Annotated in this window: 53 protein-coding genes and 1 riboswitch (1 of these 54 running past the window's edge); of the genes, 35 read left to right on the top strand and 18 right to left on the bottom strand. The window is 60.5% G+C overall.

Translation table 11 applies throughout. The features are described 5' to 3' along the window. Positions 1 to 2,463 (top strand): amino acid adenylation domain-containing protein (locus AO388_RS25490; protein ID WP_153004020.1); only part of this gene is annotated, 2,463 nt, incomplete at its 5' end. A 260-nt stretch (positions 2,464 to 2,723) separates the two neighbouring features. Here AO388_RS25490 and AO388_RS25495 read toward each other — a convergent pair. After that, positions 2,724 to 3,971 carry a ribonucleotide-diphosphate reductase subunit beta gene (locus AO388_RS25495; RefSeq protein WP_002554639.1) on the bottom strand — a complete coding sequence of 416 codons (1,248 nt, stop codon included), beginning with the start codon at positions 3,969 to 3,971 and terminating at the stop codon, positions 2,724 to 2,726. 225 nt (positions 3,972 to 4,196) lie between these two features. Then, positions 4,197 to 7,109: a ribonucleoside-diphosphate reductase subunit alpha gene (locus AO388_RS25500; protein ID WP_003434349.1), complete on the bottom strand. Its 2,913-nt coding sequence runs from the start codon at positions 7,107 to 7,109 to the stop codon at positions 4,197 to 4,199. 708 nt (positions 7,110 to 7,817) lie between these two features. Between AO388_RS25500 and AO388_RS25505 the strand changes: the two genes are divergently transcribed. The 3 genes from AO388_RS25505 to fhuF are packed head-to-tail and all read left to right on the top strand — an operon-like array spanning position 7,818 to position 10,880. Next, on the top strand, positions 7,818 to 8,561 hold the full coding sequence (locus AO388_RS25505; protein ID WP_024661551.1) for a response regulator: 744 nt from the start codon (positions 7,818 to 7,820) through the stop codon (positions 8,559 to 8,561). Positions 8,562 to 8,565: 4 nt separating this feature from the next. Beyond that, positions 8,566 to 10,176, top strand: a complete 1,611-nt coding sequence (locus tag AO388_RS25510; protein ID WP_044310782.1) for an ATP-binding protein — start codon at positions 8,566 to 8,568, stop codon at positions 10,174 to 10,176. Next, positions 10,134 to 10,880, top strand: a complete 747-nt coding sequence (gene fhuF / locus AO388_RS25515; protein ID WP_063613824.1) for a siderophore-iron reductase FhuF — start codon at positions 10,134 to 10,136, stop codon at positions 10,878 to 10,880. The genes AO388_RS25510 and fhuF overlap by 43 nt, the downstream gene beginning before the upstream one ends. Here fhuF and AO388_RS25520 read toward each other — a convergent pair whose 3' ends face one another. Next, positions 10,881 to 11,606 (bottom strand): 4'-phosphopantetheinyl transferase family protein, encoded by a 726-nt coding sequence (locus tag AO388_RS25520; RefSeq protein WP_201786903.1) that lies wholly within the window; start codon positions 11,604 to 11,606, stop codon positions 10,881 to 10,883. 500 nt (positions 11,607 to 12,106) lie between these two features. Here AO388_RS25520 and AO388_RS25525 point away from each other — a divergent pair, with 500 nt between their 5' ends. Continuing rightward, entirely contained in the window at positions 12,107 to 12,640 is a 534-nt protein-coding gene (locus tag AO388_RS25525) for an REP-associated tyrosine transposase (RefSeq protein ID WP_058417403.1), read from the top strand. 114 nt (positions 12,641 to 12,754) lie between these two features. On the opposite strand, the gene AO388_RS25530 is transcribed toward AO388_RS25525, so the two are convergent. Further along, a complete protein-coding gene (locus AO388_RS25530) occupies positions 12,755 to 13,543 on the bottom strand; it encodes a dienelactone hydrolase family protein (RefSeq protein WP_003363262.1) in 789 nt (262 codons plus the stop codon). A gap of 173 nt (positions 13,544 to 13,716) precedes the next feature. Between AO388_RS25530 and AO388_RS25535 the strand changes: the two genes are divergently transcribed. The 3 genes from AO388_RS25535 to AO388_RS25545 are packed head-to-tail and all read left to right on the top strand — an operon-like array spanning position 13,717 to position 16,115. Beyond that, positions 13,717 to 14,067 carry a hypothetical protein gene (locus AO388_RS25535; protein WP_003363261.1) on the top strand — a complete coding sequence of 117 codons (351 nt, stop codon included), beginning with the start codon at positions 13,717 to 13,719 and terminating at the stop codon, positions 14,065 to 14,067. 27 nt (positions 14,068 to 14,094) lie between these two features. Further along, positions 14,095 to 14,772 carry a response regulator gene (locus AO388_RS25540; RefSeq protein WP_003407750.1) on the top strand — a complete coding sequence of 226 codons (678 nt, stop codon included), beginning with the start codon at positions 14,095 to 14,097 and terminating at the stop codon, positions 14,770 to 14,772. Then, positions 14,769 to 16,115, top strand: coding sequence for an ATP-binding protein (locus tag AO388_RS25545; RefSeq protein WP_003434355.1), 1,347 nt, complete (start codon positions 14,769 to 14,771; stop codon positions 16,113 to 16,115). Before AO388_RS25540 ends, AO388_RS25545 begins: the two co-directional genes overlap by 4 nt. A gap of 102 nt (positions 16,116 to 16,217) precedes the next feature. Here the strand turns inward: AO388_RS25545 and AO388_RS25550 are convergent, their stop codons facing one another. Together AO388_RS25550 and AO388_RS29870 are read right to left on the bottom strand one after the other, a co-directional pair. After that, positions 16,218 to 16,940 (bottom strand): hypothetical protein, encoded by a 723-nt coding sequence (locus AO388_RS25550; RefSeq protein ID WP_054080836.1) that lies wholly within the window; start codon positions 16,938 to 16,940, stop codon positions 16,218 to 16,220. Between the two features lie 544 nt (positions 16,941 to 17,484). Next, positions 17,485 to 17,958 carry a hypothetical protein gene (locus AO388_RS29870; RefSeq protein WP_054080838.1) on the bottom strand — a complete coding sequence of 158 codons (474 nt, stop codon included), beginning with the start codon at positions 17,956 to 17,958 and terminating at the stop codon, positions 17,485 to 17,487. Positions 17,959 to 18,643: 685 nt separating this feature from the next. Between AO388_RS29870 and AO388_RS25565 the strand changes: the two genes are divergently transcribed. Beyond that, entirely contained in the window at positions 18,644 to 19,996 is a 1,353-nt protein-coding gene (locus AO388_RS25565) for a dicarboxylate/amino acid:cation symporter (RefSeq protein WP_003363255.1), read from the top strand. Positions 19,997 to 20,062: 66 nt separating this feature from the next. Here the strand turns inward: AO388_RS25565 and AO388_RS25570 are convergent, their stop codons facing one another. Then, positions 20,063 to 20,557 carry a SprT family zinc-dependent metalloprotease gene (locus AO388_RS25570; protein ID WP_058417404.1) on the bottom strand — a complete coding sequence of 165 codons (495 nt, stop codon included), beginning with the start codon at positions 20,555 to 20,557 and terminating at the stop codon, positions 20,063 to 20,065. Positions 20,558 to 20,751: 194 nt separating this feature from the next. On the opposite strand from AO388_RS25570, the gene ttcA reads away from it, so the two are divergent. Next, positions 20,752 to 21,576 (top strand): tRNA 2-thiocytidine(32) synthetase TtcA, encoded by an 825-nt coding sequence (gene ttcA, locus AO388_RS25575; RefSeq protein WP_058417405.1) that lies wholly within the window; start codon positions 20,752 to 20,754, stop codon positions 21,574 to 21,576. Between the two features lie 6 nt (positions 21,577 to 21,582). Here the strand turns inward: ttcA and AO388_RS25580 are convergent, their stop codons facing one another. From AO388_RS25580 to arsC, 3 genes are all read right to left on the bottom strand, one after another. Further along, positions 21,583 to 22,254 (bottom strand): DNA-3-methyladenine glycosylase I, encoded by a 672-nt coding sequence (locus tag AO388_RS25580; protein ID WP_003363252.1) that lies wholly within the window; start codon positions 22,252 to 22,254, stop codon positions 21,583 to 21,585. Between the two features lie 99 nt (positions 22,255 to 22,353). Beyond that, the gene (gene wrbA, locus AO388_RS25585) at positions 22,354 to 22,959 is read right to left on the bottom strand and encodes an NAD(P)H:quinone oxidoreductase (RefSeq protein WP_003363251.1); all 606 of its coding nucleotides are present in this window, start codon (positions 22,957 to 22,959) and stop codon (positions 22,354 to 22,356) included. Next, complete coding sequence (arsC, locus tag AO388_RS25590) at positions 22,956 to 23,309, bottom strand: arsenate reductase (glutaredoxin) (protein ID WP_003314592.1); 354 nt, start codon at positions 23,307 to 23,309, stop codon at positions 22,956 to 22,958. The genes wrbA and arsC overlap by 4 nt, the downstream gene beginning before the upstream one ends. Before the next feature lie 129 nt (positions 23,310 to 23,438). Here arsC and AO388_RS25595 point away from each other — a divergent pair, with 129 nt between their 5' ends. Continuing rightward, positions 23,439 to 23,906: a TlpA disulfide reductase family protein gene (locus AO388_RS25595; RefSeq protein ID WP_058397146.1), complete on the top strand. Its 468-nt coding sequence runs from the start codon at positions 23,439 to 23,441 to the stop codon at positions 23,904 to 23,906. A 143-nt stretch (positions 23,907 to 24,049) separates the two neighbouring features. Here AO388_RS25595 and AO388_RS25600 read toward each other — a convergent pair whose 3' ends face one another. The 3 genes from AO388_RS25600 to AO388_RS25610 all read right to left on the bottom strand — a co-directional run bounded on the left by AO388_RS25600 (position 24,050) and on the right by AO388_RS25610 (position 27,725). After that, positions 24,050 to 24,457, bottom strand: a complete 408-nt coding sequence (locus AO388_RS25600; protein WP_003363249.1) for an META domain-containing protein — start codon at positions 24,455 to 24,457, stop codon at positions 24,050 to 24,052. After that, positions 24,454 to 24,891 carry a hypothetical protein gene (locus AO388_RS25605; RefSeq protein ID WP_024661367.1) on the bottom strand — a complete coding sequence of 146 codons (438 nt, stop codon included), beginning with the start codon at positions 24,889 to 24,891 and terminating at the stop codon, positions 24,454 to 24,456. The genes AO388_RS25600 and AO388_RS25605 overlap by 4 nt, the downstream gene beginning before the upstream one ends. A gap of 80 nt (positions 24,892 to 24,971) precedes the next feature. Next, entirely contained in the window at positions 24,972 to 27,725 is a 2,754-nt protein-coding gene (locus AO388_RS25610) for a response regulator (protein WP_003363246.1), read from the bottom strand. A gap of 250 nt (positions 27,726 to 27,975) precedes the next feature. Between AO388_RS25610 and cysM the strand changes: the two genes are divergently transcribed. The 5 genes from cysM (at position 27,976) to AO388_RS25635 (ending at position 34,064) form a co-directional block, all read left to right on the top strand. Then, complete coding sequence (cysM, locus tag AO388_RS25615; RefSeq protein WP_003434369.1) at positions 27,976 to 28,878, top strand: cysteine synthase CysM; 903 nt, start codon at positions 27,976 to 27,978, stop codon at positions 28,876 to 28,878. Beyond that, a complete protein-coding gene (gene rlmD, locus AO388_RS25620) occupies positions 28,878 to 30,233 on the top strand; it encodes a 23S rRNA (uracil(1939)-C(5))-methyltransferase RlmD (RefSeq protein WP_058417406.1) in 1,356 nt (451 codons plus the stop codon). The genes cysM and rlmD overlap by 1 nt, the downstream gene beginning before the upstream one ends. 156 nt (positions 30,234 to 30,389) lie before the next feature. Beyond that, entirely contained in the window at positions 30,390 to 32,633 is a 2,244-nt protein-coding gene (gene relA / locus AO388_RS25625) for a GTP diphosphokinase (RefSeq protein ID WP_003434372.1), read from the top strand. A gap of 27 nt (positions 32,634 to 32,660) precedes the next feature. After that, positions 32,661 to 33,494: a nucleoside triphosphate pyrophosphohydrolase gene (gene mazG / locus AO388_RS25630; protein WP_003349676.1), complete on the top strand. Its 834-nt coding sequence runs from the start codon at positions 32,661 to 32,663 to the stop codon at positions 33,492 to 33,494. A 30-nt stretch (positions 33,495 to 33,524) separates the two neighbouring features. Then, on the top strand, positions 33,525 to 34,064 hold the full coding sequence (locus AO388_RS25635) for a DUF2058 domain-containing protein (RefSeq protein WP_003349677.1): 540 nt from the start codon (positions 33,525 to 33,527) through the stop codon (positions 34,062 to 34,064). A gap of 78 nt (positions 34,065 to 34,142) precedes the next feature. Here the strand turns inward: AO388_RS25635 and AO388_RS25640 are convergent, their stop codons facing one another. The 4 genes from AO388_RS25640 to purM form a co-directional block, all read right to left on the bottom strand. Then, positions 34,143 to 34,322: a hypothetical protein gene (locus AO388_RS25640; RefSeq protein WP_002554613.1), complete on the bottom strand. Its 180-nt coding sequence runs from the start codon at positions 34,320 to 34,322 to the stop codon at positions 34,143 to 34,145. Between the two features lie 853 nt (positions 34,323 to 35,175). Then, positions 35,176 to 35,889, bottom strand: a complete 714-nt coding sequence (locus AO388_RS25645; protein WP_003369623.1) for a DUF3108 domain-containing protein — start codon at positions 35,887 to 35,889, stop codon at positions 35,176 to 35,178. Between the two features lie 8 nt (positions 35,890 to 35,897). Next, positions 35,898 to 36,548 (bottom strand): phosphoribosylglycinamide formyltransferase, encoded by a 651-nt coding sequence (purN, locus tag AO388_RS25650; protein ID WP_058417407.1) that lies wholly within the window; start codon positions 36,546 to 36,548, stop codon positions 35,898 to 35,900. After that, on the bottom strand, positions 36,548 to 37,606 hold the full coding sequence (gene purM, locus AO388_RS25655; RefSeq protein WP_003369626.1) for a phosphoribosylformylglycinamidine cyclo-ligase: 1,059 nt from the start codon (positions 37,604 to 37,606) through the stop codon (positions 36,548 to 36,550). The genes purN and purM overlap by 1 nt, the downstream gene beginning before the upstream one ends. 341 nt (positions 37,607 to 37,947) lie before the next feature. Between purM and AO388_RS25660 the strand changes: the two genes are divergently transcribed. From AO388_RS25660 to AO388_RS25685, 6 genes are all read left to right on the top strand, one after another. After that, the gene (locus AO388_RS25660; protein WP_058417408.1) at positions 37,948 to 39,021 is read left to right on the top strand and encodes a DUF2066 domain-containing protein; all 1,074 of its coding nucleotides are present in this window, start codon (positions 37,948 to 37,950) and stop codon (positions 39,019 to 39,021) included. A 39-nt stretch (positions 39,022 to 39,060) separates the two neighbouring features. Next, entirely contained in the window at positions 39,061 to 40,134 is a 1,074-nt protein-coding gene (locus tag AO388_RS25665) for an AI-2E family transporter (protein WP_003434374.1), read from the top strand. 388 nt (positions 40,135 to 40,522) lie between these two features. After that, entirely contained in the window at positions 40,523 to 41,227 is a 705-nt protein-coding gene (hda, locus tag AO388_RS25670; RefSeq protein ID WP_003369632.1) for a DnaA regulatory inactivator Hda, read from the top strand. Continuing rightward, positions 41,221 to 41,985: an NAD-dependent deacylase gene (locus AO388_RS25675; protein WP_003369633.1), complete on the top strand. Its 765-nt coding sequence runs from the start codon at positions 41,221 to 41,223 to the stop codon at positions 41,983 to 41,985. The genes hda and AO388_RS25675 overlap by 7 nt, the downstream gene beginning before the upstream one ends. 75 nt (positions 41,986 to 42,060) lie before the next feature. Further along, complete coding sequence (locus AO388_RS25680) at positions 42,061 to 42,789, top strand: C40 family peptidase (RefSeq protein WP_003369635.1); 729 nt, start codon at positions 42,061 to 42,063, stop codon at positions 42,787 to 42,789. A gap of 89 nt (positions 42,790 to 42,878) precedes the next feature. Next, entirely contained in the window at positions 42,879 to 43,424 is a 546-nt protein-coding gene (locus AO388_RS25685; RefSeq protein ID WP_003369637.1) for a C40 family peptidase, read from the top strand. Between the two features lie 147 nt (positions 43,425 to 43,571). Here the strand turns inward: AO388_RS25685 and AO388_RS25690 are convergent, their stop codons facing one another. Then, positions 43,572 to 44,900: a PQQ-dependent sugar dehydrogenase gene (locus AO388_RS25690; RefSeq protein WP_058417410.1), complete on the bottom strand. Its 1,329-nt coding sequence runs from the start codon at positions 44,898 to 44,900 to the stop codon at positions 43,572 to 43,574. Positions 44,901 to 45,019: 119 nt separating this feature from the next. Continuing rightward, a riboswitch (cobalamin riboswitch) is annotated at positions 45,020 to 45,233 on the top strand. Between the two features lie 91 nt (positions 45,234 to 45,324). On the opposite strand from AO388_RS25690, the gene cobO reads away from it, so the two are divergent. The 13 genes from cobO to AO388_RS25750 form a co-directional block, all read left to right on the top strand. Further along, positions 45,325 to 45,936 (top strand): cob(I)yrinic acid a,c-diamide adenosyltransferase, encoded by a 612-nt coding sequence (gene cobO / locus AO388_RS25695; protein ID WP_003369640.1) that lies wholly within the window; start codon positions 45,325 to 45,327, stop codon positions 45,934 to 45,936. Between the two features lie 25 nt (positions 45,937 to 45,961). Next, positions 45,962 to 47,257 carry a cobyrinate a,c-diamide synthase gene (locus AO388_RS25700; RefSeq protein WP_003434375.1) on the top strand — a complete coding sequence of 432 codons (1,296 nt, stop codon included), beginning with the start codon at positions 45,962 to 45,964 and terminating at the stop codon, positions 47,255 to 47,257. Continuing rightward, positions 47,254 to 47,904: a 5,6-dimethylbenzimidazole synthase gene (bluB, locus tag AO388_RS25705; protein ID WP_058417411.1), complete on the top strand. Its 651-nt coding sequence runs from the start codon at positions 47,254 to 47,256 to the stop codon at positions 47,902 to 47,904. The genes AO388_RS25700 and bluB overlap by 4 nt, the downstream gene beginning before the upstream one ends. Further along, positions 47,901 to 48,809 (top strand): adenosylcobinamide-phosphate synthase CbiB, encoded by a 909-nt coding sequence (gene cbiB / locus AO388_RS25710; protein WP_058417412.1) that lies wholly within the window; start codon positions 47,901 to 47,903, stop codon positions 48,807 to 48,809. The genes bluB and cbiB overlap by 4 nt, the downstream gene beginning before the upstream one ends. Beyond that, on the top strand, positions 48,802 to 49,806 hold the full coding sequence (gene cobD / locus AO388_RS25715) for a threonine-phosphate decarboxylase CobD (protein ID WP_003434378.1): 1,005 nt from the start codon (positions 48,802 to 48,804) through the stop codon (positions 49,804 to 49,806). Before cbiB ends, cobD begins: the two co-directional genes overlap by 8 nt. Beyond that, positions 49,803 to 51,263, top strand: coding sequence for a cobyric acid synthase (locus tag AO388_RS25720; RefSeq protein ID WP_058417413.1), 1,461 nt, complete (start codon positions 49,803 to 49,805; stop codon positions 51,261 to 51,263). Before cobD ends, AO388_RS25720 begins: the two co-directional genes overlap by 4 nt. Next, positions 51,264 to 51,785, top strand: a complete 522-nt coding sequence (cobU, locus tag AO388_RS25725; RefSeq protein WP_003434380.1) for a bifunctional adenosylcobinamide kinase/adenosylcobinamide-phosphate guanylyltransferase — start codon at positions 51,264 to 51,266, stop codon at positions 51,783 to 51,785. It abuts the gene before it with no gap. After that, on the top strand, positions 51,782 to 52,834 hold the full coding sequence (gene cobT / locus AO388_RS25730) for a nicotinate-nucleotide--dimethylbenzimidazole phosphoribosyltransferase (protein WP_058417414.1): 1,053 nt from the start codon (positions 51,782 to 51,784) through the stop codon (positions 52,832 to 52,834). The genes cobU and cobT overlap by 4 nt, the downstream gene beginning before the upstream one ends. Next, the gene (gene cobC / locus AO388_RS25735; protein WP_003434382.1) at positions 52,831 to 53,403 is read left to right on the top strand and encodes an alpha-ribazole phosphatase family protein; all 573 of its coding nucleotides are present in this window, start codon (positions 52,831 to 52,833) and stop codon (positions 53,401 to 53,403) included. Before cobT ends, cobC begins: the two co-directional genes overlap by 4 nt. Position 53,404: 1 nt before the next feature. Next, on the top strand, positions 53,405 to 54,136 hold the full coding sequence (locus AO388_RS25740) for an adenosylcobinamide-GDP ribazoletransferase (RefSeq protein ID WP_058417415.1): 732 nt from the start codon (positions 53,405 to 53,407) through the stop codon (positions 54,134 to 54,136). Positions 54,137 to 54,234: 98 nt separating this feature from the next. Then, positions 54,235 to 55,443 (top strand): MFS transporter, encoded by a 1,209-nt coding sequence (locus tag AO388_RS25745; RefSeq protein WP_058417416.1) that lies wholly within the window; start codon positions 54,235 to 54,237, stop codon positions 55,441 to 55,443. Then, positions 55,440 to 55,562 (top strand): hypothetical protein, encoded by a 123-nt coding sequence (locus AO388_RS29970; protein WP_003369667.1) that lies wholly within the window; start codon positions 55,440 to 55,442, stop codon positions 55,560 to 55,562. The genes AO388_RS25745 and AO388_RS29970 overlap by 4 nt, the downstream gene beginning before the upstream one ends. A gap of 61 nt (positions 55,563 to 55,623) precedes the next feature. Then, positions 55,624 to 55,826: the 5' portion of a glutathione peroxidase gene (locus tag AO388_RS25750; protein WP_003369669.1), read on the top strand. 349 nt of this gene lie beyond the right edge of the window; 203 of the gene's 552 nt are visible here — the first part of the coding sequence; it begins with the start codon at positions 55,624 to 55,626; its stop codon lies beyond the right edge, outside the window.

Below are 55,826 nucleotides of genomic sequence, written 5' to 3' on the forward strand. Positions count from 1 at the left end.
GCGATCTGTGCGCAGCGCAGCCTGGAAATGGTGGTGGGCTTGCTGGGGATTTTGAAGGCGGGCAGTGCGTATGTGCCGCTGGATCCTGGGTATCCGTCCGAGCGATTACGCTACATGCTGGAAGACAGCGCGCCGGTGGCGGTGCTGGTGCAGGCCGAGACCCGGACGTTGCTGGGCGAGTTGGCGGTGCCGACGCTCGACCTGCAAGCTGGCGACTGGGAGGTTGAGGCTGAACATAATCCCGTAGTGCCGGCCATCACACCGCAACACCTGGCCTATGTGATTTATACCTCGGGTTCCACTGGTAAACCCAAAGGCGTGGCCAACCAGCATGACGGCGTCGTCAACCGGTTGTGGTGGGCAAAGAGCGAATACCGGATTGGAGCCGAAGATCGTGTCTTGCAGAAGACGCCCTTCGGTTTCGATGTATCGGTCTGGGAGATCTTCCTGCCTCTGCTGGCCGGGGCACAACTGGTCATGGCCCGCCCCGGCGGGCATCAAGACCCTCACTACCTGATGGAGGTGATCGAGCGCCGAAGCATCAGCATGCTGCACTTTGTTCCTTCCATGCTGCAGGCCTTCGTCAATCAGACGCCAGCAGGGCGGTGTTCGACGCTCAAGCGAGTACTTTGCAGTGGTGAAGCGCTGCCGCATGCTTTGCTATTGCAAGGCCAGGCACATTTCCCGAAAAGCGAGTTGCACAATCTGTACGGCCCCACCGAAGCAGCCATTGACGTCACGGCATGGCATTACGTGGCAGAGCAGGATATCGGTATCGTTCCGATCGGCCGTCCGATAGCGAATACACAGATTTACCTGTTGGATGCGCACGGCCAGCCGGTACCGATCGGGGTCAGCGGCGAGATCCATATCGGCGGTATCGGGGTTGCCCGAGGTTATCTGAATCGTCCGGAATTGACGGCGGAGCGTTTCCTGGAAGATCCGTTCAGTACCGAGCCGGCGGCGCGGATGTACAGGAGCGGTGATCTGGGGCGCTGGCTGGCAGACGGCAATATCGAGTACCTGGGGCGTAACGACGATCAGGTCAAGCTCCGGGGCTACCGTATCGAACTGGGCGAGATCGAGTCGCAGCTTGCGGGTTGCCCTGGGGTCAGGGAGGCGGTAGTGCTGGCGCGCGAGCACCGTCCCGGCGACAAACGCCTGGTGGCGTATTTGACGGCGCAGGAAGGCGTCGTATTGTCGGCGACGCAGTTGCGTGAGCAACTGTCGCAAGGGCTGGCGGAGTACATGATCCCGAGCGCCTTTGTAACGCTGACGCGTTTCCCGCTAACGCCGAACGGCAAGCTGGATCGACGGGCATTGCCGGCGCCGGAAGACGACGCTTATGCCAGTCGTGGTTACGAGGCGCCGGTAGGTGAAATCGAACATGCGCTGGCGGAGATCTGGCAGGCGTTGCTGGGGCTGGAGCGGGTGGGTCGCCATGACCACTTCTTTGAACTGGGCGGGCATTCGCTGCTGGCAGTGCAACTGGTTTCGTGCCTGCGTCAGCGCTTCCAGGTCGAAGTGGCACTAGGCGATCTGTTCATGCACCCGACAATCTGTGAACTTGCCGCGTCTTGCCATAGCGGTCTGAGCAAGGCTCTGCATCCGAATCTGACCACCATTCGCAAAGAGGGGGCTCAACATCCTTTGTTCCTCATTCATGAAGGGTCAGGGGATATCGGCTATGCCCAACAGTTGGCAAAGCAAATTCCCTCTGACATTCCGGTGTATGGATTTTCGGCGAGCGGACTGCAAAGTGGGGAGGAACACCTCACCACTATCGAGGCAATGGCCTCACGCTACATTGAGGGGATCCGCCATATACAGCCACAGGGGCCGTATCGCGTCGCTGGCTGGTCTGCCGGGGGAACGATCGCCTATGAAATTGCCCATCAACTGATAGGGGCCGGTGCTACGGTAGAATTCCTCGGGCTTATCGACACCACCAGCGACTATCGGCATTTGTTTGATGCGCAGGAGGGCGGGTACGTTCATCTCGATGAAAGGCCGGATTTCGACGAGATCGAAGCCTTATTGAGACTTCTGCCGCCTGATGTACGTCAGGGGCTTGTCAGACACTTGGCTGCTGCTCGGGATTTCGAGGCCTTGTTGGCTTATACGCAAGTTCAAGGTCTGCTTCCTGAAGGTATAGAGAGTGATCTTGCAAAAAGATACCTGGCACTGATCCGCAGTATCGGTCTGGCGCTCTACCGTTACATGCCGCCCGCGCTACCGGTGCGTGTCACTTTATTCTCAGCAATGGGAGAAAACCGTAGTGATATCAGCATTGGTTGGGAGGCGCTGATGCCCAAGGAGCAACTGCAAGTCATCTCCATCATGGGAACTCATCACTCCATTGTGAAAGAGCCCGACATTCGTGAGCTGGGGCGGGCGATCCTTGAGGCGGTCACCAATAAGGGGAGGGCCAGCCAAACCAGATTGCCTTTGGAAACCGTGTAGTTTCGTTTGGCCTTCCCTTTGCCATCATCCGTCGTCCTGGTCTTTGCCGTCTGGGATGATGGCCGAGAGGAAGGTCAAGCAAGGCAAAAACAGGCGAGGCCCGGCCGGAGTCGCATTCGACCGGATTTAACCGAGTCAAACCTCACATTTTTGCCGAAACAAAAATAAAAAAGGCTGCCAGTTGGCAGCCCTTTTCTCAGAACCCGTTTCATTTTTGATGAGATGGGTTCAGCTTTTATTGCAACTCCGCGGGATGCAAATCAATCCCAGCTCAAAGCTCCACCTGTCTGATACTCAATAACCCGCGTCTCAAAGAAGTTCTTCTCTTTCTTCAAGTCCATGATCTCGCTCATCCAAGGGAACGGGTTGGTCGTTCCTGGATACTCTTCCTTCAAGCCAATCTGGCTCAGGCGGCGGTTAGCGATGAATTTCAGATAGTCTTCCATCATCGCAGCGTTCATACCGAGTACGCCGCGGGGCATGGTGTCGCGGGCGTATTCGATTTCCAGCTGGGTGCCTTGCAGGATCATCTGCGTGGCTTCTTCTTTCATCTCGGCATCCCACAGGTGTGGGTTTTCGATTTTGATCTGGTTGATCACGTCGATGCCGAAGTTCAGGTGCATGGACTCGTCGCGCAGGATGTACTGGAACTGCTCGGCGACGCCGGTCATCTTGTTGCGGCGGCCCATGGAGAGGATCTGGGTGAAGCCGCAATAGAAGAAGATGCCTTCCAGTACGCAGTAGTAAGCGATCAGGTTGCGCAGCAACTCTTTGTCGGTTTCGACGGTGCCGGTTTCGAACTTCGGATCGGAGATCGAACGGGTGTACTTCAGGCCCCAGGCTGCTTTTTTAGCGACCGATGGGATCTCGTGGTACATGTTGAAAATCTCGCCTTCATCCATGGCCAGCGATTCGATGCAGTACTGGTAGGCGTGGGTGTGGATCGCCTCTTCGAAGGCCTGGCGCAGGATGTACTGGCGGCACTCCGGGTTGGTGATCAGGCGGTACACGGCCAGCACCAGGTTGTTGGCAACCAGCGAGTCGGCAGTGGAGAAGAAGCCCAGGTTGCGCATGACGATGCGGCGCTCGTCGTCGGTCAGGCCTTCCGGGTTTTTCCAGAGGGCGATGTCGGCGGTCATGTTGACTTCTTGCGGCATCCAGTGGTTTGCGCAACCGTCCAGGTACTTCTGCCAGGCCCAGTCGTACTTGAAAGGTACGAGCTGGTTGAGGTCGGCGCGGCAGTTGATCATCATTTTTTCGTCAACGGCGACGCGGGCGCTGGCGCCTTCGAGCTCGGCCAGGCCTTCAGCGACGTCCAGTGCGTCCAGCGCTTTCTTGGCGCGGATCAGGGCAGCGGAGTCGGCGGCGGTTACGGCGCGAGCTTCCTGGGCTGCGAGGCCACCGGCGCTGTCGAGGCGGTCCATGTTGGCTTCGTTGGCGTGGCCGGCGTTGGTCGCTTTGGCGACTACTTCGCCGTCTTCTTTATCGAATTCGTCCCAGCTCAGCATGGTGTACTTCTCCTGCTTGAGGGTCAGTCGGGTGGACTGGCCTGTTGGATCCAGAGGGGGTGTTGCTTGCTTTTAAGGTGTTGCGCGCAAGGAACATGAATTTTTGGCTTTTGAGGCCTTTGGGTGAGGAGGCGGGCGGTAAGGGTAGGTTTCCCTTACCGGCCTCTTCGCGAGCAAGCTCGCTCCCACAGTTCTAAACGTGCTGTGGGGGCGAGGTGGGTTGCCTTACTGGCAAGCCTCACAATCCGGCTCGTCGATTGCGCAAGCCTTTGGCACTGGGGCCGGGCCGGCCGGTGCTGCTTCGGTTGGACGCGGGGCGGTGATCGCCGAGTCGTCCGGGCCGTGGCCGCCGCTCGATACTGCGTTGAGCTTGCCGGTGTTGACGGTGGATTTCTCGGTGCTGGTCGCGGCCAGGGCACGGAGGTAGTAAGTGGTTTTCAGACCACGGTACCAGGCCATGCGGTAGGTCACGTCCAGCTTCTTGCCCGAAGCGCCAGCGATGTACAGGTTCAGCGACTGAGCCTGGTCGATCCACTTCTGACGACGGCTTGCCGCGTCGACGATCCACTTGGTGTCCACTTCGAAAGCAGTCGCGTAAAGCTCCTTGAGCTCCTGCGGGATGCGCTCGATCTGTTGTACCGAACCGTCGTAGTACTTCAGGTCGTTGATCATGACCGAGTCCCACAGGTCGCGAGCCTTGAGGTCGCGTACCAGGTACGGGTTGATCACGGTGAATTCGCCGGACAGGTTCGATTTCACGTAGAGGTTCTGATAGGTCGGTTCGATCGACTGCGACACGCCAGTGATGTTGGCGATGGTGGCGGTCGGTGCGATGGCCATGATGTTCGAGTTACGGATACCTTTCTGCACACGGGCACGAACCGGCGCCCAGTCCAGGGTTTCCTTCAGGTCGACATCGATGTACTTCTCGCCACGCTGCTCGATCAGGATCTGTTGCGAATCCAGCGGCAGGATGCCTTTGGACCACAGCGAACCCTGGAACGTCTCGTAGGCACCGCGCTCGTCGGCCAGGTCGCAGGACGCCTGGATGGCGTAGTAGCTGACCGCTTCCATGGACGTGTCGGCGAACTGCACGGCAGCATCGGAACCGTACGGGATGTGTTGCAGGTACAGCGCGTCCTGGAAGCCCATGATACCGAGGCCGACCGGACGGTGGCGCAGGTTGGAGTTCTTGGCCTGCGGCACCGAGTAGTAGTTGATGTCGATCACGTTATCGAGCATGCGCACTGCTACATCGACGGTGCGCTTGAGCTTGTCGGTGTCCAGCTTGCCGTCGACGATGTGGTTCGGCAGGTTGATCGAGCCCAGGTTGCAGACCGCGATCTCGTCCTTGTTGGTGTTCAGGGTGATCTCGGTGCACAGGTTCGAGCTGTGAACCACGCCCACGTGCTGCTGCGGGCTGCGCAGGTTGCACGGGTCCTTGAAGGTCAGCCAAGGGTGGCCGGTTTCGAACAGCATCGAGAGCATCTTGCGCCACAGATCCTTGGCCTGGATGGTCTTGAACAGTTTGATCTTGCCTGGGTATTCGGTCAGCGCTTCGTAGTACTCGTAACGCTCCTGGAAGGCCTTGCCGGTCAGGTCGTGCAGGTCCGGTACTTCGGATGGCGAGAACAGGGTCCACGGGCCGTCGTCGAAGACGCGCTTCATGAACAGGTCAGGGATCCAGTTGGCGGTGTTCATGTCGTGGGTACGACGACGGTCATCACCGGTGTTCTTGCGCAGCTCGATGAACTCTTCGATGTCCATGTGCCAGGTTTCCAGGTAGGCACAGACAGCGCCCTTGCGCTTGCCGCCCTGGTTGACCGCAACGGCGGTGTCGTTGACCACTTTCAGGAACGGCACGACGCCTTGCGATTTGCCGTTGGTGCCCTTGATGTAAGAGCCCAGCGCACGAACCGGTGTCCAGTCGTTGCCCAGGCCGCCTGCGAATTTGGACAGCATGGCGTTGTCGTGGATCGCGTGGTAGATGCCCGACAGGTCATCCGGCACGGTGGTCAGGTAGCAGCTGGACAGCTGTGGACGCAGGGTGCCGGCGTTGAACAGCGTCGGGGTCGACGACATGTAGTCGAACGACGACAGCAGGTTGTAGAACTCGATGGCGCGATCTTCACGGGCTTTCTCTTCGATTGCCAGGCCCATGGCCACGCGCATGAAGAAGATCTGCGGCAGTTCGAAACGCACGCCATCCTTGTGGATGAAGTAACGGTCGTACAGGGTTTGCAGGCCCAGGTAGGTGAACTGCTGATCACGCTCGTGGTTGATCGCCTTGCCGAGTTTTTCGAGGTCGAATTCGGCCAGCACAGGGTTGAGCAGTTCGAACTTGATACCGGTGGCGACGTAGGCAGGCAGCGCCTTGGCGTACAGGTCGGCCATTTCGTGGTGAGTGGCGCTGTCGGCGACACCGAGGAAACCCAGGCCTTCGGCACGCAGGGTGTCCATCAGCAGGCGGGCGGTGACGAACGAGTAGTTCGGCTCGCGCTCGACCAGGGTACGGGCGGTCATCACCAGCGCGGTGTTGACGTCTTTCAGGGCCACGCCGTCGTACAGGTTTTTCAGGGTTTCGGTCTGGATCAGGTCGGCGTCGACTTCAGCCAGGCCTTCGCACGCTTCGGTGACGATGGTGTTCAGGCGGCCCATGTCCAGCGGCGCAAAGCTGCCGTCGGCGCGGGTGATGCGGATCGACGGGTGAGCCTGGACCTGCTCTTCGGGGGCGCGAACGGCACGCTCCTTGGCGCGCGAGTCACGGTAGATGACGTAGTCGCGAGCCACTTTCTGCTCGCCGGCACGCATCAGTGCCAGTTCGACCTGATCCTGGATTTCTTCGATGTGGATGGTGCCGCCCGAAGGCATGCGACGCTTGAACGTGGCGCTGACCTGTTCGGTCAGGCGTGCAACGGTGTCATGGATGCGCGACGAGGCAGCAGCATTGCCGCCTTCAACTGCAAGAAACGCCTTGGTGATGGCAACGGTGATCTTGTCGTCCGTGTAGGGAACGACAGTACCGTTACGCTTGATCACGCGCAGTTGACCGGGGGCAGTGGCAGACAGATCCTGCTGGGTCTGGCTTGCCTGCGGCGCGCCGGTCGGCGAGTTCTCGCGAGTTGTGTCTGTTTGCATGTGTGACTCCACGTTCTTTAAGTTTGTTCGGGCATTGCTGCCCACCATTTCGTTTAGAGCAGTCGGTCGCAAAAGGCGACCAAAGGGCTCCAAAACGAAGGTGAAAGCGGGGTGCTGTCGCCGCTTCCAGGTTTTGAAGCCAAAAAGGACCGGGCTATGCCCGATCCTTCGAAAATCTGATCAAGAGTGCGTGTTCGATGTTGCAAAACGTGTACGGGATGGCTCTGGTTCACGCGCGAGCGTCTTGGTGCCTAAACTGGCTTGAAGTTCAACCCCTCAGACGCAACAAAAATGCTTGAATTTCCCATTTGAGTTGTGCTGGAGTTTTTATTCAAAACCCCACATGTAGGGTGTGTCTCGTCGCCGGGCTACAAGATAATGCGTTTTGGACATGAATTGCAACGCACCGCTTGTGGATAAAGTGTGTGTAGTTTGTGTATGAATCGCACACCTTGCGTGTAGGCCGCATAACTACTGGATCGTGACCGTTTGTCACCGTTTTCTGTAGGCACTGGTGAGGTACTGCTGATTTTTAAGGGCGCGAACCCTATCACAAAAAAACACAGCTGAAAGGCCGTTCTGGCATGTCATGTGCTATGCCGCGTGCAGTGTCGAGTGATCCGCGCAAGGGTTGCTACACTCGCCTGCGACGTGGTGCCGCAACCCCTGCATTTCAAAAACAAAAAGCGCTCGATAACGACAAGGAAGATTGCTGTGGAGCCACATACCTGGCACGTGCTGATCGTCGAGGATGACCAGCGACTGGCCGAACTGACCAGCGATTACCTGCAGAGCCACGGTCTGCGCGTGAGCATCGAAGGCGACGGCGCGCTGGCGGCGGCGCGGATCATCGCCGAGCAGCCGGATCTGGTGATCCTCGACCTGATGCTGCCCGGCGAGGACGGTTTCAGCATCTGCCGCAGCGTACGTGACCGCTACGACGGGCCGATTCTGATGCTCACCGCGCGCACCGATGATACCGACCATATAGAAGGGCTCGACACCGGCGCCGACGATTTCGTCTGCAAACCGGTGCATCCGCGCGTGTTGTTGGCGCGTATCAAAGCCCTGCTGCGCCGCAGTGAAGCGCCGCAGGTGCCGGCTGCCGAGCTGCGCCGTCTGGTGTTCGGTCCGTTGGTGGTGGACAACGCACTGCGTGAGGCCTGGCTGCGCGAGCAGAGCATCGAACTGACCGGTGCCGAGTTCGACCTGCTGTGGCTGCTGGTGGCCAACGCCGGGCGCACGCTGTCCCGCGAAGAGATATTCACCGCGTTGCGCGGTGTGGGGTACGACGGGCAGGATCGCTCCATCGATGTGCGTATCTCACGTATCCGCCCGAAAATCGGCGACGATCCCATTCATCCGCGTCTGATCAAGACCGTGCGCAGCAAGGGCTATCTGTTTGTGCCCGAAGCGGCGCAGGACATGAGCGGCCACGTGTTCAGCGGATGACCTGATGAATTCGATCTTTCTGCGCATCTACGGTGGTGTGCTTGGCGTGTTGGTGCTGGTCGCGCTGCTTGGCGTGCTGGCCCTGCATGTGCTCAATCAGTCGCGCGGCGAGCAGTATCGCGAGCGCTTGGCTCACGGCACCTTTACGATCATGGCCGACAATCTGGTGCCGCTCGATGGCATCGAACGGCGCCGCGCCCTGGCGATCTGGGAGCGCCTGCTGGGGATTCCCCTGAGCCTGCAAAGTCTTGAGCAGGCTCACCTCGACAGCAGCGCACTGGGCCAACTGGCGCGCGGCAAGGTGGTGGTCGAACAGATCGGGCCGCACGCTGCCAGGGTTTATCGTCAGTTGAGCGACAAGGAGCCGCTGTTGCTGACCGGCGAAGTGCAGCAGATCACCGAACAATTGGCGAGAGCCACTATCTACCTGCTGATCGATGAACTGGTGCGCTTTCCGGTCGACGAGCAACCGGCGCGGCTGCAGGCCCTGCGCAGCGACAAGGGATTCGGTTTCGACCTGCACCTGCTGGCGCTGGATCAGGCGGATCTGGACGATGACCAGCGCCGCCGCGTCTATGAGGGCGATACGGTCATGGCGCTGGGCAAGGGCGGCGATTCGATCCGCGTGCTGGCCGGGATCGTCGACACCAACTGGGTGCTGGAAATCGGTCCGCTGTACCAGATGAACCCTTATCCGCTGCATTGGCTGTTGCTGATCGCCTTGATGGGCCTGTGTCTGATCGGTCTGGTGGTGTACTTGCTGGTGCGGCGTCTGGAGCGACGGGTGCTGGAGCTGGAGGCGGCCGCCACGCAGATTGCCCAAGGCAGCCTGCACACCCGCGTGCCGACCGAGGGCTCCGACTCGGTGGGGCGTGTGGCGGCGGCGTTCAACAGCATGGCCGAACACCTGCAACGCTCATTGATGATCCAGCGCGAACTGGTGCGCGCGGTGTCTCACGAACTGCGCACGCCGGTGGCGCGGCTGCGTTTCGGTCTGGAGATGGTCAGCGACGCCGCCACTCCCGAGGCGCGGCGCAAATACATGCGCGGCATGGACAGCGATATCCAGGACCTCGACAAGCTGGTCGATGAGATGCTCACCTACGCGCGTCTTGAGCAGGGCGCGCCGACCCTGAATTTCCAGCGTGTCGATCTGGATGCGCTGATCGATCAGGTGATCGCCGAACTGGCGCCATTGCGCGCCGACGTACGGGTTTCGCGCGGCGAATGCCTGAGGGCCGAAGAGGGTGAGGCTGCCTGGGTCGAGGGCGAGCCGCGCTACCTGCACCGCGCGGTGCAGAACCTGGTGAGCAATGCGCTGCGCCATGCCGAGAACGAGGTGCGCATCAGCTATCGGCTGGAGGCGCAGCAGTGCCGTATCGACGTGGACGACGATGGCCCTGGCGTTCCGGAACAGGCGTGGGAACAGATTTTCACACCGTTCATGCGCATCGATGACAGCCGCACCCGAGCCTCGGGCGGGCATGGGCTGGGCTTGTCGATCGTGCGGCGGATCATCCATTGGCATGAAGGTCGTGCGCTGATCGGGCATAGCGTCAGCCTGGGCGGGGCGTGCTTCAGCCTGTCCTGGCCGCGCACGCAGGTGCCGCGTTGAGCTTGCCGTTGTTTGTCGGGCCATTTGCGCAGTTCGGGCGGACGTTGCTGACGGCGGATGATGCGCGCCCGGTAGTGACGTTGCCTGATCTGCTGCAGCCCGAGCGTCTCGATCAACTGCTGCTGGCTGTTTACGGGCCGCAGTTAATGCCCGATCAATTGCCGGTGCTGGTGTCGCAGTGGGCCAAGTTTTACTTCATGCAACTGATTCCGCCGGTGCTGGTGGCCGGCCTGGTGCATGACTGGCATTGGCCGCTGCAGCTTGAGCAGGTGGCGCTGGCGTTGGATGAGCGCGGCGTGCCGAGCGGCGTCAGGCTGGCGGGGGAGGGACGCGTCTGGCGGGGTATGCCGGTTGATCCGTTTCAGCGCTTTGCCGGATTGCTCGATGACAATTTTCAGCCCTTCATTGCATCGCTGAGCGCTTATGGCGGACTGCCTGCCGCGGTGTTATGGAGCAGCGCCGGGGATTATCTGGAGGGCTGCCTTGCGCAACTGGCCACGTGCAGTGATGTGTCGCTGGCTGCGGGGCTGGCGCTGTTAAGCGAGAAGAAAAGGCCGGACGGGCGCGCCAATCCTCTGTTTCAGGCGGTGCGTTATGTGCCGCAGGCGCAGGGCGGCGAACCACGCAGGCAACGGCGTGTGTGCTGTTTGAGTCATCGGGTCGAGTGGGTTGGGCGTTGCGAACATTGTCCGCTGCCCGGCTGATCAACCTTCGACGGCAACCAGGCTCAACAGGTGATCGTCCTGCACACTGAACTGACCGTCCAGCTCCTTGCCCGCATGCCACTCGCTGGACAGGTCGATCAGCAGCTGTAGCCGTGCGCGGCCGTCGGCGGACCATTCCAGCAGTTGCGCGTCTTCGAAGTAGAAGCGCTTGTGCACGATGGGGTAGAGCGCCTTGAACAGCGCTTCCTTGATCGAAAAGGTCAGGGTCACGCACAGTGCGATCTGATCTTCTGGACCCGCCGCCATCTCTGCCAGCTCGGCCGCCGTCAAAATCTCCCCGGCCAGGCGTGAGGCGCGGTCGTGGCTCAGCAGGTTTTCCGTGTCCAGCCCCAACCCGCGCCACTGCTGCTTGTGCGCCACCACGGCGGCGGCCCAGCCGGTGCTGTGGGTGATCGAGCCACAGACATCAGCGGGCCAGATTGGCGCGCGGTCTTCCCCCACCACCGGAACATGCAAGCGGCCATCCAGCTGACGCATGGCTTCGCGGGCGCAGAGACGACCGGCGAGGAATTCAGTCTGACGCTTGGCCACCGAACGCTGAATGCTGGCCGGCATTTGCAGCTCACAACGCTGAAAGTCGCCGTCGACCAGCTTGAGCGGATCAAAATGTCCACTCACCAGCACCGCTCCCGGCAAGGCTTGTGGCAACGGCCAATGCCGGATCAGTTCCGGGCAGCAGATGGGGAGGTCGGATAGTCGAGTCATGGGCGGCATTTTGCCGGGGGAATGGGTTGAAGGGAAGGGCACTGGTAACATCTGCGTCCTCTTGACGACGCAGAGCGTCGAGACCTGCATTCCCACGCTGGAGCGTGCGGAACGATCACCTCGACTATCGTGCGATGCTCCGCGTCGCATGCCTTTCCGGACGCTCCGCGTCCTCTCGGCGACGCAGAGCGTCGAGAACGGCATTCCCACGCTGGAGCGTGAAGAACGATCATCGCAACTACCGTGCGGCACTCCGCGTCGCATGCCTTTCCGGACGCTCTGCGTCCTCTTGCGACGCAGAGCGTCGAGAACTGCATTCCCACGCTGGAGCGTGAGGAACGATCATCGCAACTATCGTGCGACGCTCTGCGTCGCATGCCTTTCCGGGCGCTCTGCGTCCTCTTGGCGGTGCATAGCAAAAAACTGGTCACACTTTCATTATTTCCACGTACTCGGTCGGAAGGTACTTTTCACGGCTCTGATGATTCAAGGATGAACACATGGGCCGGAGTAGATACACCATCACCGAACCTGAGAAGCCTCATTTCCTGACGTGCACGGTGGTGGAGTGGTTACCGCTTTTTACCCGGCCTGTTCTGGTAGACATTCTGTTCAACGCCTGGCGCTACCAACAGGCTCATCAAGGACTGCAGCTCTTCGGGTATGTCGTACTGGAAAACCATTTGCACTTCGTGGCCCAAGCGCCCGCCTTGGACAAATGTGTGAGTAGTTTCAAGTCATTTACGGCTCGACAGATAATCGAAGCACTTAAGAACGCCAACGCCGAGAGCACGCTGGAGCGTCTGCGATTCGTCAAGCGTCTGCACAAGAGTGACAGGGTTTATCAGGTCTGGCAGGAAGGGGCTCATGCGGAGCTGGTGTGGAATGAAGCGGTTATGCGGCAGAAGCTCGATTACATTCACCACAACCCGGTAAAGAGAGGCTATGTGGACATCGGTGAGCACTGGAGATACTCCAGCGCTCGCGATTATGAGGGGCAGCGCGGTTTGATCGATATTCAGCGCTGGTATTGACGCATAGCGTGCGGAGCGATGACCTCAACTATCGTGCGTCGCTCCGCGTCGCATGCCTTTCTGGACGCTCCGCGTCCTCCCCGTTTCGGGCGGACGCGGAGTTTCAGTTATCGCTCAACCAAATATCTTTTTGAAAAACACTTTCATGTCCGCCCAGGAGCTCTCATCGGCAGCCTTGTCGTAGCCGATGTCCGGGCCGCCGTGCTCGCCGTGGCTGAGGCGGTCGGCGTCGGGGTTGGTGAAGCCGTGTTTGGCGCCGTCGATGCTGACGAATTTGTAGTCGGCCTTGGCGTCGTCCATTTCCTTCTTGAACGCGGTGACGTTTTCAGGGGTGACCATGCTGTCCTTGGCGCCGTGTTCGACCAGCATTGGCACCTTGATACCCGGTTTCGCCGGGGTGTTGGTGACCAGTGCGCCGTGGAAACTCACCACGCCCAGCAGCGGCTCATCGCGGCGTGCCGCGTCGAGCACGATCTTGCCGCCGAAGCAGTAACCGATCGCGGCGATCTTTTTCGGATCGGTCTGAGGCTGCTGCTTCAATTGCTCCAGCCCGGCGTCAAAACGCTTGTCTGCGGCATCGCTGTCCTTCAACGCGGCCTGCATGAAGGCCATCGCGTCCTTCGGGTGTTCGGTGTTCTTGCCTTCGCCGTACATATCGATGGCCATCGCGCTGTAACCCAGTGCAGCCAGATCGCGAGCGCGGCGCTTGGCGTAGTCGTTCAAACCCCACCATTCGTGAACCACCAGGACGCCAGGGCGCGGGCCTTTTACCGCGTCGTCGTAAGCGTAATAGCCCACCAGCTTGGTGCCGTCGGCACTTTTATAATCGATCTGCTCGGTCTTGATCGCCGCCTGGGCGAGGCCGGTCAGGCCCATCATGATCATTGCAATCCACACACGCATGGTCAGCTCCTTGTTGATGTTTTGAAGTGGCAAACAACGATAGCCGATTCTGCTGCACAGGGTGCGGATGACTGTTCAGCGCCGGTTCATGCAGTGTTCAGTCGGGGTTCAGCCCGGCGCGATTACTGTTGGCCCATACCTTGACAGCGTCCCCGAGCGCAAAAGGAGTCGATATGTTGAATCTCAACAAGTTTTTCCTGGCCCTGGCTTTTCTGGGCGGCAGTGCTGCGGTGCAGGCGGGTGATGGTCGGCTTGACGTGGCCCGTATCGAGTTCAGCAAGACCAGCGAAAGGCTTGACGATACCAACAGCTGGGGACACGCGCTCGGGGAGCAGGCGCATTCCAACGTCTCGGCGGGGACGCTTTATTCGCCACCGGTTTACGGCAGCCTGACGGGCACTCACAATGGTGCGCCTGTCAGCCGCGAAATCCTGCTGGGCAGCTATGATGTGACACAGCACGTGCCCGTCAGCGCCCGCCTGTTGAGTACTGATGCGACGATGTCGTTTCATTCTTTGTCTTGAGGCTGCGATTGTGCCTGGGAGAGCTGCATGAAGTTGTTGGTAGTTGAGGATGAAGCGCTGCTGCGCCACCACCTGCGTACCCGTCTGACCGAAGCCGGGCATGTGGTGGAAGCGGTGGCCAACGCTGAAGAGGCGTTGTATCAGGTCGCGCAATTCAATCACGACCTGGCGGTGATCGACCTGGGCCTGCCGGGCATCGGCGGCCTGGACCTGATTCGCCAGCTGCGCACATTGGGCAAGGCGTTTCCGATTCTGATTCTGACCGCGCGTGGCAACTGGCAGGACAAGGTCGAAGGCCTGGCTGCCGGTGCTGACGACTACGTGGTCAAACCTTTCCAGTTCGAAGAACTGGAAGCACGGCTGAATGCCTTGTTACGGCGTTCCAGCGGCTTCATCCAGTCAACCATCACGGCTGGCCCGCTGTTGCTGGACCTCAATCGCAAGCACGCCGCCCTGGCCGAGCAGCCCTTGGCGTTGACGGCCTACGAATACCGCATTCTCGAGTACCTGATGCTCCATCATCAGCAAGTGGTGCCCAAGGAGCGCCTGATGGAGCAGCTGTACCCCGATGACGACGAGCGCGACCCGAACGTGATCGAAGTGCTGGTCGGTCGTCTGCGTCGCAAACTGGACAGCAGCGTGGCCTTCAAACCTATCGAAACCGTGCGCGGCATGGGCTATCTGTTCAATGAGCGCTGTACGTGATTCGTTCGCTTCGCCTGCGCCTGATGCTGGGTGCCGCCACGCTGGCGGTGATCTTCATGCTGCTGATGCTGCCTGCACTGCAGGGGGCGTTCAGCCTGGCGCTGCGCGGAGCGATCGAGCAACGCCTGGCGTCTGATGTAACGACCATGATTTCGGCGGCTCGCGTCGAAAACGACCATTTGTTGATGCCCTCGGTATTGCCGGGCGAACAATTCAATCTGCCCGGCAGCCGACTGCTGGGTTACATCTATAACCGCCAGGGGCAGATGGTCTGGCGCTCGTTGTCGACCGAAGGCGAAAACATCGACTACCGCCCGCAATACGACGGGCAGGGCAGCGAGTTCACCAAGATCAAGGAAATCAATGGTGATGAGTATTTCGTCTATGACGTCGAGATCCGGCTGCTCGGCGGGCGCAATGCCGCGTTCAGTATCGTTGCCGTGCAGCCGTTGCGCGGCTATCAGGAAACCATCGACGGTTTGCGCCGCAAGCTCTATCTGGGCTTTGGCGCAGCACTGGCGGTGCTGCTCGGGTTGCTGTGGATGGGCCTGACCTGGGGGCTGCGGGCCTTGCGCGGCTTGAGCCAGGAACTGGATCAAGTGGAAGCCGGTGCGCGCGACAGCCTCAGCGAAGAACACCCCAGCGAACTGCTGCGCCTGACCGATTCGCTCAACCGCCTGTTGCGCAGCGAGCGGGAGCAACGGATCCGTTACCGCGATTCTCTGGATGACCTGGCGCATAGCCTGAAAACCCCGCTGGCGGTCTTGCAGGGCGTAAGCGAGAACATCGCCAAGCGTCCCGAGGATGTCGAGCAGGCGTGGGTGCTGCAATCGCAGATCGAACGCATGAGCCAGCAGATCGGCTATCAACTGCAGCGGGCCAGCCTGCGCAAAAGCGGTCTGGTGCGCCATCACGTGATGTTGCGGCCTGTGGTCGAAAGCCTGTGCAACACGCTGGACAAGGTGTATCGCGACAAACAGGTCAAGGCCACGCTGGACCTCCCCGAGCACTGCCAGGTGCACATGGAGGAGGGTGCGCTGCTGGAAATGCTCGGCAACCTGCTGGAAAACGCCTATCGGCTGTGCCTGAGCGAAGTGCGCGTGAGCTTTACCCGCTCAGCGGACGGCGATGAGCTGTGCGTCGAAGACGATGGCCCCGGCGTCCCGCAGAGCCAGCGTGCCCGCATTCTCGAACGCGGCGAACGGCTGGACCGCCAGAACCCCGGGCAAGGCATCGGCCTGGCGGTGGTCAAGGACATCATCGAAAGCTACGGCGCGCAACTGACGCTGGGCGATTCCCCATTGGGTGGCGCGGCGTTCAGGATTCATTTTCTGGCGCAGTGAGGGCAGGAGCGCGCCAAGAATCTCGCCCGACGTTTCAATTTTCTGAAGTAAAGCTCCGCGTTTGTCATCACTGAACCGCTGATAATCATCACCAATTGCGTATCAGTTGCCTGGCTTCTTACGATGGGAAGCCAGCCATTTAAATAGTCGACTTAGCCACCACTTGCTACGTGCTTCGCGAATCTCTTCAATATTTGCGAACGTGTAAGGCGCATTATTTTTTTCTTTCTGCATGAGTACGATCAAACCGCGTATGGCGAATCGGTAATGAAACATCAGATACAGTGTTAGTACTATTGAGGCGAAGCCGACCAAAAGGCCTGTGCTGGCCGCTCCGAACGTTTTGAGAATGATGCTGGAAATCAGTGTGGTCACGCCAGCTATTATTCCGCTTTGTACATTGTAGCTAGTGTGCTCTGTGATGACTCTACCATTGTGGGTCTTGAAAGGAAGTGCTTCATGGTTGAAGCGGCTTTTGACGATTATCAGGAATCCAATCAGCACAAGCAATAAAGGAAGGCACGCCCAGAGCGCTGCAGTGACGGTATCTTGATGGAAATCATTTTTTGATACGGTGTAGGTACTTCCGACGCTTATAATAGTGAATGTTAGCAGTATGACGGCATAAAACTGCGCAGCAAAAGCAGAGAAGCGCTCGTTGACATAAATCAAAAACAGCGTGCGACCCAGAAATACAAAGAGAGAGCCCACTGCAAACCACAGCAGAAAGGGGGATTTGGATGATAGAATAAATATAAAGAAATAAAGTAAAATAGTATTGGCGTAAAGTACTTTTCTTATTGAGCTGGGTTGTGTATCTACCATGCTGCTGCTCTCCACTGCTTTAAACGCTCCGCGATAGATTTGTCCCAGCCGGAGTCTCCCATAAAGTACTGCGCCGCCAATCCGGCTATTAACCCGGCACCAATGATTACTACAAGTGGTGCGCTTGCTCCTATCATGACAGTGGCTATATATCCAGCGCCGAAGGCTGCGAGATTAGTAGGCTGCGTATCTGCGGACTTATCTAAGAACTCCCCCATAGAGCTTGAACTTGTAGCATCCATGTAGGCTTGGGGGCCTACAGCCAAGGCAAATCCTATTATGTTACCACCGATAAGTTTTGGGACTCCTCGGGCTCCTTCCGAATTTAGTCGTGCAGAAGAGTTTAAAGCTTTTGCAGTACCTGTGGTCGGGATATGCACAGCCTGACCCGCATTGGCGCCAAATATTCTATACCTGATCGCTTCTGCGGTTAGAGGTACTTCCAAATGAAGCTTTCCGTTGATTCTGATAATCTTGAATCTGCCTTTGAACTTTTTGTTAACTTTGCTGAAGTTCTCTGAGCCTTTGGTTTTCGCCCAGGCATTTAGTTTTTTTGTAGGCCGGACGGAAGGTCCATTAAGTCCGAAACTTTTTTCGTCTTTGAGGCCGCGGAAATCATTCCGCCTACACTGGCAGCTGTACCAGGTAGGTTACTGGAGGAAAATAATAACGGTCCAACGACAGGAATGCTCATCGCTTCTTTTTGAAGATTCGCTAATGCCTCAGCTGAAATATCCAATCCAGTTCGCAGATTTGCAATAATATCTCTCAAAAAAAGGGCTGATGACTTCGATTCTGTTTCATTCAGATTGGCGTCTGGATCCTTTAGCTCATTGATAAGAATCATTGCAGCGCTGACATCGTCAATAGCGTAGTAGCCACCAAACGTCATGAGCGCAGAGGTTCGCTGAGTCGGCTGCTCGCTGGGAAAGGACTTTTGTCCTTGGCCAAGCAGACCTGCTTGGCTGCTGGGCCCTCGTAACATTGCAGCAGTACGAGGTAAAAGCCTTTCATCCATGTACGTCACTCCGTGTGCTGTGAAATTTATGATTTAAGGATTTCACAAAATCTTGCATCAGTAATTCGAGATCTCGCAGGCGTGATGGCAATTTGCCGTGCGAGTGCGTCAGGATTGGTTTGGCTGACGATATGAACTCCTTTGGGGTTCATAATTACGACATCGCAACACGCATCAAGGGTGCCCCATTTTTTTAAAATAATGAAGAGACTAGGGCAATGATTTTTGAGCGAAAGCGTTTAAGGGTGCGGGATTCAAGGTTAGACAACGGTGTGGGAAGGCCGCTTATTCTGGCGCAGTGACCGCTTAAACCGCTTCGGCCTGCGACATTTTAGTAATGCGCGACATTTGATACGCGTACTCAAACGGGAGTTTGATCAAGCGACGCGCAGAAAGGGCTTCGTCAGGCGGCGGATACCCGCCACTGTGTGCGCATTTTTCCCACCATACGGCGGAAAACCGCCACCTCTCTTGTGGAATCCCTACTACCGTTACCAGTGTGCGCCTTGTATTGCGGGGTTTTGATATCAAAATGATTCTATGGCACGCGTATTGCTACCTACATGGCAGAGGCCTGCCTTGCGCAGCTCGACAAAACAAATCCCTCCAGTGCAGGAGGGTTAGCGCTTTATAGGCTCGCGTGCATCAGGTGAAGATGCCGACGACGCCCTTGAGGAAAACTGCAATGACGACTCGTCAGCCCATCTACAAATCCCTCTATTTTCAGGTAATCGTAGCGATTGTCATCGGTATCCTGATCGGTCACTTCTATCCGGACACCGGCAAGGCGTTAAAACCGCTGGGTGACGGGTTCATCAAACTGATCAAGATGGTCATTGCCCCGATCATCTTCTGTACCGTTGTCAGCGGCATCGCCGGCATGCAGAGCATGAAGTCGGTCGGCAAGACCGGCGGCTACGCGCTGCTGTACTTCGAGATCGTTTCGACCATCGCCCTGCTGATCGGTCTGATCGTGGTCAACGTGGTTCAGCCGGGTGTCGGCATGAACATCGACGTCAGCACGCTCGACGCTTCGAAGATCGCCGCCTACGTCACTGCCGGTCAGGATCAGAGCATCGTCGGCTTTATCCTTAACGTGATTCCGAACACCATCGTCGGCGCGTTTGCCAACGGCGATATCCTGCAAGTGCTGATGTTCTCGGTGATCTTCGGCTTCGCGCTGCATCGCCTGGGTGCCTACGGCAAGCCGGTTCTGGACTTCATCGATCGCTTCGCCCACGTGATGTTCAACATCATCAACATGATCATGAAACTGGCCCCGCTGGGTGCGTTCGGTGCCATGGCCTTCACCATCGGTGCCTATGGCGTCAGCTCGCTGGTGCAGCTGGGTCAGTTGATGATCTGCTTCTACATCACCTGCGTTCTGTTCATCGTGTTTGTACTGGGCGCGATCGCCCGCGCTCACGGCTTCAGCATCTTCAAGCTGATTCGCTACATCCGTGAAGAGCTGTTGATCGTACTGGGTACTTCTTCTTCGGAGTCGGCCTTGCCGCGCATGCTGATCAAGATGGAGCGCCTGGGTGCCAAGAAGTCTGTGGTTGGTCTGGTTATCCCGACGGGCTACTCGTTCAACCTGGACGGTACGTCGATCTACCTGACCATGGCTGCCGTGTTCATCGCTCAGGCGACCAACACGCACATGGACATCACGCACCAGATCACCCTGTTGCTGGTGTTGCTGCTGTCGTCCAAAGGTGCTGCCGGCGTAACCGGTAGCGGCTTCATTGTACTGGCTGCGACCCTGTCGGCAGTAGGCCACCTGCCGGTTGCCGGTCTGGCGCTGATTCTGGGTATCGACCGCTTCATGTCCGAAGCCCGCGCACTGACCAACCTGGTCGGTAACGCTGTTGCTACCGTTGTGGTTGCCAAGTGGGTCGGCGAGCTGGACACCGACAAGCTGCAGTCCGAGCTGGCTTCCGGTGGCTCTGCCATTCTGGAAACCCGTCCTGAAGACGACCTCGGCGTTGCCGAAGGCCCGACTCCAGCGGCTGCGGTGAACACCACCAAGACCGTCTGATAACCTTCAGGCCATAAAAAACCCATCTTCGGATGGGTTTTTTTATGCCTGCAGTTTGCCGGAGGATTATTCCGTGCGCGTCTCGCCGCTGAACACCAGAGGCTCGCGGCAGCGACGGCACAGGTAGCGTCGTCCCTTGCGGACCATACCGTGACGCTGCGCGGTGAACGGAAAGTCGCTGTCGGGGCACGGGCAGCGGTAGATGTAACGGATCACACTGCGCCGTTTGATCGCATAGGTATGGCAGCGATTGGGCGGCAGCTCATAGACGCCGCGCATGATCAATTGCCATTCTTCGCCGTGTGGCTGAATGCTGCTACCGAACAACTGGTGGGCAATCAGGTGCGCGACCTCGTGGGGCACGGTCTGGCGCAGGAAGTCTTCGGCGTTTTCCTTGTAGAGCTGCGGGTTGAAGCGCAACAGGTTTTCATGCAGATGAGCGACACCGGCCTTCTGCCCGCGCAACTGGAAACTGACCACCGGGCGTTTGAAGGTGCGCTTGAAGAAGGCTTCGGCTTGTTGGTAACAGGTCTCGACGCGTGAATTGAGTTGTTCGGGCATGCTGTGGGGTTCTCCAGTGCGCCAAGTATGCCGCAATGTGGCTAAGCTCTGAACATGCCAGCCGCCCGGTGGTCATTTTTGATCCAGTGTGGTCGCCTGTCTGAACAGTAAGAGCGCAGCATATTTAACCAATGGTCGGTTACGGGTAAAATGTTCGGCTTTTCTCAAGCTACCGTCAGCGGATATTTCCATACATGGGCACCCTTTCAGTCAATCAGAACAAACTGCAGAAACGTCTGCGTCGGCTGGCCGGCGAAGCGGTTGCCGACTTCAATATGATCGAAGAGGGTGACAAGGTCATGGTCTGCCTGTCCGGCGGCAAGGACAGTTACACCATGCTCGATGTGCTGATGCACTTGCAGAAGGTCGCGCCGATCAAGTTCGACATCGTGGCGGTCAACATGGACCAGAAGCAGCCCGGTTTCCCTGAGCACGTGCTGCCTGCCTACCTGAAAGAACTGGGTATCGAGTACCACATCGTCGAGAAAGACACGTATTCAGTGGTCAAGGAATTGATCCCCGAAGGCAAGACCACCTGCTCGCTGTGTTCACGGCTGCGTCGCGGCACGCTTTACACGTTCGCGGACGAGATCGGTGCCACCAAGATGGCGCTCGGGCACCACCGCGACGACATCGTCGAGACATTCTTTCTCAACATGTTCTTCAATGGCTCATTGAAGGCCATGCCGCCCAAGCTGCGGGCCGATGACGGCCGCAACGTGGTGATTCGTCCGTTGGCGTACTGCCATGAAAAGGACATTCAGGCCTATTCGGATTTCAAACAGTTTCCGATCATCCCGTGCAACCTGTGCGGCTCGCAGGAGAACCTGCAGCGTCAGGTGGTCAAGGAGATGCTGCAGGACTGGGAGCGCAAGACGCCAGGCCGGACGGAGAGCATCTTCCGCGCCCTGCAGAACGTGCAGCCCTCGCAGTTGGCCGACCGCAACCTGTTCGATTTCGGCAACCTGCGCATCGACGAAACCGCTGCGTCGCGGTTCGTCAATGTGGTCAATCTCTGACGGCACTCAGTGGTTGACGGTGAACGCCAGCATGGCTGACAGCTGGCACATCGGCCGACCGCTTTCTGCGTGCCACTGGTTGAAGACGTCCTGCACGATCGCCTGATCGCGTTTGCTGCTTGGTACACGGTCGACGATATCCTGCGCGTTCAGGGCGGCAACCACATCCCAGGTCGGAATGAAGGTGTCCTTGCCGATCATGCGCAGAAAGCGCGGCGCTGACAGGCCGCCCATCTGGTTACCGTGTTTGGCGATGTACTGCCACAGGCCTGTGATGTTATCGACTGGCCACTCAGCGATGAACTTGCCGAAACTGCCATGCTCCTGCTCGATGTCCAGAATCAGTTGTGCATTGCGCGGCACGCTCTTGAGCTTGCCCAGATGACGAATGATGCGCGCGTCCTGCATCAGCCGTTCCAGGTGATCGGCGCCCATCAGCACGACTTTCTCCGGGTCGAAGCGAAAGAACACTTCTTCGAACGCTGGCCACTTGGCGTCCACCAGGCTGTGTTTCAGGCCTGCGCGGAAAACCCGCAGGGCCATGGTCGACAGATAGCGGTCGGCGCTGATGGCTTGCAGTTGTTTGGGTGTTTTGGGGGAGGGCAGATGAGCTTCCAGAGCTTTGGCGGAGCCGAATCGATTCAGGCAATACTCGTTCAGCCATTTGTAGTCGTGCATCGGTTCTCCAAAGAAATTCAACAGGCAGGACAAGGGTTCAGACCGACCCTTGCCCTGCAAGTTTACGATTTAACTGAAAGCATCCGGCGCTCTGCCGATTCAGCTGCGCGGCGCGTCCAGTTGCACTGCGGTCTTGGCCAGACGCTGGCCCAGCGCGCGGCACAGGTCGGTTTCATGACGGTCCAGCGCGCGCTTGCCATCGGCACCGGCGTGATGGCTGGGACCGTAGGGCGTGCCACCCCCGGTGGTTTCCAGCAGCGCCGATTCGCTGTAGGGCAGGCCCATGATCAGCATGCCGTGGTGCAGCAGCGGCAGCAGCATCGACATCAACGTGGTTTCCTGACCACCGTGCAGGCTGGCGGTGGAGGTAAAGACGCCAGCGGGTTTGCCGACCAGTGCGCCGGTCAGCCACAGGTTGCTGGTGCCGTCGAGGAAGTATTTCAGCGGCGCGGCCATGTTGCCGAAGCGTGTCGGGCTGCCCAGCGCCAGGCCGGAGCAGTTTTTCAGGTCGTCGAGGGTCGCGTACAGCGCACCGCTTTCCGGAATCTCGGGGGCGGTCGCTTCGCAGTCGGCGGAAACGGCAGGTACGGTGCGCAGCCGTGCTTCCATGCCGCCCAGTTCGATGCCGCGGGCAACCTGCCGGGCCATTTCGCTGGTGGAGCCGTTGCGGCTGTAATAAAGGACCAGAATGTAGGGTGTGCTCACGGCAGCAGCTCCAGAATGTTCTCGGGTGGGCGGCCAATGACAGCCTTGTCGCCAGCGACCAGAATCGGTCGTTCGATCAGTTTGGGGTGAGCGGCCATGGCGGCGATCAGTTGCTCGTCGCTCAGGCTCGGGTCGGCCAGATTGAGCTGCTTGTAATCGTCCTCGCCGGTACGCAGCAGTTGCCGGGCACCGATGCCCAGCTTGCCGAGCAGGTCGCGCACACGGTCGGCGTCGGGCGGGGTTTCCAGGTACAGGACGATGTCCGGCGTCAGGCCGCGGGCCTGAAGCAGTTCCAGCGCGCCGCGGGACTTGCTGCAGCGCGGGTTGTGATACAGCGTCAGATCGGTCATTTGCACGTCGCATCTTGTGTGGGGTGGCGTATTCTAACCAGCGATGGCACTGTCCGACATATCAGATGGTCAATAGTCGTGGCTTGGGTATAAGTAATTGCAGGTTGAACGGGGCGAGGAAACAGGCAAATGGTAAGGCGATTAACAGCAGCGGTAATACTTTTCGGCAGTTTGCTGCTCAGCGGATGTGGCGTGGACCTGGGCACAGATCAGAATGGCCAGAAGGTCGCCAGCGAACGCATCAAAGGGCACTGGCTGGTGGTCAACTACTGGGCCGAATGGTGTGGCCCTTGCCGTACCGAGGTTCCGGAGTTCAATGCATTGTCCGAGCAGCTCAAGGACAAGAAGGTCACCGTGCTGGGGGTCAACTTCGACAACCTGCAGGGCGACGAGCTGAAAAGCGCTGCCAATGCACTGGGCATCAAATTCACCGTGCTCGCCCAGGACCCGGCCGAGCAATACAGCCTGCCGCCCTCCGAGGCATTGCCGGTGACCTACATCATCGACGACAAGGGCAAGATGCGCGAACAACTGCTCGGCGAGCAGTCAGCCGCCACCGTGATCCAGAAGCTAAAGACGTTGCGCGGTGAGGGGTGATCAGATCGGTTCTGGGCGCTCTGCGTCGAAAGAGGACGCGGAGCGTCCAGAACGGCATGCGACGCGGAGNCGCTCCAGCGTGGGAATGCAGTTCTGGACGCTACGCGTCGCAAGTTACGCGGAGCTTCGGCACGATAGTTACATCAGCTGTCTTCCAGCCAGAAACGCAATGGCTTGCCCTGCGTTGGCCACAGACGCAACTGCTCGATGGGCGAGATATCCCAGCGCTGCACACTGCTGATCGCCTTGATAAAGCGCTGTTCCTGCTCCATCAACGCCGGCGCGCACATCTTGCGCGTCTTGCCCACCGGACCGAAACTGATGCTGTGATCGTTCAGCGTATAGGGCGCAAACCAGTGGTTGCACCCCGCATTGCCATACGCACGGCCATCGGCACCCAGCGTCATGGTCAAGCGACTGTTATCGATCAGCGGGCGTTCGCCTATCCACTCCGTTACATAACTGTGATCCTGCTGGATCGGCAGCGTGTCAGCGGTACAACCGGCCAGCAGCGCGCCGCCGATCAGGCTCAGGAGCGCAAACTGTTTCATGCCGCTTTCTCCTGGCACTTCTTGCAGAAATGCTTCTCGCCCTCGGTTTTCCAGCCCAGCTCCGCGATGCGCGCGGTAGCGGCCGGTTTCTGCGCCTTGACGCCCAGTTTGCTCTCTACCATGAACTCGAAGTTCAGTTCGGCGGCGCAGCTGTCGCAATTCACTTTCCACTGATGAATCGCCAACTCGTCGAATACCGGGCCTTTGGCCACCGCAATCCACTGGCCGGGCGGGTTGATCAGGTGCCGGACTTTTTCGACGGTAAGGCGCATGTGCAGGCTTTTGCTGCCTTTGATGGTCACTAATAACTGGTCGTTATCGTGAATCGAGCCGCCGTTGCCGGTGACCTGGTAGCGACCGGGTGCCAGCGTGCGGCATTCGGTCAGCGTGTGCTGGGGGTTGAGCATGCTGTAGCGAAAATCGTGTTCGACCATGGGTCCTCCAAAATTGCGCGCATCCTAACATGCTCTGTCCATGCTGGAGTGTCAGGCACGACAGGCGTCCCGTCGCGCGCTCACGCCATGACCCGGGCCTCGGCTTCCAGGCGAATGATGGCCTTGTCCAGATCGTCCAGAGCCGCTTCGGTGTGCGGCGCATTTTGCTTGAGCAGGGTTTCGGCGCGCTGGCAGGCACTGCGCAGCTGGGGAACGCCGCAATAACGTGTTGCGCCGTGCAGACGGTGGATGCGCTCGATCAAGGCGTGTACATCCTGACTGGCGCGCGCCACACGAATGGCTTCGCGGTCGGCGTCCAGTGAAGCCAGCAGCATGGCCAGCATGTCGGCGGCGAGATCCGCCTTGCCCGCGGCCAGGCGCAACCCCTCCTCATGATCCAGCACCAGCGGCCCTACGTGGACCTCGGGCGCTTCATTCTGGCGTTCCGGCGCAGGATTGCGCAGCGCCAGCCCTGTCCACTTGAGCACCACCTGCGCCAGTTGCCGTTCGCTGATCGGCTTGGTCAGGTAGTCGTCCATACCGCTTTGCAGCAGTGAGCGTTTTTCGTTGGCCATCGCATGGGCGGTGAGGGCTACGATCGGCAGTGAGCTCTGGTTGCGTTCGGCCTCCCAGGTGCGGATCGCCTCGGTGGCCTGACGACCGTCCATGCCGGGCATTTGCACGTCCATCAACACCAGGTCGAACGCTTCTTGCTGTACGGCGTTGACCGCTGCGTAACCACCCTCGACAGCGACCACTTCAGCGCCCATGTCTTCGAGCAGGGTCTGTACCAGCAGCAGGTTGGCCGGGTTGTCATCCACGCACAGCACTCGCGGCGCGCGGCTCGACAATGGCGGGCCGATGTCGGCACGCACCGCTCGCGGCGCGATCAGCTCGGACAGGGCTTTTTGCAGTTTGCGGGTGCAGGCGGGCTTGGCCTGCAGTTGCGTGTAGACATCGTGGACCGCCAGCTGGAACAGCGCGTGCTCGGTGGTCGGGCACAGCACCATGACCTTGCAGTTGAGGTTCTCCAGGTCCCAGATGTGCTGGCGCAGCCGTTCCGGAGAGATTTCCAGCGCCGTCACGCCAAGTACCGCCAGATCGATGGCCGCTGGCGTCTCGTGCGCTGCGGTCACGCCGTTGAGCAGGTTTTCCAGATTATTGAACACGATGGTCTGCAGGCCGCAGTCTTCCAGCTGATGCTCCAGCGCCTGGCGCGCCAGGTCATGATGTTCAAGCACTGCGGCGCGCAGGCCTCCGAGCGGAATATTGAGTGATTCTTCCTTGTCTTCGCGGGCCTTGGGCAGTTTCAGGCTGATCCAGAATTCCGAACCTTCGCCCGGTGTGCTGTCGACACCGATTTCGCCGCCCATCTGTTCGATCAGGCGTTTGGAGATCACCAGACCCAGTCCGGTACCGCCCGGTTGGCGCGAGAGCGAGTTGTCGGCCTGGCTGAAGGCCTGGAACAGTGCCCGCACATCCTGGCTGGACAGGCCGATCCCGGTGTCCTGCACGCTGATGCGCAGTTGCGCGTGCTCTTCGGTTTCATCCTCGAGCATGGCGCGCGCGACGATCGTGCCTTCGCGGGTGAACTTGATCGCGTTGCTGACCAGGTTGGTCAGAATCTGCCGCAGACGCAGCGGGTCGCCGGACAGCGCCAGTGGCGTATCGCGGTACACCAGACTGACCAGCTCCAGCTGTTTGGCGTGCGCCGCCGGGGCGAGGATGGTCAAGGTGTCCTGCAACAGGTCGCGCAGGTTGAACGGGATGTTATCGAGCACCAGCTTGCCGGCCTCGATTTTCGAGAAGTCGAGAATCTCGTTGATGATGCTCAGCAGGTTGTCGGCGGACTTCTCGATGGTGCCCAGGTAGTCGAACTGGCGCGGGGTCAGCTCGCTTTTCTGCAATAAATGGGTGAAGCCCAGAATGCCATTGAGCGGCGTGCGGATTTCATGGCTCATGTTGGCCAGGAATTCGGACTTGATCCGGCTTGCTTCAAGCGCTTCCTTGCGTGCCAGGTCGAGTTCGATGTTCTGGATTTCGATGGTCTCCAGATTCTGCCGGACATCCTCGGTTGCCTGATCGATGCTCAGTTGCAGTTCTTCCTGTGCGTTCTGCAGCGTTGCCGCCATGCGGTTGATGCCCGACGCCAGCTCATCCAGCTCCCGGCTGCCCAGCGGTGGCAGGCGGGTTTCCAGATTGCCGTCCTTGAGTTGCGACACGGCCTGCTTGATCTGGCTCATCGGCCCGTTGATGGTGCGGCTCATACGTACCGCGAGGGTCGCGGTAAACGCCAGCCCGGTGAGGATCAGCAGCAGGCTGGCAAACAGGCTTCGGTAACCGCGCAGCAGCGTGCCGTTATGGGAGATTTCAAGCTCGACCCAGCCCAGCAGGGTGTCGGCTTCGGCAGGAATGATCGGACTGGTCAGATGCCGTTGACTGCCGAAGACCGGCAGCAGGTAGCGCGTGGCGTCGGTGCCGGTCGAGCTGAGCAATTGCGAGCCGCTGCCAATCGGCGACGGACTGATCATGGTCGGCCCGGCGTGGGCCAACTCCGTGCGATCGGTGTCGAGAAACGACACGGCGCGCACGTCGGTCTGCTCCAGCGTCTGGGTGGCAATGCGACTGAGCAGCACTTTGTCCTTGCGCCCCAGTGCATTGGCGGCAAGCGGCGCAAGGTCCTGGGCAATCATTTCGCCGCGTTGCAGCAACTGGCTTTGCAGTTCGCTCAACTGCATCCAGGTGAAATAACCACCGAGCATCGCCGCCATCAGGCTGGCAGGCAGAATAGTCAGTAGCAGCACACGGCCTTTTATACCCAGCTTGGTCAGCACGCTCTTCCTCCGGCAACACGTATCAGTCCGTCGATATCAGGCATCGGCTGCCTTGCTGTATCGGCACAAGGGGATGAGTTTAGCCATTTACCGTCGGCATGGGCACCTAACTCTCTGTGCTGAGCAGGGCGGCAGTGGAAAAATCAGCGCTTATTCTTTTTGGGAATAAACAGCGCACTTTGCGTGATATGGGCTTTGGCCGTTTGCCGTTATGATAGGCACCCCCCGCAGTCTGGATTGCGAAGACGCCATGACCCTGCAGTATCAAACCATTGCCGATTGCGTCGGCAACACCCCGCTGGTGCGTCTGCAACGCATGGCGGGCAACACCAGCAATACCCTCCTGTTGAAACTCGAAGGTAACAACCCCGCTGGCTCGGTAAAAGACCGCCCGGCCTTGTCGATGATCACCCGCGCCGAGTTGCGCGGCCAGATCCATCCAGGCGACACGCTGATCGAAGCGACCTCCGGCAATACCGGAATCGCGCTGGCCATGGCCGCGGCGATCAAGGGCTACCGGATGATTCTGATCATGCCGGACAACTCCAGTGCCGAACGCAAGGCCGCCATGACTGCCTATGGCGCCGAGCTGATTTCGGTCAGCAAGGACCAGGGCATGGAAGGCGCCCGTGATCTGGCCGAGCGCATGCAGGCCGAAGGCCGCGGCAAAGTGCTCGATCAGTTCGCCAATGGCGACAATCCCGAGGCGCATTACACGTCCACCGGTCCGGAAATCTGGCGGCAGACGGGCGGTACCGTGACCCATTTCGTCAGCTCGATGGGCACCACCGGCACCATCATGGGCACCTCGCGCTACCTCAAGGAGCAGAATCCGGACGTGCAGATCGTCGGTCTGCAACCGATGGAGGGCGCTTCGATCCCCGGTATTCGCCGCTGGCCGCATGAATACCTGCCGAAAATCTATCAGTCGGACCGTGTCGACCGCATCATCGACATGGGCCAGACCGAAGCCGAAGACACCATGCGCCGACTGGCGCGCGAAGAAGGCATCTTCTGTGGCGTGTCGTCCGGTGGCTCGGTCGCCGGGGCGTTGCGTATTTCCCAGGAAGTCGAAAACGCCGTGATTGTGGCGATCATCTGTGACCGAGGCGACCGTTACCTGTCGACCGGCGTCTATGATTCGCCCAACTGATGGCCAAGCACGAAAGAGGTTTGCGCTTTCAGCCTGCGGGCGGCGTTAAAACCGTACAGATTCCTGCCGGTAAAAAGCAGCGGTTGACCATCGAGCGGCTGTCCGACGACGGTCGCGGTATCGCTTTTCTCGAGGGTAAAACCTGGTTTGTCGCTGGCAGTCTGGCCGGCGAAGAGGTCGAAGCGCGCGTGCTCAATGCGCGCGGCAAGGTCGTCGAGGCGCGCACCGAGCGGGTCTTCACCGCCAGCACCATGCGTCGCGCTCCGGCCTGTGAGTATTTCGGTCGCTGTGGCGGCTGCAGTGTTCAGCATGTGCCCCACGAAGAACAGCTTGCCCTGAAACAGCGCATGCTCGCCGAGCAATTGTTGCGCGTGGCGAATGCTGTGCCGGATGAATGGGCGGCACCTTTGAGCGGTGCCGAGCTGGCCTATCGCCGACGCGCGCGGGTCGCTGTTCGCTGGGATGCCAAGGCCAAAAGGCTGGACGTGGGGTTCCGCGCAGCCGCCAGTCAGGACATCGTCAGCATCGAACACTGTCCGGTGCTGGTACAGGCCTTGCAACCCATCATGAATGAGTTGCCTGGCATGCTGAAAAACTTCAGCAAACCGCAGGCGCTGGGTCACGTCGAGTTGTTCAGTGGGGTTGCGACTGCCGTGTTGTTGCGCCACACCGCGCCGCTTGCCGAGGTCGACCTGGCGCTGTTGCAGGCGTTTTGCTCCAAGCACGGCGCGCAGCTGTGGCTGCACGGCGAGGGCGAGCCCCAACCGGCCAGCCCCGGCGATACGCTGGGTTACCGGCTGGAGCGGTGGAACCTGCAACTGGCCTGGCGACCGGGAGATTTCATTCAGGTCAATGCGGCGGTCAACACCGCGATGATCGAGCAGGCCCTGCAATGGCTGGCGCCTGCAAAAGACGAACGTGTCATGGACCTGTTCTGTGGTCTGGGCAATTTCGCCTTGCCGCTGGCGGGTCTGGCCAGGGAAGTGGTGGCGGTCGAAGGCGTTGCGACCATGGTCGAGCGTGCAGCCGTCAACGCAATGAGTAATGATCTGCACAATGTGCAGTTTTTTCAGGCGGATCTTTCCCAGCCGCTGACACATGCCGACTGGGCGGCAGAAGGGTTTTCTGCGGTACTCTTGGACCCACCGCGTGACGGGGCCTTTGAAGTGGTCCGCCAGATCAGAAAGACGGGGGCCCGGCGACTGCTTTATGTTTCATGTAATCCGGCAACTTTGGCTCGTGACACGGTCGAACTGATCAGTCAGGGCTACCGATTAAAACGTGCCGGAATCCTCGATATGTTTCCTCAGACGGCGCATGTCGAGGCGATGGCTTTATTTGAAATGAGTAAGTGAGCGGCGTTCACTGGAACGAGTTCGTTGCTGACAGGGAATCTCATTTAATCCGACTGGCCCGCGAATGCCGGTCCTTGCTTGCCCGGCAAGTGGCATTCGCTCAGAAGGCTGGCGACTGATGGCGCTTTTCATCGCGCCTTAGGGAAGGTAAGCAGCATGGTACAGGTGAGAGCGAACCAGCCGATAAACACAGACGGCAGTATCAATCTCGACGCGTGGCTCGATCATATTGTCAGCGTCGACCTGGTCCTGGACCGGGAAGTCATGAAAAAGGCCTGTGAGTTTGCCCGGGAAGCCGAGCAGACCGACAAGGCCCACAAGAATCATTGGGCAGAGGGCACCTCCAGTTTCCAGACCGGTCTGGAGATCGCGGAGATTCTGGCTGACCTCAAGCTGGATCAGGACTCACTGGTCGCTGCGGTCATTTACCGTGGTGTGCGTGAAGGCCTCGTTGCGCTGCCGGACGTCGAGCAGCGCTTTGGCGCAACGGTCGCCAAACTCATCGACGGCGTGCTGCGCATGGCCGCGATCAGCGCCAGCCTCAGCCCTCGTCAGTCTCTGGTACTCGGCAGTCAGGCGCAGGTCGAAAACCTGCGCAAGATGCTGGTGGCGATGGTCGACGACGTTCGTGTTGCGCTGATCAAACTGGCCGAACGTACCTGCGCGATTCGTGCGGTGAAGAACGCCGACGACGAAAAACGCAACCGTGTGGCCCGCGAAGTCTTCGACATCTATGCACCGCTGGCCCACCGCCTGGGTATCGGACATATCAAGTGGGAGCTGGAAGACCTGTCCTTCCGCTACCTGGAGCCCGATCAGTACAAGCAGATCGCCAAGCTGTTGCATGAGCGCAGGCTGGACCGCGAGCGCTTCATCAGCGACGTCATGTCCCAGCTCGACAACGAGCTGCAGGCTACTGGCGTGACCGCTGACATCAGTGGCCGTGCCAAGCATATCTACTCCATCTGGCGCAAAATGCAGCGCAAGGGCCTGGCGTTCAGCCAGATCTATGACGTCCGTGCGCTGCGTGTGCTGGTCCCGGAAATGCGCGATTGCTACACCGCGCTGGGTATCGTGCACACGTTGTGGCGGCATATTCCCAAAGAGTTCGACGATTACATCGCCAACCCCAAGGAAAACGGCTATCGCTCGCTGCACACCGCCGTGATCGGGCCGGAAGGCAAGGTGCTGGAAGTGCAGATCCGCACCCACGCCATGCATGAAGAGGCCGAGTTGGGCGTTTGTGCGCACTGGCGCTATAAAGGCACCGACGTCAAATCCGGCTCCAATCATTACGAAGAGAAGATTTCCTGGCTGCGTCAGGTGCTCGAATGGCATGAAGAGCTGGGCGACATTGGCGGCCTGGCAGACCAACTGCGAGTCGATATCGAGCCTGACCGCGTCTACGTCTTCACCCCTGACGGCCACGCCATCGACCTGCCCAAGGGCGCGACACCACTGGACTTCGCCTATCGGGTGCACACCGAAATCGGCCATAACTGCCGGGGTGCAAAGATCAATGGCCGCATCGTCCCGCTCAACTACAGCCTGCAGACCGGCGAGCAGGTCGAGATCATCACCAGCAAGCACGGTACGCCAAGCCGCGACTGGCTGAACTCGAACCTGGGGTACATCACCACCTCGCGCGCGCGGGCCAAGATCGTTCACTGGTTCAAGTTGCAGGCCCGCGATCAGAACGTCGCCGCCGGCAGAACCCTGATCGAACGCGAACTGGCGCGCCTGGCGTTGCCTCAGGTCGATTTCGACAAGCTGGCGGAAAAAGCCAATCACAAGACCGCCGACGACATGTTCGCGGCCTTGGGCGCAGGCGACCTGCGTCTGGCGCAACTGGTCAATCTGGCCCAGCAGCAGGTCGAGCCTGATCGCGTCAATGAACAGCTGGAACTGATCCCGCGCAAGGCCACCGGCTACAAGCCCGGCAAGCGGGGGGATATTCAGATTCAGGGCGTTGGCAACCTGATGACGCAGATGGCCGGCTGCTGCCAGCCGCTGCCGGGCGATGCCATCGTCGGTTATATCACCCAGGGTCGTGGCGTCAGCATCCACCGTCAGGATTGCGCTTCGGTGCTGCAACTGGGCGGTCGCGAGCCCGAGCGGATCATTCAGGTCAGCTGGGGACCGGTGCCGGTGCTCACCTATCCGGTGGACATCATCATTCGCGCCTACGACCGTTCCGGCTTGCTGCGGGATGTCACCCAGGTGCTGCTCAACGAGCGGATCAACGTGCTGGCGGTCAACACCCGTTCGAACAAGGAAGACAACACTGCGCTTATGTCCCTGACCATCGAGATTCCAGGTCTGGACGCGCTGGGGCGGTTGCTGGGGCGTATTTCCCAGTTGCCGAACATCATTGAAACGCGCAGGAACAGGACGCCATAAGCGTCGCCTGCGCTCACAGGGAGCCCCATGCATACAGTTCAAGACCTGCTGAACCTCATGGCCCGGCTGCGTGATCCGCAGTTCGGCTGCCCGTGGGACCTGAAGCAGACGTACGCCAGCATCGTGCCGCACACGCTGGAAGAAGCCTATGAAGTGGCCGACGCCATCGAACAGGGCGACCTTGACCATCTGAAGGGTGAGTTGGGTGACCTGCTGTTTCAGGTGGTCTTCTATGCGCAGTTGGCCAAAGAGGAAGGCCGGTTTGAGTTCGACGACGTCATCGACGGTATTACCCGCAAGTTGCTGCGTCGCCATCCGCACGTGTTTCCGACTGGCGAGCTGTACGCGCCGGCAGAAACGCCACGCCTGACCGACGAGCAGGTCAATCTTCGTTGGGACGAAATCAAGGCCGAGGAGCGTGCCGAGAAGGCCGGTGTGCCCGAGCAGTTGTCGCTGCTCGACGACGTGCCCCGGGCCTTGCCCGCGTTGAGTCGGGCAGCCAAACTGCAGAAGCGTGCGGCGCAGGTGGGTTTCGACTGGCCTGCGGCATTGCCGGTGGTCGACAAGGTGCGTGAAGAACTCGATGAAATTCTCGAGGCCATGGTCGACAATGACGCCGAGGGCATTGCCGAGGAAGTCGGCGACCTGCTGTTCAGCGTCGTCAACCTGGCCCGACACCTCAAGGTCGACCCGGAAACTGCGCTACGCTCGGCCAATAGCAAGTTCGACAGACGCTTCCGATTCATTGAACAGGCTTTGCGCCACCTGCAGCGTCCTATCGAAGCGTGCTCGCTCGAAGAAATGGATGCGTTGTGGGGCGAAGCCAAACGTCAGGAAAAGAGCACACCCGGCTGCGGCTGAGTGTGCGGTAACGGTATAAGTGAGTAGACAATGAGCCTTTCCCTTCGCGATCAGTTGCTCAAGGCAGGTCTGGTCAACCAAAAGCAGGCCAAGCAGGTCGGCAAAGAAAAGCAGAAAGAGCAGCGTCTGGTGCACAAGGGTCAGGCGCAGGCCGATGACTCGCAAAAGCGTGCGGCCCAGGAGGCCATGGCCGAGAAGGCCAAGCGTGATCAGGAGCTGAACCGTCAGCAGCAGGAGAAGGTCGAGCAGAAGGCCCGCGCCGCTCAGGTCAAGCAACTGATCGAAGTGTCGCGCCTGCCCAAGCTGATCACCGAGGATTACTACAACTTCGTTGACGACAAAAAGGTAAAACGCATCCCGGTCAACGCCATGGTGCGCAACAAGCTCAGCAGCGGTTCACTGGCCATCGTTCACCACGGCGGCGGTTACGAGATCATTCCGCGGGAGGCTGCGCTGAAGATCCAGGAGCGTGACCCGCGTCGTATCGTGCTGCTCAACACCCCGACCGAAGCGCCGGATGCAGACGACCCGTATGCGGCGTATCAGGTGCCTGACGATCTGATGTGGTAAGCCCACAGCGCTGTCATTGAGGTGTCAAGACAAAACCCGCATTCAGCGGGTTTTGTCTTTTACTGTTCTTGGATTTGTTCAGTGGTTGCCCTGGCTTTCCAGCGCTTCCAGCTCTTCCTTATAGCGAAGGGCATCGGACTCAACGTGGAACATGCCTACCAGTTGGTCCTGTTGGTGCACGTCCCAGATCTGGATGCCGTCGGCAACGGCTTCGTGAGAGAGGTGGGCGTCGTCGCGTTCAGTAACTCTGACAGTCATAGTAGTAAGCTCCTGACTTTGATGGCCTGAATGGTTAGGCCTCTGGATACTGCGGCGATGTGTCGCAGGACTCTTTTATAGGATTTGTTAGCTGCCTAAGTAAATAGCCTGTTCAGGTTCCCCGGTGGTCATAAACTGATCGATCCTCTGCAGCCCTTGCATGACGCGGCTTACAGCGCAGTGGTGGCAAAATGAAGGATGTTTCATGTGCTTCTAGCCTGTCCGAACGCTCGCGTAAACGCCGTTCCAGACGCTCCGCGTCCTCTTGACGACGCAGAGCGTCGAGAACTGCATTCCCACGCTGGAGCGTGAGGAACGATCATCGCAACATCGTGCCGATGCTCCGCGCTTCTGCCCGTAGGCCGTGGGAGTGAGCTTGCTCACGAAGGGCAGGTGCAGGCGCGACTATCGTGCCGCGCTCTGCGTCGCATGCCTTTCCAGACGCTCCGCGTCCTCTTGACGACGCAGAGCGTCGAGAACTGCATTCCCACGCTGGAGCGTGAGGAACGATCATCGCAACATCGTGCCGATGCTCCGCGCTTCTGCCCGAAGGGCGTGGGAGTGAGCTTGCTCACGAAGGGCAGGTGCAGGCCCGACTATCGTGCGGCGCTCCGCGTCCTCTTGGCGACGCAGAGCGTCGAGAACTGCATTCCCGCGCTGGAGCGTGAGGAACGATCACCTCAACTATCGTGCCCGATGCTCTGCGCTTCTGCCCGAAGGGCGTGGGAGTGAGCTTGCTCACGAAGGGGGCGGTGCAGGCGCGACTATCGTGCGGCGCTCTGCGTCGCATGCCTTCAGCCAATAAAAAGCCCCGCTAAAAAGCGGGGCTCTGTGGTGCGTGCTGTCAGGGCAATCAGCTGCCTTTGACGGCCTTGCCGTTGACGGTGCCGTCCAGCAAGACGATGTTGTATTCCTTGCCGTCGGTTTCGACCTGTTGCAGGCGGACCAGCAGGTAATCCCAGTCCTTGGCGAACCACAGCACAGTGGTGCGCTTGCTTTGCGTCGGGTCACGCACGCGCTCGACCTTGATCGCATCGACCTGGCCGGTCTTGGTGGTGACTTTTTCCGAACCCAGCACGCGGAAGTCGTAGGTGTCTACTTCATCACCGTCGACAACCTGATAGCTCATGCTCTTCTTGCCCTCAGCGATGTCGTGTTGCAACGCCAGCTGATAGGTGGACTTGTCGAGGATGCCACGGTTGAGCGGCAGCTTGATCGCATCGCCACGGTCGGTGCCGGTGACGAACTTGGTGTTCCAGTCGAACGCCAGATCGACCTTCTTGGATTTACCCAGGCCACTGCGCTCGAAGTTGTAGGTCTGCGGCAGCAGGGTGTCCTTGTCGACCTTCAGGGTGCTGACTTCAGTCAGGCTGGCGATCATCATCGAGGCCTTGAAGCTCAGGGTCCAGGTGCCATTGGCGCCGGCTTCCAGGCTGCGTTCGGCCGTGCCACTCATGGGCAGCTGTTTCCAGTCGGCGGTGTAGCTGGCGGAGAAGGGTTGAAGGTCTGCGGCCTGTACGGCAGGCAAGGCGAGCAGAGCGAAAGCGAAGAGCAGAGCGCGACGCATAGTATCTCCTAATATCGAATCAGATGGCCGCTGGCCGGGAGTAACTGGCTATCGAGTAACGCACCTTGTTCACCAAGGCTCAGTCGGCCTTCGGCAAACCAGCGAATGGCCAGTGGGTAAATACGGTGCTCTTGAACATGGACCCGTTGCGCGAGCGTTGCGGGCGTGTCGTGCAACTGTACCGAAATAACAGCCTGTACGACCAGTGGGCCGCCATCGAGTTCCTCGGTAACGAAATGCACGCTGCAACCATGCTCGGTGTCGCCGGCCTCCAGCGCACGCTTGTGCGTGTGCAAGCCTTTGTAACGCGGCAGCAGGGAAGGGTGAATATTCAGCAGGCGGCCATGGTAGTGGCGAACGAATCCTGCGCTGAGAATGCGCATGAACCCGGCCAATACGACCAACTGTGGCTGGAAGGCGTCGATCCGTTCGATCAGCGCTGCATCGAAGGCTTCACGGCCCTCGTATGCGGTGTGATCCAGTACGCAGGTTTCGATGCCTGCGTCCCTTGCACGTTGCAGGCCGAATGCATCTGCGCGGTTGGAAATCACCGCGCGGATGCGGACGGGGCTGGCCCCGTCCTTGAAGCTGTCGATCATCGCTTGCAGGTTGCCGCCGGTGCCGGACAACAGCACCACGACTTCGCAGATGGCTGGCATCAATGCGCCTTGAGGTTTTTCAGCTCGACCTGTGCTGCGCCTTCGGCAGCGGTGGCGATCTGGCCGATCACCCAAGGCTGCTCGCCAGCTTCACGCAGCACCTTCAGTGCTGCTTCGACGTGCTCCTGAGCGACGCAGATCACCATGCCCACGCCGCAGTTCAGCACACGGTGCATCTCGTTTTCCGCAACGTTGCCTTGCTGCTGCAGCCAGTCGAACACGGCCGGACGCTGCCAGCTGGCGACGTCGACCACGGCCTGAGCGCCTTCCGGCAGTACGCGTGGAATGTTGTCGAGCAGGCCGCCGCCGGTGATGTGGGCCATGGCCTTGACTGCGCCGGTTTCCTTGATCAGCTTGAGCAGCGGCTTCACGTAGATGCGGGTCGGCGCCATCAGCAGTTCGGTCAGTGGCTTGCCGTCCAGCTGGATGGTTTCGATATCGGCGCCTGCCACTTCGATGATCTTGCGGATCAGCGAGTAGCCGTTGGAGTGCGGGCCGGACGATGGCAGGGCGAGCAGGGCGTCACCGGCAGCGACTTTCGAGCCGTCGATGATCTCGGCCTTTTCCACGACGCCGACGCAGAAGCCTGCCAGGTCGTAGTCTTCGCCTTCGTACATGCCCGGCATTTCAGCGGTTTCGCCGCCGACCAGCGAGCAGCCGGCCAGTTCGCAGCCGGCGCCGATGCCGGTGACGACCTGAGCGGCGGTGTCGACGTTCAGCTTGCCGGTGGCGTAGTAATCGAGGAAGAACAGTGGCTCTGCGCCGCAGACCACCAGGTCATTGACGCACATGGCGACCAGGTCGATGCCGATGGTGTCGTGCTTGTTCAGGTTCAGCGCCAGACGCAGCTTGGTGCCCACGCCGTCGGTGCCGGAAACCAGAACCGGTTGCTTGTAGCCGGCCGGGATTTCGCAGAGGGCGCCGAAGCCTCCCAGGCCGCCCATGACTTCCGGACGCTTGGTGCGCTTGGCGACGCTCTTGATGCGTTCGACCAATGCTTCACCGGCGTCGATGTCTACACCGGCGTCTTTATAGCTCAGGGAGGGTTGCTTGCTCATAGAAAATCCAGGCCTTTAGGGGGGATTCGGAGGTATCGACCGCTGCGTTAGGGCCCGTTCAGCACCGCGCTGTCATGCGGTGGTAATGTTGGGGCCATAGCGATTGCCGGTCTGCGAAGGCGCGCGATTTTATCAGGCTTGCTCATCAGGGGCCATCCTTGCGCCGACAACAGGGCGGTGTTGCACCAAATTAACCTCGAGCAGGTGGCCTGTCAGTGCGAGCCTGGACGTTTAGGGTGTACTTTATGCGCGAACTGAATGATAGGTGGTTCACGTCTGTCCCAGACTGGTACACCTGCTGAAACCGCTTCTTTTTACTTTTTTCCGTTCGGGAACTGTCCATGCGTTTTTCCAGAATTCTTCTAGTCGGCTGTCTGTCCCTGATCAGCCTTCCCAGCCTTGCCGAAACGGTCAGCAACCTTTATCAGGTTCGCGAGCCGGTCAATGGCCAGTCGCCCGATGAGCGCACGCGGGCCACGCAGGCCGCCGTCGAAACCCTGGTGCTGCGCCTGACCGGCGACGCCAAGGCCGTGCAGGGCTCGGCCATCGCCGCACTGCGCAAGGACCCGCAGCAGATCATCAGCCAGTACGGCTACGAGGCCGGCCCGCCGGAAACCCTGCTGGTCGACTTCGATCCGGCCACCACCGACCGTGCCTTGCACGATGCGGGGTTGCCGATCTGGGGCAGCAATCGCCCGTCGATTCTCGGCTGGTGGCTGAATGACTCGGTGGAAGGCTCGAATCTGGTCGGCGACGGTCAGGCCGCTGCCGAACCCTTGCGCCAGGCCGCTCAGCACCGCGGACTGCCGCTGCGTCTGCCGCTGGCTGATTTGAGCGAGCAGGGTATCGGTAATGCGAAAACCCTGGAGGGCACTGACCCTGCGCCGCTCAAGGAAGCCTCCGAGCGCTATGGCGCTGACGCGATACTGGCCGTGCACGCCCGGGAAGATGGCGGTCAGTGGCAGGGCAAATGGCGCTTGTGGCTGGGTGATCAGCGCGAACAGGGCACCGCAACCGGTGCCACGTCCGAGGCCTTGGCCGATGCGGTGCTGCTGTCGGTCAGCGAGCGTCTGGCTCCGCGCTTCGTCGCCAAGCCCGGTGCGTCGACCGGCATGCTGATCCAGGTCCAAGGCATGACACTCGAGCGCTATGCGCAACTGCTTCAGTTACTCGAACCGTTCGGCGTGCGTCTGAGTTCTGTCGAGGGCGATAAAGTGGTGTTTGAGGTCAGTGGCAGCACCGATCAGCTACGCTCGCAGTTGTCGCTGGCCAAATTGCAGGAAGTGCCCGCAGCCGAAGCAGCCGCTACCGCAACGTCGCCTGCTGCGCCTGTCGATGCGACTGCGCCGGTTGCGCCAGCCAATGGAGCTGCTGCTGTTCCGGCACCTGCACCACAGCTCTATTTCCGCTGGTAACCCGGCAAGAACGCTTTTCCACTGGCTTGAGGGATGTTGATGACTGATACGCGGCGTTGGTTCTGGATCGGCGGCCTGGCCTTGCTGGTTGCATTCGTGGTGCTGTTGCACACGATCCTCACTCCTTTTCTGGTGGCGTTACTGCTGGCCTACATGGGTGATCCGCTGGTGGACCGTCTGGAGCGCGCCGGACTGTCCAGAACCCTGAGCGTTGTGGTCGTGTTCGGGTTGTTCACGCTGGTGCTGATGGCGTTGCTGCTGGTTCTGGTGCCGATGCTCGCCAAGCAGTTGTTCCGTCTTTACGAGCTGGCGCCGCAGATTCTTGACTGGCTGCAACACTCGGCGTTGCCGTGGGTCCAGGCCAAGTTCGGGCTGGCAGACGGGTTCTGGAAGTTCGACAAGATCAAGGCGGCCATCTCCGAGCATATGGGCCAGGCCGGGGACATCGTCTCTATCGTGCTGTCCCAGGCTACGGCGTCCAGCCTGGCGCTGATCGGCTGGCTGACCAATCTGGTGCTGATCCCCGTGGTGTGTTTCTACCTGCTGCGTGACTGGGACATCATGACCGGCAAGATCCGTGGCCTGCTGCCGCGTCAGCGTGAAGGGCAAATCGTCAAGCTGGCGGGCGAGTGCCACGAAGTGCTGGGCGCGTTCATACGCGGTCAGTTGCTGGTGATGGTCGGCCTTGGCGTGATCTATGCGGCCGGTCTGATGCTGGTCGGGCTGGAGCTGGGCCTGCTGATCGGCGTGATTGCCGGTCTGGCGGCCATCGTGCCTTATATGGGATTCGTGATCGGTATCGGTTCGGCGCTGGTGGCCGGGCTGTTCCAGTTTGGCGGTGACCTGTACCCGATGATGGGGATTGTGGCGGTGTTCATGATCGGTCAGGCCCTCGAGGGGATGGTGCTGACGCCGTTGCTGGTCGGTGATCGCATCGGCCTGCACCCGGTCGCCGTCATCTTCGCGATTCTGGCGGGTGGCGAGCTGTTCGGCTTCACCGGCATTCTGCTGGCCCTGCCGGTGGCGGCGGTGATCATGGTGCTGGTGCGCCACATGCATGATCTGTACAAGGACTCGGAAATCTACGCAGGCGCGGAAGATCCGGAGCTGTAAGATCGATGCAAGCCTCTTCGTCGCCCGGTGAAGAGGCTCATGCCTTGAGTGCATGCTCCCTGCAAACGCCCTGTCCTGGGCTCTGTACGAAAAGTGGCTGCGCTCGGTGATGCTTCGTTAAAAACAGGCTCGGATGCGAGTCCAATCGGAATGCTCATTTACAACACGTAGAGTCGAGCGCGACCCCGGCCGTTCCTCGCCTGTTTTTGCCTTGCCTGACCTTCGCCCGCCGACTTTTCGTACAGCGCCTGGACGGCGCTTTACTCTCCCTGACGCAAACCTTTGATTTTGCTTGAGGTCTGTCGCATTGTGCGACCAGCGTCACGGGTATAAACTTTGCGCTCTTTACACAGAGGCCCTTGACGGTTTGCATGAGCCGTTAGTCAGCATGAAACCGATTCAGCTGCCCCTGAGTGTGCGTCTGCGTGATGACGCCACTTTCGTCAATTACTATCCAGGCGCCAACGCCGCTGCACTCGGCTATGTCGAGCGGCTGTGCGAAGCCGACGCTGGCTGGACCGAAAGCCTCATCTATCTGTGGGGTAAGGACGGAGTAGGGCGCACGCACCTGCTGCAGGCTGCCTGCCTGCGTTTCGAGCAGTTGGGCGAGCCTGCGGTGTATCTGCCGCTGGCCGAAGTCATAGATGAAGGCATCGAGCTGTTCGATCATCTGGAGCAGTACGAGCTGGTGTGTCTGGACGATCTGCAGGCGATCGTCGGCAAGCCCGACTGGGAAGAAGCGCTGTTTCATCTGTTCAATCGTCTGCGTGACAGCGGGCGTCGTCTGCTGATTGCCGCGTCCAAATCGCCCCGCGAATTGCCGGTAAAGCTTCCCGACCTGAAATCGCGCCTGACCATGGCATTGGTGTTCCAGATGCGCGGGCTGTCCGACGAGGACAAGCTGCGCGCCTTGCAACTGCGTGCCTCTCGGCGTGGTCTGCACCTGACCGACGATGTCGGGCATTTCATCCTGACGCGTGGTACACGCAGCATGAGCGCGTTGTTCGAATTGCTCGAGCGCCTCGATCAGGCGTCACTCCAGGAAAAGCGCAAGCTGACCATTCCCTTCCTTAAAGAGACCCTCGGGTGGTAGATCAGGCGCTGTTGATGCAGACGGCGGCTGCCTTGCGCCATGCACAACGGATTCTGGTGATCACCGGGGCGGGTTTGTCTGCCGATTCGGGGTTGCCGACCTACCGTGGTGTGGGCGGGCTTTACAATGGCAAGACCGATGATGGCCTGCCTATCGAAATGGCCCTGTCCGGGCCCATGCTGCGCCGTGACCCCGAGCTGTGCTGGAAGTACATCGCTGAACTGGGCAGGGCGTGTCTGGGTGGCGAACCGAATATCGCGCATTACGCCATCGCCCAGTTGCAACGCATCAAACCCGAGTGCTGGGTGCTGACCCAGAACGTCGACGGTTATCACCGTGCGGCGGGCAGTCCGCCGGAGCGCCTGATCGAAATTCACGGGCAACTCTCGCCACTGTTTTGCCAATCCTGCGGTGCTGAGGATTCGCAATTGAGCGAGCACTTGCAGCGCCCTTTGCCCCCCTTATGCCCGGCATGTAGTGGCATTTTGCGACCGTCCGTCGTTCTTTTTCAGGAAATGCTTCCCGAAAAAGCCCTGGAAACACTGTATGAACAGCTGGCTAAAGGCTATGACGCAGTGCTGAGTATCGGCACCACCGCAAGCTTCCCCTACATTCACGAACCGGTCATTCGCACCAGGGTTTCCGGGGGTTTTACCGCAGAAATCAATCCGCAGCCGACGGATCACAGCGCGCAGATGGACGTCTTTTTGCCGTACCGTGCGGCACATGTCATGGCCGAACTCATAAGTCACATCTAGTTCGATTGAATTTGCAAATCACCTTCATAAAAGGCATAGTCTCGCCATCTTAACTAGTCAGCCACGGTTGTGCCCATGCAAGTTGTTCGCTTCGCACCCCTCGTGCCTCTCGCACTCGTTACATTTCTCTTCGGTTGCTCGGCCAATATGCCGGTCGCACAGCAGGAACAGGCCCAGCCAGTTCCACGCTATCAGAGCGCAATCAATGCCAACGCCCAGTCCGCAGCCCGTCGCGCCGACGCGGCAGTCCTGCAGGACGAGCTCGCTACCGAAGACGAACTGGCCCAGTTCGCTGATAACAAGTCTTACCAACTGCCGGCCCTGGCCGACAGCATCCTGGAGCGTGGCAAGTCGCTGATCGGCACACGCTACAAGTTCGGCGGCACGTCGACTTCTTCGGGTTTCGATTGCAGCGGCTTCATCGGTTATCTGTTTCGCGAAGAGGCCGGCATGAGCCTGCCACGTTCCACGCGTGAAATGATCAACGTCAACGCACCTCTGGTGGCGCGCAACAAGCTTCAGCCGGGCGATGTGCTGTTCTTCAGTACTCGCGGTCGCGGTCAGGTCAGCCACGCAGCGATCTACGCCGGTAATCGGCAGTTCATCCACTCCAGCAGTCGCCGCAGCGGCGGTGTGCGCATCGACAGCCTCGATGACGCCTACTGGAGCAAGACCTTCATCGAGGCCAAGCGGCCCCTGGCGATGGCCCCGGGTACTGTTGCAGTAAAATCGACACCTGAAGTAACGCAGACAACGGCGATGACTTCGACTACAGTCAAGACCGCGCCCAAGCGGCGTAAATAAATAGAACGCGCAGTACAAGACCTTCGGGTCTTTCTGCGTTTTTGAGCTTCTCGGCAGCGTAAGCCGCATCCGGATAGGTTGTTGTGGTTATGTCGATTGCGTTGCGCCTGTTAGTCATTTCTGTTGCTGCGTTGCTCGGTGCCTGCGCCAGCGCGCCGCCCCCGCCCAAAGCGCCCCGGATCGTTCAGCGTCCGGTGGTCACTGCTCCTCCCCAGATTCTTTCTCCAGCTGCCGAAGACGTGCTGTTTCGTGCGTTGGGGCTGGTTGGCACGCCTTATCGCTGGGGCGGCAACACGCCTGACTCCGGTTTCGATTGCAGCGGTCTTATAGGTTACGTCTATCGTGACGCGGCTGGCATTTCCCTGCCACGTTCCACGCGCGAGATGATCGTGATGGGCGCACCGAATATTCGCCGCGAGCAACTGCAGTCAGGTGATCTGGTGTTCTTTGCCACGTCAGGTGGTTCGCAGGTGTCGCATGCGGGGATTTACGTGGGCGAAGGCCGCTTCGTGCATGCGCCGGCCACCGGCGGCACGGTGAAGCTCGACAGTCTCGACAAGCCTTACTGGCAGAGAGCCTACCTCAACGCCAAGCGCGTGATTCAGCCGTCCAGTCTGGCGCAGAATCGGCCCTAGGCAGGACGCTGATCAGCGGCTCCCCCCAGCTCCAGCCTCAGGATCGGACGCAGAGCGTCCAGAAAGGCGTGTCCACGCTGGGGATCGCCTCAGCTGTGTCGGCCTCTTCGCGAGCAAGCTCGCTCCCACAGGGATCACCGCTCGGCGTTACTGAGCAGCCTTGGCTGATGTCACGCGCCAGATCTTGTTGCCGACATCGTCCGCCACCAGCAAACCGCCGCGCTGGTCATTGACCACGCCAACCGGACGGCCCATGGCTTTTTCATCCTTGTTGAGGAAGCCGGTCAACACATCGACCGGTGTGCCGTTGGGTTTGCCGCCACTGAATGGAATGAACACCACCTTATAGCCGCTGTGCGGTTTGCGGTTCCATGAGCCGTGCTGGCCAATGAACAGGCCTTCGTTGAACGGTGCAGCCAGTGTCTTGCCGTCGGCGAACACCAGGCCCAGCGAAGCGGTGTGCGGACCGACTGCGTAATCCGGGGCAATCGCCTTGGCGACCAGGGCCGGGTTCTGCGGCTTGACGCGCTCGTCGACATGCTGGCCGTAGTAGCTGTAAGGCCAGCCGTAGAATGCGCCGTCCTGCACCGAGGTGACGTAGTCAGGCACCAGATCGCTGCCGATCTCGTCGCGCTCGTTGACCGCCGTCCACAGTTTGCCGGTCTTCGGCTCCCAATCCATGCCGTTGGGGTTGCGCAGGCCCGACGCGAAGATCCGGTGGTTGCCGGTGGCCGCGTCCACTTCCCAGATCGCCGCACGACCCTCTTCCTCGTCCATGCCGTTTTCGGCCACGTTGCTGTTGGAGCCCACGGTCACGTACAGCTTGCTGCCATCCTTGTTGGCGATGACATTCTTGGTCCAGTGGTGATTGAGCGTGCCGCCCGGCAGGTCGACCACCTTGGTCGCCTGCGCGCTGATCGAGGTCTGCCCTGATTCATATGGGAAGCTGATCAGGCGATCGGTATCGGCGACATACAGCTTGTTGCCCACCAGGGTCATGCCGAACGGCGAATTGAGGTTTTGCAGGAAAACCGTGCGCGTCTCTGCCACACCGTCCTTGTCTACGTCGCGCAGCAACGTGATGCGGTTGGCGCTGGGCACACCGGCACCGGCGCGGCCCATGACTTTTTCCATCACCCAGCCGCGAATGCCTTTGGAGTCATCCGGTTTGGCGGGCGAATTGGTTTCTGCGACCAGCACGTCACCGTTGGGCAACACATACAGCCAGCGCGGGTGGTCGAGGTTTTCGGCGAACGCAGCCACTTGTGTGCCCGGCGCGGCGACCGGCTTGGCGCCTTTTTCCCAGCCTACGGCAGGGGCGATGTTGACGGTCGGGATCAGCGTCTTGTTGGGCTCCGGCAGCTTGGGCGAGGGGCCTGTTCCATCCGAGACTTGCAGTCTCGAAGACTCGCCGCAGGCAGCGAGGCCGCCGGCGACCAGAAGCAACACTGCGTAGTGGGGTCTGAGTTTGAACATTGTCGATCTCCATTAACAAGGGCATGGTCCAGTAACTGATAGAGGCACCGCCAACCCGCTAGGTTCAATCGCGTTCCGCGGCGACGGTGTCGATTGACGCTCCCGGTCCAACCCTCTACCCTTCGCGGTTTGTTTCAGGTGCTCTGCAATCCCAGATTGGCAGAGTGAAACAGGGAAGCCGGTGTGGGTCGACAGATCCGATCCCGGCGCTGCCCCCGCAACGGTAAATGAGTCAAGGCTGTGCCTGACGCCACTGTGTTTCGACATGGGAAGGCGCGCAGCCGGGGTGACCCGCTCATGAGCCCGGAGACCGGCCTGAATCACTCAATGACATCACGGAGGGTGATGTTCTGTGCAGGGCGTTGCCGTGCTGTCCAGTGCTGTCCTTCCGTCTGTTGTCGCCTGCCCCGAGCGGAGAACCCAGATGAACGAATCCCCCGAACGCGACGAACGCCATCTGGCGCGCATGCAGCGCAAGAAAGCCGTCATGGACGAGCGTATCGCCAGCTCGCCCAACGAGTGCGGCCTGCTGCTGGTATTGACCGGCAATGGCAAGGGCAAGAGCAGCTCGGCATTCGGCATGCTCGCCCGCGCCATGGGCCACGACATGCAGTGTGGTGTGGTGCAGTTCATCAAGGGCCGCAACAGCACGGGCGAAGAAATGTTTTTCCGCCGTTTCCCCGAGCAGGTGCGCTATCACGTAATGGGTGAGGGCTTCACCTGGGAAACCCAGGATCGCCAGCGCGACATCGCCGCCGCCGAAGCCGCCTGGGCCGTGTCTCAGGAAATGCTTCGCGATCCGGCCATTGGTCTGGTGGTGCTCGACGAACTGAACATCGCCCTCAAACATGGCTACCTCGACCTTGAACAAGTGCTCAGCGACCTGCAGGCACGTCCGCCGATGCAGCATGTATTGGTGACTGGCCGCGGTGCCAAAGCCGAATTGATCGACCTGGCCGATACCGTTTCCGAGATCGGCGTGGTCAAGCACGCGTTTCAGGCCGGTATTCGTGCGCAGAAAGGTATCGAGCTGTGAACCCTTCATCATTGAGCGCATTGCAATGAGAGCCCCGCGTGATTGTCCGGCGGTATTGATCGCTGCGCCTGCCTCCGGGCAAGGCAAAACCACGGTGACCGCTGCACTGGCACGCTTGCACCGCAACCAGGGGCGCAAGGTCCGGGTGTTCAAGTGCGGCCCGGACTTTCTTGACCCGATGATTCTTGAGCGGGCCAGTGGTGCGCCGGTCTATCAACTGGACATGTGGATGGTCGGTGCCGATGAAAGCCGTCGCCTGTTGTGGGAGGCGGCTGACGAGGCGGACCTGATTCTGATCGAAGGGGTCATGGGGCTGTTCGACGGCACGCCGTCGAGCGCCGACCTGTCCCGGCATTTTGGCGTGCCGGTACTCGGTGTGATCGACGGCACGGCCATGGCGCAGACGTTTGGCGCACTGGCGCTGGGCCTGGCGCGCTATCAGCCTGATCTGCCGTTCGCCGGCGTGCTGGCCAATCGCGTCGGCACGGTACGCCATGCGCAGTTGCTGGAGAACAGCCTGACCGAAGGCCTGCGCTGGTACGGCGCACTGTCCCGGGAAGTCGGCTTCGAATTGCCCAGCCGTCATCTGGGGTTGGTCCAGGCCAGTGAGCTCAATGATCTGGACGTGCGTCTGGACATGGCTGCTGCGGCGCTGGCCAGCACCTGTGAAGTGGCTTTGCCGCCGGCCGTGACCTTTACGGCGCCCGACCCGGTTCATGTCGAACCGCTGCTGCGCGGCGTACGCATTGCCATCGCACGCGATGAAGCCTTTGCCTTTCTGTATGGCGCGAGCCTGGAACTGCTGAGGAACATGGGCGCCGAGCTGAGTTTCTTCTCGCCGGTCCATGATCGCGAGCTTCCCGAGGCCGACAGCCTGTACCTGCCCGGTGGCTACCCGGAGCTGCACCACGTGGCGTTGGCCGCCAATGGCACAATGCAGGCTTCGATCAGGGCTCACCATATTGCCGGCAAGCCGATTCTTGCCGAGTGCGGCGGCATGCTCTATTTGCTCGAAGCCCTGACCGATGTCGAGGGCGTGCGCGCCGAACTGGTCGGCTTGCTGTCCGGTGAAGCGGTCATGCAGAAGCGTCTGGCGGCGCTGGCCTTGCAGGCCGTCGAGCTGCCCGAGGGCACGCTGCACGGCCATACCTATCACCACTCGCTGACCAGCACCGAGCTGCAGCCGATTGCGCGTGGCGTCAGCCCCAATGGCGGGCGCGGCGCAGAAGCGGTCTATCGTTTGGGTCGTCTGACCGCGTCCTACGTGCATTTCTATTTTCCTTCCTGCCCCCGGGCGATTGCGGCGCTGTTCAAACCATGACCGAGCAAGCGTTCAGCCCCGAAGAGCGGGCTGCGGTGTACCGCGCTATCGCCGAACGTCGCGACATGCGCCACTTCATCGGTGGTGCGGTCGCACCCGAGCTATTGGCGCGCGTGCTCGAAGCTGCGCATCAGGCTCCCAGCGTCGGGCTGATGCAGCCGTGGCGCTTCATCCGCATCAGCGATCCGCTATTGCGCGCCAGGATGCAGGCGCAGGTAGAGGAGGAGCGTATTCGTACCGCCGAGGCGCTGGGGGAGCGAACCGACGAGTTCATGAAGCTCAAGGTCGAAGGCATCAACGACTGCGCAGAAGTGCTGGTCGCCGCGCTGATGGAAGGGCGTGAGCAACACATTTTCGGGCGTCGCACCTTGCCCGAAATGGACATGGCATCGCTGTCCTGCGCGATCCAGAACCTGTGGCTGGCATCGCGTGCAGAAGGCCTGGGCATGGGCTGGGTGTCGCTGTTCGACCCCGAGGCATTGGCCGAACTGCTGGGCATGCCTGACGGCGCGAAGCCGCTGGCGATCATTTGCCTGGGGCCGGTCAAGGAATTCTATCCTGCGCCAATGCTGGTGATGGAAGGCTGGGCGCAGGCGCGTCCGCTGCACGAGCTGCTGTACGAGAATCAATGGGGAGTGAATCAATGAGTGTGGCGCTGTTGAGCGTCGCCGGGGTCGCGCTGGATGCGCTGCTCGGTGAGCCAAAACGATGGCATCCGCTGGTGGCGTTCGGCAACTTCGCCAATCGGGTCGAGCAGCGTTTCAACAGTGGCGGCCGTGGCTGGCGCAGTCACGGCGTTACCGCCTGGGTCATCACCGTTGTGCCGCTGACGCTGCTGGCCACGCTGCTGAGCTGGTTGCCTGGCGTGGGCTGGCTGTTCGAGATTCTGGCGCTGTATGGCGCGCTGGGCATGCGCAGTCTGGGCGAGCACGTTCAGCCGGTGGCGCAAGCGCTGCGCAGTGATGATCTGGTTGAAGCACGTCTGCGGGTCGGTTATCTGGTCAGTCGCCAGACCACTGAGCTGGACGCTACCGAAGTCGCCCGCGCAGCCACCGAGTCGGTGCTGGAGAACGGCAGCGATGCGGTGTTCGCGGCGGTGTTCTGGTTTGTCGTGGCCGGTGCGCCCGGCGTGGTGCTGTACCGGCTGAGCAATACGCTGGACGCCATGTGGGGCTATCGCAACGAGCGCTTTGAGCGTTTTGGCTGGGCTGCGGCGAAGATCGACGATCTGCTCAACTATATTCCCGCACGTCTTGTGGCATTGACTTACGCCTTGTTGGGCAAGACCCGACTGGCGCTGCGTTGCTGGCGTACGCAGGCTCCGGCCTGGGACAGTCCGAATGCCGGTCCGGTGATGGCCGCTGGCGCAGGCGCGCTGGGTGTCGAACTGGGTGGCGCGGCGATCTACCACGGCGAGTTGCATCAGCGTCCGCAACTGGGTGAGGGTGCGCCTGCCGACGCGGACTCGATCGATCGCGGCTGGCAACTGGTGCAGCGCGGCGTCTGGTTATGGCTGCTGGTCATCTGCGTGGCGGCTGAATTTTATGCTTGAGCACGGCGGGCGGTTGCGCGCGGCGGCGCAGCATTACGGTATTCAGCTAGCCGACTGGCTGGACCTGTCCACCGGGATCGCGCCCTGGTCGTGGCCCATCCCGGAGATTCCGACGCGTGCCTGGGCGCGGTTGCCCGAGACCGACGATGGTCTGGAAGCGGCGGCCTGCACGTATTACGGTGTGTCCCGGTTATTGCCGGTGTCTGGTTCGCAGGCCGCGATTCAGGCACTGCCGCGGGTGCGCAGCGGGGGGCGAGTTGGCGTTCTGTCGCCCTGCTACGCAGAGCACGCGCATGCCTGGCGCAAGAACGGTTTCGTGGTCCGTGAGGTGGGTGAGCAGGAGGTCGACTACTTCCTCGACAGCCTGGACATACTGGTAGTGGTCAACCCCAACAACCCGACCGGTCTGCACCTGAGCGCCGAGCGCTTGCTGGAGTGGCATGCGCGACTGGCCGAGCGCGGTGGCTGGCTGGTCGTCGATGAAGCGTTCATGGATAACACGCCGGGCATGAGCCTGGCGGCCGAAACGGGGCGCAGCGGGCTGATCGTCCTGCGCTCGTTTGGCAAGTTTTTCGGCCTGGCTGGCGTGAGGCTCGGTTTTGTCATGGCCGAGCCGGTGCTGTTGAGGATGCTGGCGCAGGAAATCGGCCCCTGGTCGGTCAGTGGGCCAACCCGGATCATCGGTCAGGTGTGCCTCAGTGATCAGCAGGGGCAGGCGCGTCAACGTGAGCGCTGTGACCAGGCCCGCGACCGGCTGGTGGCGTTGCTCGACCGCTACGCTCTGACACCGCAAGGCGGCTGTGCGCTGTTCCAATGGCTGGTGACCCCTGAGGCGCAGACGCTCTATGAGTTTTGTGCGCGGCGCGGCGTGCTGCTGCGTCTGTTCAAGGGTGACACCTCCGAGTCGTCCAGTCTGCGTTTCGGTCTGCCCCGCGACGAGGCCGACTGGCTGCGGCTGCACGATGTTCTGCTTGAATACCGCAAGGAATACCCATGAGCACGCTGATGGTACAAGGCACCACCTCCGATGCCGGCAAAAGCACTCTGGTGACGGCCCTGTGCCGCTGGCTGACTCGTCAGGGCGTCAAGGTCGTGCCGTTCAAGCCGCAGAACATGGCGCTCAACAGCGCGGTGACTGCAGACGGCGGCGAGATCGGCCGCGCGCAGGCCGTGCAGGCGCAGGCGTGCTACCTCGAACCGCACACCGACATGAACCCGGTGCTGCTCAAGCCCAACAGTGACACGGGCGCGCAGGTGATCATTCACGGCCGTGCAGTGACCACCATGAACGCGGTGGCGTATCACGGCTACAAAGAGATCGCCATGCAGGCGGTGCTGGAATCCCATCGGCGCCTGGGTGAAAGCTACCCGGTGATCGTGGTCGAGGGCGCGGGTTCTCCGGCCGAGATCAACCTGCGCGCCAACGATATCGCCAACATGGGCTTTGCCGAGGCGGTCGACTGCCCGGTGCTGCTGATTGCCGATATCAATCGTGGCGGGGTGTTTGCCCATCTGGTCGGCACCCTCGAGCTGCTGTCGCCCGGTGAGCAGGCGCGGGTCAAGGGTTTCATCATCAACCGTTTTCGCGGTGACATCGCCTTGTTGCAGCCGGGTCTGGACTGGCTGGAAGCACGCACCGGCAAGCCGGTGGTTGGCGTGCTGCCCTACGTGATGGACCTGCACCTCGAAGCCGAAGACGGCCTGGACCAGCGCCAGACCGACAAGGTCGAGCATGTGCTGAACGTGGTGGTCCCGGTGCTGCCTCGCATCAGTAATCACACTGATTTCGACCCGCTGCGCCTGCACCCTCAGGTCAATCTGCAGTTCATCGGTCCCGGCCAGGCGATTCCTCCTGCTGACCTGATCATTCTGCCCGGCTCGAAAAGCGTGCGCAGCGATCTGAACTACCTGCGCAACAATGGCTGGGACACCGCCATCGAGCGGCATTTGCGTTATGGCGGCAAGCTGATGGGGATCTGCGGCGGCCTGCAAATGCTCGGTGAGCAGGTGCACGATCCTCTCGGGCTGGAAGGCGCAGCCGGGTCCAGCGCCGGGTTTGGCCTACTGGCAATGAGCACGGTGCTGGAAGCGGAAAAGCAACTGCGCAATGTGCGCGGTCGTCTGACCCTGGAAGACGCCGAGGTCATCGGCTACGAAATTCATGCCGGGGTAACGACAGGGCCGGCGCTGGAGCAGGCTGCCGTGCAACTGGACGACGGGCGTTGCGATGGCGCGCAGAGTGTCGACGGGCAGGTGCTCGGGACTTACCTGCACGGCCTGTTCGAATCACCTGCGGCCTGTAGCGCGTTACTGCGCTGGGCGGGGTTGGCGAACGTGCAGTCCGTCGACTATCACGCCCTGCGCGAGCGCGACATCGAACGTCTGGCGGACCTGGTGGAAAAACACCTGGACGGCCCATTGCTTCGCGAACTGTGTGGCCTGGAGGCGAACTGAATGCTGCAATTGATCCTCGGCGGCGCGCGCTCCGGCAAGAGTCGCCTGGCGGAAAAACTGGCCGCCGACAGCACGCTGAAGGTGACCTACATCGCCACCAGTCAGCCTCTGGACGGCGAAATGAATCAGCGTGTTGCCAGTCATCGCGCACGCCGTCCCGAGCACTGGGGGTTGGTCGAAGAGCCGATCGAGCTGGCGCGGATGCTGCGCGAAAATGCGGCGCCCGATTGCTGCCTGCTAGTCGATTGCCTGACCCTCTGGCTGACCAATCTGCTGATGCTCGACAACCCCGAGCGCTTGCTTCAAGAACGTGAATCCCTGCTCGACAGCCTTGCCGGGCTGCCGGGTGAAATCATTTTTGTCAGCAACGAAACCGGGCTTGGCGTCGTGCCGCTCGGCGAACTGACCCGTCGCTATGTCGATGAAGCCGGCCTGTTGCATCAGGCGCTGGCCGAGCGTTGCCAGCGTGTCGTGTTGACCGTTGCCGGCTTGCCCCTGACGTTGAAAGGAACCGCGCTATGAGTAATTCCTGGTGGCTCAAGCCTGCACAGGCCATTGATGTACCGATGCGCGAGGCGGCACTGGCCCGTCAGCAGCAACTGACCAAACCCGCCGGTTCGCTGGCGCAATTGGAGCGCCTGGCGGTACAGCTGGCCGGTTTGCAAGGGCGTGAGCGTCCGTCCGCCGATCAACTGTGGATCGCGATTTTTGCCGCTGATCATGGTGTCGTCGCTGAAGGTGTGTCGGCGTATCCACAGGAAGTCACCGGGCAGATGCTGCACAACTTCGTCAACGGCGGCGCCGCGATCAGCGTGCTGGCGCGTCAGCTCTCCGCGCAACTGGACGTGGTCGATCTGGGCACTCTGTCGCCAATGGATTTGCCCGGGGTGCGCCATCTGCGCATTGGCGCGGGCACCGCCAATTTTGCCTACGGGCCGGCCATGAGTGTCGAGCAGGGGCTCGCTGCCCTGCAGGCCGGGCGTGACAGCGTATTGCGCGCCAAGGCTGTCGGCACTGAACTGTTCATCGGCGGCGAGATGGGCATCGGCAACACCACAGCCGCCAGCGCAGTCGCCTGCTCGTTGCTGGAGTGCGCTGCGCCGTTGCTGGTCGGACCCGGTACCGGGCTGAACGCCGAGGGCATTCAGCACAAGACTCATGTCATCGAGCGCGCACTGGCATTGCACGCCGATCAGGCGGGAGACCCGTTGAACAGCCTGTTCTGCCTGGGCGGCTTCGAAATCGCCGCGCTGACCGGTGCGTACCTGGCCTGCGCGCAGGAAGGTATTGCGGTACTGGTCGACGGTTTCATTTGCAGCGCGGCCGCGCTGGTAGCGGTGCGCCTGAATCCTTCCTGCCGCAACTGGCTGTTGTTCGGTCATCGGGGCGCCGAACCGGGCCATCGGCATCTGCTGGAAACGCTGCAGGCCGAACCGCTGCTGGACCTCGGTTTGCGTCTGGGCGAGGGCAGCGGTGCCGCACTGGCTGTGCCGCTGGTACGCCTGGCGTGCGAGCTGCACAGCGGCATGGCGACGTTTGCCGAAGCGGCTGTGGCGGATCGCCCCGCATGACCTTGCACCTGGACCTGTTGCGGCACGGCGAAACCGAACTGGGCGGCGGCCTGCGCGGCAGTCTCGACGACGCGCTGACCGAGTCTGGCTGGCAGCAGATGCGTGCGGCGGTGGTCGATGGCGGCCCTTGGACGCGGATTGTCAGCTCGCCGCTGCAACGTTGCGCACGTTTCTCCGAAGAGCTGGCGCAGCGCTTGTCGTTGCCTCTGCACCTGGAGCCAGGTTTGCAGGAGCTGCATTTCGGCGACTGGGAAGGGCACAGCCCTGCGCAACTCATGGAAACCGATGCGCAGGGCCTGGGTCTGTTCTGGGCGGACCCCTACGCGTTCACACCCCCCAACGGCGAGCCGGTGCTGGATTTCTCGAGCCGGGTATTGAGTGCCATTGAGCGTCTGCATCAGGCTTACGCCGGTGAGCGCGTGTTGCTGGTCAGTCATGGCGGTGTCATGCGCTTGCTGGTGGCGCAGGCGCGTGGTTTGCCGCGTGAGCAACTGTTGCAGGTGGTGGTCGGGCATGGCGCGCTGTTGTCGATTCAGGTCGCTGCTGATCGCGTACTCACGGAGATCTGAGATGCTGCCGTTCTGGATCGCCCTGCAATTTCTCGGCAGCCTGCCGATCAGACTGCCGGGCATGCCGCGCCCTGAAGAGCTAGGACGCTCCTTGCTGTACTACCCGTTGGTCGGGGCGGTGTTCGGCACGCTGCTGCTGGGCTTCAACACCTTGCTCAGTGGTACGCCGCTCATGCTGCACGCCGCGCTGGTACTCAGTGCCTGGGTATTGCTCAGCGGCGGCCTGCATCTGGACGGTCTGGCCGACAGTGCTGACGCCTGGCTGGGCGGCTTCGGTGACCGTGAACGCACCTTGAAGATCATGAAGGACCCACGCAGCGGGCCTATCGCCGTGGTCACGCTGGTCTTGGTGTTGCTGCTCAAGTTTGCTGCGATTCTGGCGCTGATCGAGAGCCATGCCAGTGTCTGGCTGCTGTTGGCGCCGGTGATCGGGCGCGCGGCCATGCTTGGGCTGTTTCTGGGAACGCCGTATGTGCGTTCCGGGGGATTGGGGCAGGCGCTCGCCGATCACCTGCCGCGTGGCCCTGGACGCAAGGTTTTGGCCGCCACTGCCATTGTGTGCGTGCTGCTCGCCGGCTGGTCAGGGGTAGCTGTATTGCTGGTCTGCGCCGTTTGTTTCTTCTGGCTGCGGCAGTTGATGATGCGCCGTCTGGGCGGCTGCACCGGCGATACGGCCGGGGCATTGCTTGAGCTGCTGGAATTGGCGGTGCTGCTGACGCTGGCGCTGCTTTGAGACCCTGCACAACGCTTTGTTGACAGCTTTTACCGGCAGCGCGTAGCTTCGCGAATTGCGGGTCAAACCATGTAACACAAAGCGCAGGGAGCTTAACCATGACATCGATCTGGCGTACCAGTGGCTGGGTTCTGCTGGGCAGTGCGTTGATTCTTGCGCTTTCGCTGGGTACGCGGCACGGCTTCGGTCTGTTTCTGGCACCCATGAGTGCCGAGTTTGGCTGGGGGCGTGAAGTCTTTGCCTTTGCCATCGCCCTGCAGAATCTGATGTGGGGCTTGGCGCAGCCCTTCGCCGGGGCGCTGGCAGATCGATTCGGGGCGGCGAAAGTTGTCTCCGTCGGCGGTGTGCTGTATGCAGCAGGTCTGCTGTGTATGAGTACCGCCGATTCTTCCCTCAGCCTTTCATTGAGCGCCGGTCTGCTGATCGGTATCGGTCTGTCCGGCACATCGTTTTCGGTCATCCTGGGGGTCGTGGGGCGTGCGCTGCCTGCGGAAAAACGCAGTATGGGCATGGGGATCGCCAGCGCCGCCGGCTCATTCGGTCAGTTCGCCATGCTGCCCGGTACATTGGGTTTGATCAGCTGGCTGGGCTGGTCCGGCGCCTTGCTGGTGCTGGGTGTGATGGTGGCGTTGATCCTGCCTCTGGTGGGCATGCTCAAGGATACGCCGAGTGTATCCACCGGCGTCGAACTGACCCTCGGCGAGGCGCTACGCGAGGCGTGCTCGCATTCGGGGTTCTGGCTGTTGGCGCTGGGGTTCTTTGTCTGCGGTTTTCAAGTGGTCTTCATTGGCGTGCACTTACCGGCCTACCTGGTGGATCAGCACTTGCCCGCCAAGGTTGGCACTACAGTGCTGGCCCTGATTGGCCTGTTCAATATCTTCGGCACCTATACCGCAGGCTGGCTGGGCGGGCGCATGTCCAAACCCCGGCTGCTGACTGTGCTTTACCTGTTGCGCGCGGTGGTGATCGTGCTGTTTCTCTGGATACCCTTGAGCCAGACCACGGCGTATCTGTTCGGCGTGGCGATGGGCTTGCTGTGGCTGTCGACCGTGCCGCTGACCAACGGTACGGTTGCGACACTGTTCGGTGTGCGTAACCTGTCGATGCTGGGCGGCATCGTCTTTCTGTTTCACCAGTTGGGCGCCTTCCTCGGTGGCTGGCTGGGCGGGCTGGTGTATGACCGCACCGGCAGCTACGACCTGATCTGGCAAGTCTCGATTCTGCTGAGTCTGCTCGCGGCGGCGCTCAATTGGCCGGTGCGCGAGCGCCCGGTGGCGCGCTTGCAGGCGCAGGGCAGTCTGGCATGAGTCGGCGATGGCCTTTGCTGATGGCACTGCTGGTGGGCGCGGTGGTGCTGGGATTGCTCTGGTGGGCCTGGCAGCATGTCGGGCTGGCCGCTCTGCAACTGGGAATGGGCGCTTGCTAGGCAGACGCTCTGGCATGGGGTAGCGTGTCGGCAGACGACAACAATATTCAGGGCCGCCATGATGAACATTCGCTTTCTTTCGATCCCTCTTTTGCTGCTGGCCGTGAGCGGTGCAGCAATGGCTGCCGACTGCCCGCCATTGCTGCAAGGCGAATTGCCCAAGCTGCGCGCCAAGGAAAACATCGACCTGTGCAAACGCTTCGCCGGCAAGCCGCTGGTGGTGGTCAATACTGCCAGCTTCTGCGGCTTCGCCCCGCAGTTCAA

The sequence above is a fragment of the Pseudomonas sp. ICMP 10191 genome (genome assembly GCF_001467335.1).
Taxonomy (GTDB): domain Bacteria; phylum Pseudomonadota; class Gammaproteobacteria; order Pseudomonadales; family Pseudomonadaceae; genus Aquipseudomonas; species Aquipseudomonas cerasi.

Excerpts from the sequence above, each read along its gene's own strand:
- AO388_RS25495 (WP_002554639.1), bottom strand. The coding sequence starts at position 3,971 with ATGCTGAGCTGGGACGAATTCGATAAAGAAGACGGCGAAGTAGTCGCC.
- AO388_RS25500 (WP_003434349.1), bottom strand. The coding sequence starts at position 7,109 with ATGCAAACAGACACAACTCGCGAGAACTCGCCGACCGGCGCGCCGCAG.
- AO388_RS25510 (WP_044310782.1), top strand. The coding sequence starts at position 8,566 with ATGAATTCGATCTTTCTGCGCATCTACGGTGGTGTGCTTGGCGTGTTG.
- AO388_RS25520 (WP_201786903.1), bottom strand. The coding sequence starts at position 11,606 with ATGACTCGACTATCCGACCTCCCCATCTGCTGCCCGGAACTGATCCGG.
- AO388_RS25525 (WP_058417403.1), top strand. The coding sequence starts at position 12,107 with ATGGGCCGGAGTAGATACACCATCACCGAACCTGAGAAGCCTCATTTC.
- AO388_RS25530 (WP_003363262.1), bottom strand. The coding sequence starts at position 13,543 with ATGCGTGTGTGGATTGCAATGATCATGATGGGCCTGACCGGCCTCGCC.
- AO388_RS25535 (WP_003363261.1), top strand. The coding sequence starts at position 13,717 with ATGTTGAATCTCAACAAGTTTTTCCTGGCCCTGGCTTTTCTGGGCGGC.
- AO388_RS25540 (WP_003407750.1), top strand. The coding sequence starts at position 14,095 with ATGAAGTTGTTGGTAGTTGAGGATGAAGCGCTGCTGCGCCACCACCTG.
- AO388_RS25550 (WP_054080836.1), bottom strand. The coding sequence starts at position 16,940 with ATGGTAGATACACAACCCAGCTCAATAAGAAAAGTACTTTACGCCAAT.
- AO388_RS29870 (WP_054080838.1), bottom strand. The coding sequence starts at position 17,958 with ATGGATGAAAGGCTTTTACCTCGTACTGCTGCAATGTTACGAGGGCCC.
- AO388_RS25565 (WP_003363255.1), top strand. The coding sequence starts at position 18,644 with ATGACGACTCGTCAGCCCATCTACAAATCCCTCTATTTTCAGGTAATC.
- AO388_RS25570 (WP_058417404.1), bottom strand. The coding sequence starts at position 20,557 with ATGCCCGAACAACTCAATTCACGCGTCGAGACCTGTTACCAACAAGCC.
- ttcA (WP_058417405.1), top strand. The coding sequence starts at position 20,752 with ATGGGCACCCTTTCAGTCAATCAGAACAAACTGCAGAAACGTCTGCGT.
- AO388_RS25580 (WP_003363252.1), bottom strand. The coding sequence starts at position 22,254 with ATGCACGACTACAAATGGCTGAACGAGTATTGCCTGAATCGATTCGGC.
- arsC (WP_003314592.1), bottom strand. The coding sequence starts at position 23,309 with ATGACCGATCTGACGCTGTATCACAACCCGCGCTGCAGCAAGTCCCGC.
- AO388_RS25595 (WP_058397146.1), top strand. The coding sequence starts at position 23,439 with ATGGTAAGGCGATTAACAGCAGCGGTAATACTTTTCGGCAGTTTGCTG.
- AO388_RS25600 (WP_003363249.1), bottom strand. The coding sequence starts at position 24,457 with ATGAAACAGTTTGCGCTCCTGAGCCTGATCGGCGGCGCGCTGCTGGCC.
- AO388_RS25605 (WP_024661367.1), bottom strand. The coding sequence starts at position 24,891 with ATGGTCGAACACGATTTTCGCTACAGCATGCTCAACCCCCAGCACACG.
- cysM (WP_003434369.1), top strand. The coding sequence starts at position 27,976 with ATGACCCTGCAGTATCAAACCATTGCCGATTGCGTCGGCAACACCCCG.
- rlmD (WP_058417406.1), top strand. The coding sequence starts at position 28,878 with ATGGCCAAGCACGAAAGAGGTTTGCGCTTTCAGCCTGCGGGCGGCGTT.
- relA (WP_003434372.1), top strand. The coding sequence starts at position 30,390 with ATGGTACAGGTGAGAGCGAACCAGCCGATAAACACAGACGGCAGTATC.
- mazG (WP_003349676.1), top strand. The coding sequence starts at position 32,661 with ATGCATACAGTTCAAGACCTGCTGAACCTCATGGCCCGGCTGCGTGAT.
- AO388_RS25635 (WP_003349677.1), top strand. The coding sequence starts at position 33,525 with ATGAGCCTTTCCCTTCGCGATCAGTTGCTCAAGGCAGGTCTGGTCAAC.
- AO388_RS25640 (WP_002554613.1), bottom strand. The coding sequence starts at position 34,322 with ATGACTGTCAGAGTTACTGAACGCGACGACGCCCACCTCTCTCACGAA.
- AO388_RS25645 (WP_003369623.1), bottom strand. The coding sequence starts at position 35,889 with ATGCGTCGCGCTCTGCTCTTCGCTTTCGCTCTGCTCGCCTTGCCTGCC.
- purN (WP_058417407.1), bottom strand. The coding sequence starts at position 36,548 with ATGCCAGCCATCTGCGAAGTCGTGGTGCTGTTGTCCGGCACCGGCGGC.
- purM (WP_003369626.1), bottom strand. The coding sequence starts at position 37,606 with ATGAGCAAGCAACCCTCCCTGAGCTATAAAGACGCCGGTGTAGACATC.
- AO388_RS25660 (WP_058417408.1), top strand. The coding sequence starts at position 37,948 with ATGCGTTTTTCCAGAATTCTTCTAGTCGGCTGTCTGTCCCTGATCAGC.
- AO388_RS25665 (WP_003434374.1), top strand. The coding sequence starts at position 39,061 with ATGACTGATACGCGGCGTTGGTTCTGGATCGGCGGCCTGGCCTTGCTG.
- hda (WP_003369632.1), top strand. The coding sequence starts at position 40,523 with ATGAAACCGATTCAGCTGCCCCTGAGTGTGCGTCTGCGTGATGACGCC.
- AO388_RS25680 (WP_003369635.1), top strand. The coding sequence starts at position 42,061 with ATGCAAGTTGTTCGCTTCGCACCCCTCGTGCCTCTCGCACTCGTTACA.
- AO388_RS25685 (WP_003369637.1), top strand. The coding sequence starts at position 42,879 with ATGTCGATTGCGTTGCGCCTGTTAGTCATTTCTGTTGCTGCGTTGCTC.
- AO388_RS25690 (WP_058417410.1), bottom strand. The coding sequence starts at position 44,900 with ATGTTCAAACTCAGACCCCACTACGCAGTGTTGCTTCTGGTCGCCGGC.
- cobO (WP_003369640.1), top strand. The coding sequence starts at position 45,325 with ATGAACGAATCCCCCGAACGCGACGAACGCCATCTGGCGCGCATGCAG.
- AO388_RS25700 (WP_003434375.1), top strand. The coding sequence starts at position 45,962 with ATGAGAGCCCCGCGTGATTGTCCGGCGGTATTGATCGCTGCGCCTGCC.
- bluB (WP_058417411.1), top strand. The coding sequence starts at position 47,254 with ATGACCGAGCAAGCGTTCAGCCCCGAAGAGCGGGCTGCGGTGTACCGC.
- cbiB (WP_058417412.1), top strand. The coding sequence starts at position 47,901 with ATGAGTGTGGCGCTGTTGAGCGTCGCCGGGGTCGCGCTGGATGCGCTG.
- cobD (WP_003434378.1), top strand. The coding sequence starts at position 48,802 with ATGCTTGAGCACGGCGGGCGGTTGCGCGCGGCGGCGCAGCATTACGGT.
- AO388_RS25720 (WP_058417413.1), top strand. The coding sequence starts at position 49,803 with ATGAGCACGCTGATGGTACAAGGCACCACCTCCGATGCCGGCAAAAGC.
- cobU (WP_003434380.1), top strand. The coding sequence starts at position 51,264 with ATGCTGCAATTGATCCTCGGCGGCGCGCGCTCCGGCAAGAGTCGCCTG.
- cobT (WP_058417414.1), top strand. The coding sequence starts at position 51,782 with ATGAGTAATTCCTGGTGGCTCAAGCCTGCACAGGCCATTGATGTACCG.
- cobC (WP_003434382.1), top strand. The coding sequence starts at position 52,831 with ATGACCTTGCACCTGGACCTGTTGCGGCACGGCGAAACCGAACTGGGC.
- AO388_RS25740 (WP_058417415.1), top strand. The coding sequence starts at position 53,405 with ATGCTGCCGTTCTGGATCGCCCTGCAATTTCTCGGCAGCCTGCCGATC.
- AO388_RS25745 (WP_058417416.1), top strand. The coding sequence starts at position 54,235 with ATGACATCGATCTGGCGTACCAGTGGCTGGGTTCTGCTGGGCAGTGCG.
- AO388_RS29970 (WP_003369667.1), top strand. The coding sequence starts at position 55,440 with ATGAGTCGGCGATGGCCTTTGCTGATGGCACTGCTGGTGGGCGCGGTG.